This window comes from Shewanella eurypsychrophilus (assembly GCF_007004545.3).
GTDB lineage: Bacteria > Pseudomonadota > Gammaproteobacteria > Enterobacterales > Shewanellaceae > Shewanella > Shewanella eurypsychrophilus.
Window position 1 is genome coordinate 4,725,533 of sequence record NZ_CP045503.2, and the last position, 57,671, is coordinate 4,783,203.

General features: G+C 45.1%; 47 protein-coding genes and 1 pseudogene (2 of these 48 running past the window's edge). 15 read left to right on the forward strand and 33 right to left on the reverse strand.

What is annotated here, in order from left to right; translation table 11 throughout:
• From FM038_RS20220 to FM038_RS20230, 3 genes are all read left to right on the forward strand, one after another.
• On the forward strand, positions 1–176 hold the 3' end of the coding sequence (locus tag FM038_RS20220; protein ID WP_142871474.1) for a PH domain-containing protein. 550 nt of this gene lie to the left of the window's left edge; only the last 176 of its 726 coding nucleotides appear in the window; the start codon falls outside the window, past its left edge; the stop codon is at positions 174–176.
• 1 nt (position 177) lies between these two features.
• On the forward strand, positions 178–1,725 hold the full coding sequence (locus FM038_RS20225) for a PH domain-containing protein (protein ID WP_142871473.1): 1,548 nt from the start codon (positions 178–180) through the stop codon (positions 1,723–1,725).
• A gap of 92 nt (positions 1,726–1,817) precedes the next feature.
• The gene (locus FM038_RS20230; protein WP_142871679.1) at positions 1,818–2,357 is read left to right on the forward strand and encodes a DUF924 family protein; all 540 of its coding nucleotides are present in this window, start codon (positions 1,818–1,820) and stop codon (positions 2,355–2,357) included.
• A gap of 559 nt (positions 2,358–2,916) precedes the next feature.
• Here the strand turns inward: FM038_RS20230 and FM038_RS20235 are convergent.
• From FM038_RS20235 to FM038_RS20280, 10 genes are all read right to left on the reverse strand, one after another.
• A complete protein-coding gene (locus FM038_RS20235) occupies positions 2,917–3,543 on the reverse strand; it encodes a hypothetical protein (protein ID WP_142871472.1) in 627 nt (208 codons plus the stop codon).
• A gap of 599 nt (positions 3,544–4,142) precedes the next feature.
• Entirely contained in the window at positions 4,143–4,484 is a 342-nt protein-coding gene (locus tag FM038_RS20240) for a Fis family transcriptional regulator (protein WP_142871471.1), read from the reverse strand.
• A 214-nt stretch (positions 4,485–4,698) separates the two neighbouring features.
• Entirely contained in the window at positions 4,699–5,115 is a 417-nt protein-coding gene (locus FM038_RS20245; protein WP_142871470.1) for a hypothetical protein, read from the reverse strand.
• Between the two features lie 16 nt (positions 5,116–5,131).
• On the reverse strand, positions 5,132–6,124 hold the full coding sequence (locus tag FM038_RS20250) for a zinc metalloprotease (protein ID WP_223292923.1): 993 nt from the start codon (positions 6,122–6,124) through the stop codon (positions 5,132–5,134).
• 156 nt (positions 6,125–6,280) lie between these two features.
• Positions 6,281–6,718: a hypothetical protein gene (locus tag FM038_RS20255; protein WP_142871469.1), complete on the reverse strand. Its 438-nt coding sequence runs from the start codon at positions 6,716–6,718 to the stop codon at positions 6,281–6,283.
• 243 nt (positions 6,719–6,961) lie between these two features.
• Complete coding sequence (locus FM038_RS20260; protein ID WP_142871468.1) at positions 6,962–8,590, reverse strand: DUF1254 domain-containing protein; 1,629 nt, start codon at positions 8,588–8,590, stop codon at positions 6,962–6,964.
• 459 nt (positions 8,591–9,049) lie between these two features.
• The gene (locus FM038_RS20265) at positions 9,050–9,727 is read right to left on the reverse strand and encodes a hypothetical protein (RefSeq protein WP_185965716.1); all 678 of its coding nucleotides are present in this window, start codon (positions 9,725–9,727) and stop codon (positions 9,050–9,052) included.
• Positions 9,728–9,819: 92 nt separating this feature from the next.
• Positions 9,820–10,515, reverse strand: a complete 696-nt coding sequence (locus FM038_RS20270) for a HupE/UreJ family protein (protein WP_142871467.1) — start codon at positions 10,513–10,515, stop codon at positions 9,820–9,822.
• A gap of 200 nt (positions 10,516–10,715) precedes the next feature.
• Positions 10,716–11,108 (reverse strand): hypothetical protein, encoded by a 393-nt coding sequence (locus FM038_RS20275; protein ID WP_223292924.1) that lies wholly within the window; start codon positions 11,106–11,108, stop codon positions 10,716–10,718.
• A gap of 269 nt (positions 11,109–11,377) precedes the next feature.
• Positions 11,378–12,430: an alkene reductase gene (locus FM038_RS20280; protein ID WP_142871676.1), complete on the reverse strand. Its 1,053-nt coding sequence runs from the start codon at positions 12,428–12,430 to the stop codon at positions 11,378–11,380.
• 155 nt (positions 12,431–12,585) lie between these two features.
• On the opposite strand from FM038_RS20280, the gene FM038_RS20285 reads away from it, so the two are divergent.
• Complete coding sequence (locus tag FM038_RS20285; RefSeq protein ID WP_185965715.1) at positions 12,586–13,182, forward strand: TetR/AcrR family transcriptional regulator; 597 nt, start codon at positions 12,586–12,588, stop codon at positions 13,180–13,182.
• Between the two features lie 333 nt (positions 13,183–13,515).
• On the opposite strand, the gene FM038_RS20290 is transcribed toward FM038_RS20285, so the two are convergent.
• From FM038_RS20290 to FM038_RS20300, 3 genes are all read right to left on the reverse strand, one after another.
• Entirely contained in the window at positions 13,516–13,959 is a 444-nt protein-coding gene (locus FM038_RS20290) for a universal stress protein (RefSeq protein ID WP_142871465.1), read from the reverse strand.
• Positions 13,960–14,064: 105 nt separating this feature from the next.
• The gene (locus FM038_RS20295; RefSeq protein WP_142871464.1) at positions 14,065–14,496 is read right to left on the reverse strand and encodes a universal stress protein; all 432 of its coding nucleotides are present in this window, start codon (positions 14,494–14,496) and stop codon (positions 14,065–14,067) included.
• 235 nt (positions 14,497–14,731) lie between these two features.
• Positions 14,732–15,163 carry a universal stress protein gene (locus tag FM038_RS20300; RefSeq protein WP_142871463.1) on the reverse strand — a complete coding sequence of 144 codons (432 nt, stop codon included), beginning with the start codon at positions 15,161–15,163 and terminating at the stop codon, positions 14,732–14,734.
• Between the two features lie 385 nt (positions 15,164–15,548).
• On the opposite strand from FM038_RS20300, the gene FM038_RS20305 reads away from it, so the two are divergent.
• Together FM038_RS20305 and FM038_RS20310 are read left to right on the forward strand one after the other, a co-directional pair.
• Complete coding sequence (locus FM038_RS20305; protein ID WP_142871462.1) at positions 15,549–17,000, forward strand: coniferyl aldehyde dehydrogenase; 1,452 nt, start codon at positions 15,549–15,551, stop codon at positions 16,998–17,000.
• Positions 17,001–17,146: 146 nt separating this feature from the next.
• On the forward strand, positions 17,147–17,722 hold the full coding sequence (locus tag FM038_RS20310; protein WP_142871461.1) for a TetR/AcrR family transcriptional regulator: 576 nt from the start codon (positions 17,147–17,149) through the stop codon (positions 17,720–17,722).
• 64 nt (positions 17,723–17,786) lie between these two features.
• Here the strand turns inward: FM038_RS20310 and FM038_RS20315 are convergent, their stop codons facing one another.
• From FM038_RS20315 to FM038_RS20345, 7 genes are all read right to left on the reverse strand, one after another.
• Positions 17,787–19,199 carry a sensor histidine kinase gene (locus FM038_RS20315; protein ID WP_142871460.1) on the reverse strand — a complete coding sequence of 471 codons (1,413 nt, stop codon included), beginning with the start codon at positions 19,197–19,199 and terminating at the stop codon, positions 17,787–17,789.
• A gap of 154 nt (positions 19,200–19,353) precedes the next feature.
• Positions 19,354–20,865, reverse strand: a complete 1,512-nt coding sequence (locus FM038_RS20320) for a sigma-54-dependent transcriptional regulator (RefSeq protein ID WP_142871459.1) — start codon at positions 20,863–20,865, stop codon at positions 19,354–19,356.
• A 217-nt stretch (positions 20,866–21,082) separates the two neighbouring features.
• Positions 21,083–22,291, reverse strand: a complete 1,209-nt coding sequence (locus tag FM038_RS20325; protein WP_142871458.1) for an ABC transporter permease — start codon at positions 22,289–22,291, stop codon at positions 21,083–21,085.
• Between the two features lie 25 nt (positions 22,292–22,316).
• Positions 22,317–23,618 (reverse strand): ABC transporter permease, encoded by a 1,302-nt coding sequence (locus FM038_RS20330; RefSeq protein ID WP_142871457.1) that lies wholly within the window; start codon positions 23,616–23,618, stop codon positions 22,317–22,319.
• Positions 23,619–23,629: 11 nt separating this feature from the next.
• Positions 23,630–24,427, reverse strand: a complete 798-nt coding sequence (locus FM038_RS20335; protein ID WP_142871456.1) for an ABC transporter ATP-binding protein — start codon at positions 24,425–24,427, stop codon at positions 23,630–23,632.
• 113 nt (positions 24,428–24,540) lie between these two features.
• On the reverse strand, positions 24,541–24,864 hold the full coding sequence (locus tag FM038_RS20340) for a hypothetical protein (RefSeq protein WP_142871455.1): 324 nt from the start codon (positions 24,862–24,864) through the stop codon (positions 24,541–24,543).
• A gap of 10 nt (positions 24,865–24,874) precedes the next feature.
• A complete protein-coding gene (locus FM038_RS20345) occupies positions 24,875–26,137 on the reverse strand; it encodes an efflux RND transporter periplasmic adaptor subunit (RefSeq protein ID WP_142871454.1) in 1,263 nt (420 codons plus the stop codon).
• A gap of 357 nt (positions 26,138–26,494) precedes the next feature.
• On the opposite strand from FM038_RS20345, the gene FM038_RS20350 reads away from it, so the two are divergent.
• The 5 genes from FM038_RS20350 (at position 26,495) to FM038_RS20370 (ending at position 32,936) form a co-directional block, all read left to right on the forward strand.
• A complete protein-coding gene (locus FM038_RS20350; RefSeq protein WP_142871453.1) occupies positions 26,495–27,532 on the forward strand; it encodes an efflux RND transporter periplasmic adaptor subunit in 1,038 nt (345 codons plus the stop codon).
• A gap of 11 nt (positions 27,533–27,543) precedes the next feature.
• The gene (locus FM038_RS20355; RefSeq protein WP_142871452.1) at positions 27,544–30,786 is read left to right on the forward strand and encodes an efflux RND transporter permease subunit; all 3,243 of its coding nucleotides are present in this window, start codon (positions 27,544–27,546) and stop codon (positions 30,784–30,786) included.
• Positions 30,787–30,849: 63 nt separating this feature from the next.
• Positions 30,850–31,077 (forward strand): YgaP family membrane protein, encoded by a 228-nt coding sequence (locus FM038_RS20360; protein WP_142871451.1) that lies wholly within the window; start codon positions 30,850–30,852, stop codon positions 31,075–31,077.
• Positions 31,078–31,122: 45 nt separating this feature from the next.
• Positions 31,123–31,470: a rhodanese-like domain-containing protein gene (locus FM038_RS20365; RefSeq protein ID WP_142871450.1), complete on the forward strand. Its 348-nt coding sequence runs from the start codon at positions 31,123–31,125 to the stop codon at positions 31,468–31,470.
• Between the two features lie 431 nt (positions 31,471–31,901).
• Positions 31,902–32,936, forward strand: coding sequence for an IS110 family RNA-guided transposase (locus tag FM038_RS20370; RefSeq protein ID WP_142871449.1), 1,035 nt, complete (start codon positions 31,902–31,904; stop codon positions 32,934–32,936).
• Between the two features lie 788 nt (positions 32,937–33,724).
• Here the strand turns inward: FM038_RS20370 and FM038_RS20375 are convergent.
• The 11 genes from FM038_RS20375 to FM038_RS20425 all read right to left on the reverse strand — a co-directional run bounded on the left by FM038_RS20375 (position 33,725) and on the right by FM038_RS20425 (position 47,039).
• The gene (locus FM038_RS20375; RefSeq protein ID WP_142871448.1) at positions 33,725–34,108 is read right to left on the reverse strand and encodes an MAPEG family protein; all 384 of its coding nucleotides are present in this window, start codon (positions 34,106–34,108) and stop codon (positions 33,725–33,727) included.
• An 87-nt stretch (positions 34,109–34,195) separates the two neighbouring features.
• Positions 34,196–35,047 (reverse strand): cobalamin-binding protein, encoded by an 852-nt coding sequence (locus FM038_RS20380; protein WP_142871447.1) that lies wholly within the window; start codon positions 35,045–35,047, stop codon positions 34,196–34,198.
• 494 nt (positions 35,048–35,541) lie between these two features.
• On the reverse strand, positions 35,542–36,147 hold the full coding sequence (gene cobO, locus FM038_RS20385) for a cob(I)yrinic acid a,c-diamide adenosyltransferase (protein ID WP_223293106.1): 606 nt from the start codon (positions 36,145–36,147) through the stop codon (positions 35,542–35,544).
• Positions 36,148–36,231: 84 nt separating this feature from the next.
• Entirely contained in the window at positions 36,232–37,821 is a 1,590-nt protein-coding gene (locus tag FM038_RS20390) for a cobyric acid synthase (RefSeq protein WP_223292925.1), read from the reverse strand.
• A 138-nt stretch (positions 37,822–37,959) separates the two neighbouring features.
• Entirely contained in the window at positions 37,960–38,514 is a 555-nt protein-coding gene (gene cobU, locus FM038_RS20395) for a bifunctional adenosylcobinamide kinase/adenosylcobinamide-phosphate guanylyltransferase (RefSeq protein WP_142871445.1), read from the reverse strand.
• 116 nt (positions 38,515–38,630) lie between these two features.
• A complete protein-coding gene (locus tag FM038_RS20400) occupies positions 38,631–39,419 on the reverse strand; it encodes an adenosylcobinamide-GDP ribazoletransferase (protein WP_142871444.1) in 789 nt (262 codons plus the stop codon).
• Between the two features lie 57 nt (positions 39,420–39,476).
• On the reverse strand, positions 39,477–40,505 hold the full coding sequence (gene cobT, locus FM038_RS20405; protein ID WP_142871443.1) for a nicotinate-nucleotide--dimethylbenzimidazole phosphoribosyltransferase: 1,029 nt from the start codon (positions 40,503–40,505) through the stop codon (positions 39,477–39,479).
• Between the two features lie 219 nt (positions 40,506–40,724).
• Positions 40,725–41,837, reverse strand: coding sequence for a FecCD family ABC transporter permease (locus tag FM038_RS20410; RefSeq protein ID WP_223292926.1), 1,113 nt, complete (start codon positions 41,835–41,837; stop codon positions 40,725–40,727).
• On the reverse strand, positions 41,830–42,759 hold the full coding sequence (locus FM038_RS20415) for an ABC transporter ATP-binding protein (RefSeq protein WP_142871442.1): 930 nt from the start codon (positions 42,757–42,759) through the stop codon (positions 41,830–41,832). The genes FM038_RS20410 and FM038_RS20415 overlap by 8 nt, the downstream gene beginning before the upstream one ends.
• 626 nt (positions 42,760–43,385) lie before the next feature.
• Positions 43,386–44,027 (reverse strand): histidine phosphatase family protein, encoded by a 642-nt coding sequence (locus tag FM038_RS20420; protein WP_142871441.1) that lies wholly within the window; start codon positions 44,025–44,027, stop codon positions 43,386–43,388.
• Between the two features lie 120 nt (positions 44,028–44,147).
• Positions 44,148–47,039 (reverse strand): sensor histidine kinase, encoded by a 2,892-nt coding sequence (locus tag FM038_RS20425; RefSeq protein ID WP_142871440.1) that lies wholly within the window; start codon positions 47,037–47,039, stop codon positions 44,148–44,150.
• A 692-nt stretch (positions 47,040–47,731) separates the two neighbouring features.
• Here FM038_RS20425 and metH point away from each other — a divergent pair.
• From metH to FM038_RS25440, 3 genes and pseudogenes are all read left to right on the forward strand, one after another.
• Entirely contained in the window at positions 47,732–51,487 is a 3,756-nt protein-coding gene (gene metH / locus FM038_RS20430; protein ID WP_142871439.1) for a methionine synthase, read from the forward strand.
• Between the two features lie 1,019 nt (positions 51,488–52,506).
• Entirely contained in the window at positions 52,507–53,112 is a 606-nt protein-coding gene (locus FM038_RS20435) for a Fic/DOC family protein (RefSeq protein WP_142871438.1), read from the forward strand.
• Positions 53,113–53,122: 10 nt separating this feature from the next.
• Positions 53,123–53,301: pseudogene (locus FM038_RS25440) on the forward strand (vitamin B12 dependent-methionine synthase activation domain-containing protein); the annotation flags it as partial.
• A 395-nt stretch (positions 53,302–53,696) separates the two neighbouring features.
• Here the strand turns inward: FM038_RS25440 and FM038_RS20445 are convergent.
• Positions 53,697–54,887, reverse strand: coding sequence for an alkane 1-monooxygenase (locus FM038_RS20445; protein WP_142871436.1), 1,191 nt, complete (start codon positions 54,885–54,887; stop codon positions 53,697–53,699).
• 360 nt (positions 54,888–55,247) lie between these two features.
• On the opposite strand from FM038_RS20445, the gene FM038_RS20450 reads away from it, so the two are divergent.
• Positions 55,248–56,927 carry a sensor domain-containing diguanylate cyclase gene (locus FM038_RS20450; RefSeq protein ID WP_185965714.1) on the forward strand — a complete coding sequence of 560 codons (1,680 nt, stop codon included), beginning with the start codon at positions 55,248–55,250 and terminating at the stop codon, positions 56,925–56,927.
• A 626-nt stretch (positions 56,928–57,553) separates the two neighbouring features.
• Here the strand turns inward: FM038_RS20450 and FM038_RS20455 are convergent.
• A protein-coding gene (locus FM038_RS20455; protein ID WP_142871434.1) for a phosphocholine cytidylyltransferase family protein crosses the window boundary here: on the reverse strand, positions 57,554–57,671 show its 3' end. Its footprint extends 647 nt past the window's final position; 118 of the gene's 765 nt are visible here — the last part of the coding sequence; the start codon falls outside the window, past its right edge — the gene reads right to left on this strand; its stop codon occupies positions 57,554–57,556.

A 57,671-nucleotide genomic window follows, 5' to 3' on the forward strand; every position in this document is an offset into this window, starting at 1 on the left:
AACTGAGACAACACTTACTAGCCAAGGCAGGGATCGCGAGCGAGACAACAAACTCACAGTTAGTACAAGAGTCACTGCCGGAGGCTTTAACACCCTCTGAAGAGACCAGTTTTACCCAGGCTCAAGAAGCCAAGCCTGAAACGTCAGCGCCAATAACAAGTGAAAGTGAGCGCTGATATGCAGACAAGGTTTTCACAATGGGCAGGGCTCTCAGCCTGGTCAATCATCAGCTACACCCTAAATACCATACGTTTAGTGATCAGCAATGGTTATGCCATGATCCCCGTGGTCTATACGGGTTGGCAGCAAGGTTTTAGTTCCCCTTGGGTGATAGTGGCCGCCGTGGGCGTGGTGCTCGCCGTGCTTTGCTATGCCATCATTCAGTGGGCCATGTTCCGTTATCGATTATTTGATGACAAACTCGGGGTACGCCAGGGGCTGATATTTAAAAAAACGCATGAGATCCCACTGAGCAAGATTCAAAATGTACGCCTCGAACAACCCATCTATTTTAGGCCCCTTGGCTTGTATAGCTTAGTGGTTGAAACTGCGGGTTCAAAAGACGACGAAGCCGTGCTTGCCGCAGTCAATTACCGTAAAGCTATTCAACTTAAGCAGCATTTGGTCAATCCATTACTGCCAACACCTATCTCATCTGACGCAGATCCAGAATCCGAAGATGGCACGCTAGAGAAAGGCGTCACTTTCGAAAGAGAGAGAAAAGCTAAAAAACGCAGTGAAAGCTTAGTCCGTAAAGATTTCAAACAACTGCTACTCTTTGGCTTATATCAAAACAACCTGTTTTGGTTTGCCATTATTGCTGGCCCTATCATAGGGCAATTAGACTGGTCACAACTCGCCGATACGCCAATGGTACGTTCATCTTTACAATGGTATGAGCAGGTTATTAGTGTCAGTGTGCTTTACCAGATAGTCCTTGGTAGCTTATTACTGATAGGCTTCTACTTGTTGCTATCCTTGATCTCAATGACGGCCTCAGTACTGAAGTATTACCCCTATCACCTCAGCCGAGATAACAACACGCTTCACCGAAGTGGTGGCATTATCGCTAAACAAAATGACGCCTTAGCCCTGCAGCGAATTCAGGTGATTCGATTTTCTCAGCCAGTCATAGGCAGACTGTTAAACCTATGGACTGTCTATTTTAAGCAAGTGCAAGGCACTGAGGTGGAGCAAAAGGCCAAGCGGCACATGTTAGTGCCGAGTATGACTCGTAAGACGGTCGCTGAACTGCTCACTGATATGGATGGTATCGAAGCTAAAACGACAGCCTTGCCGACTCAATTTAACCCTATTCATTTTGGCTGGTATTGGCGTCGGGCACTTGCCCCACTTATCGTTCCTCTCGTTAACACCATAGGTATGGGGCTCAACCCCATCACCGAACTCATGTGGCTAATCGGCCTCTGTTTTACCTTGGGCCTCTATTTGAGGTATCGTCAATGGGGCTATTACTTAGAAGGTTCAGACTGCTGGATCCACACTGGAATGCTTGGCCATAGTTGGCACTTAGTCGCATTAAGAAAGGTGCAACATGTGGCAATTACCCAAACCAAAGGTCAACGTAGAAAGGGCTTAGCAACGCTTGAACTTGGGCTTGCCAGTGGCACTCAGACGATCCCTTACATGCCACTTAAAGATGCAAGAGAGATTGCCGAACGTGCTCTATCCATTACAGCACGATCACCAAAGAATTGGATTTAAACTAACAAGTAAATAGGTTCTAGAACCTAGGTGCTAGGACCTTAAGACTGAAAAGGATAATACTCTTGAACAGCACTGAACAAGCAAGGCTAATGACACCAGAAACTATTATCAACTTCTGGTTTGATGAGATTGAGCCAAAACTCTGGTGGGTAAAAGATAGCGAGTTTGATGCATTAATCAAAACACGTTTCGGTCTTCTGGTTGAACAAGCTAAAGCGGGTGAACTCTACCACTGGCGTACAACGCCTCAAGGGCGCTTGGCCGAAGTTATCGTACTGGATCAGTTTTGCCGTAATATCTACCGCGATACACCCGATGCCTTTTCAGCCGATCCACTCGCGTTAGCACTGGCCCAAGAAGCCGTGGCACATGGCGCAGACACTGAACTTAAGACCAAGCAAGTGCCCTTTTTGTTTATGCCTTACATGCACAGTGAGTCGAAGAAGATCCACGAAATCGCCATGGTGCTGTTTAGCCGTGAAGCCGCAGCCGGAAACTTAGAGTTTGAGCGCAGGCATAAAGCAATCATCGACCAATTCGGCCGTTACCCACATAGGAATGGGATTCTTGGGCGAGAATCGACGCCTGAGGAGTTGGTTTTTTTGTCGCAGCCCGGTTCAAGTTTTTAAATTTTAGGTTCATTTGGCGGTTTTTTGTATTTGGTGGGTTGTTGGATAGCATAACTTCATTGTTATCTAACGCCTGCCCGGCGAGGGCTATGTAAACACTTCTGTGACACACTATTTAATACTTACTCGCTAGCAAGTTTCAAATCGCTTTTAGGTTGTTTCATTTAACAACCTTGGTACTTGGAGGTTTACTCAGCACCATAGCATCATTAATGTTTATTGCTTGCAGCAGGCTTATATGCAGATACTTCAGTGAGACGACGCAAGTACAATCCCTGTAGTCTCTGCGATGACATCCATGTCATCGAAGCTCACTGCCGCATCTGCATCGGCTGTTCTTACTTCTTCGATTAGAGCTTGCTGCTTACAGCATGGCTTTAGACAGAAACAGTGTTTCAAAGTTGATAGGACACATACTTGAGCTCATAAAGATTTACATATGAACATTTGAAAGGTGTGCAATTAGTAACGCTTTGATAAACGCTATAAAATTATTATAAAAACTAACGAGGAACGAGATAAATCCAACTCTTTGTTCAGTTTGAAAAACTTGCTAGCATTATTTTTTAAAGGCGTTCGTAAACAACTGTTTGAAGTGTTTATTATTAGCTACAATAGCTTCCTTAAAAAGTTTAGTACCACTACCGTCACCAATTTCAGAGTTTACAAGGTCAATAATCTCATAACGAATTAAGTTTAACCTTGAACCAAAATCAGCTTCAACAAACCATTTAATTAATGATATTTTATCATTAGGGTACTCTTGAGATTTCTTTTGTATCTCCGACATTAAGCTAACTACTTCTGCATTTTTCAGTTCAATTTTGTTTGAAATTATATCATTAGATACTACATGTAATTGATCTAAAGCGGCGACCATATTTTTTGTTGCTTCTATTAACTGAGAGTGAAAGACTTCATTGCTTACAGATTGATCAATAACGTTTAGTATTGCAGAGCGATATTCACTTACATATTTTATATACTCTAGAGCCGCATCTTTCTTCCTAGCTAAATTCAAATCATCGAGGTGCTTTAACCGATTTAAAGCAACAGCTATAAACCCACCGACCATAGCCATGAATGGAACAGTTAACTCTGGCAAGTTCGAACCCACCACTTGGCTTGATATAAAACCTGTAATAAATATTAGTATAAGGATGGAAAAAATTTCTCGTGTAGACATTGTATTACTCTAAGTTTTGTTCGCAATATATGAGAGTTACGCCAGTAGTCCCAACATTTTCAAGCACGCCTTGCGGGTGTATTTGGCAAAATGAATATGACCTATTATCTAGGTCTTAGCTAGCTCTTAGCAAATGGCTGCAATGATTCAATAAGTACTCTACCAAAGTGAAAGTGGAAAATAAGTAACCTAAATCAATAAAGTACGCATTGATATTTGATCCTTCTTGAAAGCAACCTGTAAGTGTCATTTATGGATTAGCCAACAATAACAGCCATAGATATTTTTATAACCACGAAGCGCTACACGAAAATCACGAAGGTAAAGGCAAGATAGTCAGATTCATTTCTCAAATGAGCCGAAATCGAGAAACTACTCTGCTTTTAGATAAATCCGGTGTAGATGCGGCTGCGAGCTTCGATTTCAGGGATGAAATCGCAGAGCCCACAGGGAAGTGCTAGCGGCGTCTCGCAGAAGTATCTGCACATTCCTCGCCGGACAGGCGTTAGGTTAAATTGAAGCTATGAATTTCAAATAACTTCTCAATTAAAACTTTGCCGGAAGCTAAACCAAACAATGTAATCAAGCTTCATTCGAAGCTAGCCTAATCTAATATTCCACTTGCCATCATTTTGCAAACTACAGTTCTCTTCTGTATCGAAGCTAACTTTAGCGGATAGATCATTAACCTTAATTGAGGCTTGAGATAACGCTTTTTGAATGAGCTTAATGAGATGAACATCTTGTTTATTGACTGTTGCAGCAGACAAGTGTTCATTGGTATCGAACACACAGATGATTTTCAGTGATTGAGGGAAGTTATCATAATTCACCAGATGGGTGATCCACTCGAAACCCTCTACCTGTTCCAACGCCTGCTCACACACTTGAGTCAAAGACACCCTCAAACTGTTCTCTATCTTCTTATCTGACTTTCTCATAGCTACCTATAATCCGTTCCATACGCTTTAGCACTAAGGCTAACTCAGCGCTAAAGAGTAAGAAAAAAAACATTTTTTAGCTAGATCTAAACACACAATATTAACCACTAGCATGGCTTAACAGAAAGATGAGGTTGATTTTAAAACTAGAAAAATGAACCAAATAATAATGCTACTAGGCTTCATTAGCAGTTAGCCAACGGGGCATAAAAAATCAAATATACTGGCTGATCTGCCAGTCAATCAAGGTTGCATTGCCATCGTTATCACACAGCCAAACCCTAGCCCGTGTCATCGGTTTTAAAATCCCGACCTCAGATTCGACTTTAGACCAGTCGGCATAGAAAAACTCTTCACCATTGATACGGAAGTTATGCTGACTATAGGGAAGGATCAATGACTCTTGAGTGCCGTCATCGGTATCGATAGTGAAGCCAAGTTGTAGCCTGTCTCGCCAGTAAAACACAAGCTCGCCAGTCCAGGAGGTCATATGGTTGGGCTCGCAGGCAAAGTCAGCAGGAGGACGAAGGCGTCCTTCTGCGCTTAAGTTCATAGAAAGAGAAGCTATAGCAATCACAATGATAAGAATAACAACTCTTCTGTGCCAAGCTCTACTGTTACCAGTGAACATACCTATATCTCTTTAGTTAATCACGGTAGGCTTGGCTCATCTCGTCCATTCGCACCGATTGCCAAGGGGTGAACTCCCACATACAGTAATCATCAGAGTAATCCATAAAATTAGTGATCGGATCATCTCCAGCACCGCCTTTTCCTTTGCAGCTATTTCGTCCTACAGGACATCCATAAGCAGGTGAGCGCTCTGCGGGAGTATCCTCAACATAGTCACCAGAGCCTCCGCACCCACCTTGAAAAGTATGGTAAAGCCCAAGCCAGTGTCCTACCTCATGAGTTAAAGTATCCCCCTCGTTATATGGAACAGCATCACCACCTGGTAGAGTGGAAAATAGGATCACAACTCCATCATCATCTGGATAGTTTTCATAATAGTTAGGAAATGTAGCCCATCCTAAATAGCCACCTCCGGGGTTGTTAGTGTATACATTCAGATCATTCGCCAAACCAACTCGAAGTGCAGCTTTCATGTTCGCTTCAGCAACTGTACCAGGCCCAGCGGTGAACCAAGACTCAGGATAATCATCAGTTGATACATCTATAATTTGATACCCCACCCGCTGGAAGCTTATATCGGTTGTAACACCACCAGTCATACCAGAAAAAGAGTCGTTCAATATATCTATTTGACTATCAATTTCTGCTTCTGATAACACACCATCACTGCCATTAACAATCACATGGAAATGAACATTAAAGACCCTCGAGTTTACAGGTGGAGGGGTATCACCGCCCCCTCCACCATTACCTCCACCATTACCATTACCATTACCATTACCATTACCATTACCATTACCAGGTTTATCTGGCTTCTTAAAAGCATTGAGCCTTTTATTAACTTTTCCGATTTCAATTTCAGTTGGCGTTCGTGTAGCACAACGCCAAAATGCCGCATTAGGGTTGGCATGATCCCAGCCGTTTTCATCTGGATTTGGCCCATTGGCCATGGATTGAGGAATAGCTATAAGTAGCAAGCATACCGTTATTAAAAGTAACCGAAACATCTCAACAACCTCCAAGAAGGTGAGTCACCTTCTTCATCATTTATGATTATGTTCAAGCATCCATACTGATTAAATTATAACCTACACCCACAATATTTTCTCGATACTGGATACGACTTTTTACTACTTAGCATTACTTACTATCTAGCATTATTACTAAGCACTATTCATCTTTCGCTCAAGTAAGCTCATCATCTCGACCGTTAAGAGCATCATCTGCTCTTGAATTATTTTGCGCTCAAGTTTAGCGTTTTGTGAGTTATCACCACTGATGGCCCTCAGCTCTAGCTTGAGCCTCTCTAACTCCTCTTTTATTCGCTCTATCTGCTTTTCAATGACAGATAAACCTTCATCTTCATTGGCAACTGATAACTCATAGATATTTTTATTTTTGCTATGTAACAGCCCGCCTAGAACACTATCCAGTGCTTTTTTATCTAACTGATATCTAGTCGCTGCGTCGGAGATAGTCACAATATCGGCAGCTAACCTACCGCCAGCTTCCTCGATAGTAAAGTCTGCCTGAATATCGATACGCTCCCTCTCAGGAAATGATATGGCCCGATAGAGGTTCACCAGCATATCCATCTTCACAAAGCGCCTCCACGCCGATATCGATCCCGATAAACAGGGTATCGACACGATTTAGAAGGAGCTAAAGAGGGATAGATAGAGCAATTTCTTATGACAGATTTTTCCTATAGCAGCAAAAGTTATAGCCGTTTCATAATCACCTGATAGATATAAAAAAGCCTCGCTGTTATAGCGAGGCTTTTCTTTCTCTATTAGAACTGACTCAGAGCGATTCTGACAGAGAGTGGCTCTTACAGAAACCTATTACTTCACAAGCTCAAAGTCACTTGGCTGCCAAACCTTATCAAACCAAGGCTGTAGCGGGCCATAGAGGCGTAGCATGGCAAACCAGGCTTTACCCGGTGTGGTCTCAGTCCAGTTAGCCTCAAGCCCCTTTGGTGCATCTGGGCCGAAGTACAAAGTGACTGAGCCATCATCATTGTAAATTAGCTCATCACGCTTGTTGTTCTTGCTTGGGTATTTAGACCCGCCTGGAACTTGAAGCTCTGAACGCGTTTGCGGGTCGTAAGCCACCATAGACCAGAAGTCTTTCGCTGGTGCATCGGCTGGTAGCGTCACCTTGTAATTCTTCTCACCGTAGAGGATCTCTCCCTTGCTATCACCTGTTGTCATCGCATAGTTTGAGCCTACGCCCGGCACTTGTAGTGCCATCGCAGGGGTATTTACCGTCGCTAGATAGAAGAACAAGGTACGGGCGTCCATGTTACGTCCGCCGTTACCACCATCTTTTAACCAGCGATAATCTCGGCCGATAAAGCCAGTAAACCACTGCTTACCTTCAAACATATAAGCGCTCTTGTCGCGGGTCTTAAAGGCGATACTGCGCGCGGTGGCATTACCCACAGCAACGGCATCTTTTAAGATAGCCTTCATACGAGCATCGGGTTCGAAAGGCTTGCCCTTCTCTATGCCGATTGCGGCTGCTTGACCACGAAGTTCTGGATCAATAAATGACACCGGCTCTTTTTGGATCACATGCCAAAGCTCTTCATAAAACTTGTAGTCATTAGCGTGAACCGTGTTGAAGTACTTACCTGAGCCGTTAGTGAACTCCATCTTCTTGGGATTCTTAGCATCGGCTAGTGGGTAAATCTTAAGACCTGTACGCCACATGTTCGATGCGTGATCTGGCTTACCATCTTTAAGGAAGCCTCTCAAAATCAGCCAGTTGTTGTAACTCTTTGATTGAGCAATCCACACCTTCTGCTCTTTATCGCCCACCATGATAGTGGCGCGGGTATCGCTGCCGCGATCAGCCATACCATTCTTGGTAGGTTTAAGATCCCCCTGGTAATCCGGTGGAAGAATCACGTACATGCCGCCCTTTTTAGCATCGGGACCCGGTGCCCCCATATCGACAACGAAGCGGAAGAAGGCATCGTTTAATGTACCAGGGCCTGCACCTGCGGGGATCTCAACCACAGTGACGCCATCTTTCTCAAGATCTAGCATGGCGCCTGCGTAGACGGTATCTGTATTTCCAGTTAAGAACAGCGGGTTTGAGTCCATAAGGTTATCAAAGACAAGCACCTCATTAGAATCTTCAACACCGAGCGATTTAAAACCTAATCGAATACCCTCAACCGAAGTTGCGGGAATAAAGTTAAGGAACACATCGATACCACGGACAAAGTCCAAGTTATCGTAAACCTTAGTTAAGGTCTCATCGGTTGGGATGCCATCATAAAAATTAAGCTCACCGATACGAGTCTCAACCCTGTTTGGTGTCATGATCTCTTCAGGGATCTTCTGGTTAAACCCTGGAGTGACATCTTTATCCGATGAGCTGGCAATGGCCACGCCTGACAAGGCCGAAATGATACAGCTACTCAGGAGTGCGGCTTTAACAAGCAGTTTGGGGCTATTTATCATATTACTTCTCCGTTTACATACGGTCATTGGCTTGGAACATTTTCTGTAGTTTACGAATAAACCATGTTCTCGAAAACATCGACCAATGAAACTTACTGTTCCTAAAAGTGAAACCCAATTGAATGTCCGTATAATCTAAAACGGCTAAATATGGGCTATCTATGAAGGTGCTTTGGGAGAAAATGAGTAGATACGGCGTCATATCTTTTACTTCATCCCTAAAGAAAGTTCAGTTAATGGAACGTTACGAAAACTTTGCAAACATACTACACAAGCTCTAAGGGAGATGCTAGATAATTCAAATAATCCAATAAGATGCAGTTAATAAGCTGTAAGTATCAACTGCATATTATTGGATAGAGTGATACCGATAATTATTATTCTCTAGGAATAAGGTGCATAAAAAAGAGCATCCTAAATGGATGCTCTGTTACTCATTCAATATTCCTCTCTATCGACTCACCCTTTGATGGTGTAATCACCTTTTGTCGATAGCGTCACAGTAATAGGCACATCAGTTCTGTTCTTCCAATACCAGCCATGAGAGCCAGCGAAAGGCGTTGTCAGTGAACCTTTCATTTTATTGGAAGTAGTAATAGAAAAGCTTTCAAAATACCCAGTACTATCCCCTTTCGGTTCACCGTGGAAATCAAAATACAGCTCCTCTCCACTGGTGCTCCACTCATATTCAAGATGAACAAATTCATCCATTATCAGCTTGTATTCCAATCCTTTTCCAGCTGGAATATCTATCTTAACCGTATCACTTCTTACTCCAGCCGTTTTACGAGCCTGCTCAATCTCAGCAACACTCGGCGCATTAGCAATCTCTTTAGTCGCAGCTGGTTCAAGCTGCTCAAAAGCCAACACAGTTTCGCTACCACTAACCGGAGCGGTTGGAGTGCCATTGGCAGCTTCAGCGATCTGAGTCAGCCCCAGAGCCTTACCTATTCCCGTTGGGTCAATATTATACTCAGCAGGCAATATGGCCGTGGTTAATACGATAGCTGCTATCACAGTCGCTGCTAAGCTTGCTTTAGTTAATGTCGCAGTAGAGTGCACCGGAATATCGATAGTATTCACTTCTTTATCGACTGAGTTTTTGCTTATCTCATTGGTATTTTTAACATTTGTCATTGGGTCTTTCCTTAATCTTAAATCTGTTTTGGCAGCATCACTCACTTTGTAGAAAGATGCTGAAATCATTGAACTTAGCTGACTAAAAACGCTTAGCTAACAAAGAAGCCTGTTAACTGGAAGCCGACTAACATCAGGCCACCACTCATCAACAGAGTGTTCGCTGCGGTTGAAAACTGCAGATAGCTCCTATGTCGTCGCCAAAAACTCATTAAAATAAGCACGACTCCCAATGCTAAAAACTGACCAATTTCAACCCCCACATTGAAGGCTAAAATATTTGGCACCAAGCCATCTTCAGGAAGGTTGAACTCCTGGATCTTGGTGGCCAAGCCAAAGCCATGGAACAAGCCAAAAATGATGACTGCCAACTTAGTGTTGGGCTGAAAGCCAAACACTCGTTTAAAGCCACCTAAATTATCAAAACCCTTATAGACAATGGAAAAACCAATAATCGCATCAATCAGGTAGGCATTAACCTGTATGTCACTGAGCACACCAAACAACAAGGTGATACTGTGACCTAAGGTAAATAGACTCACATAAAGCAACACATCTTTGCTTCTAAACAGGAAGAAAATTACCCCCACTAGAAATAACAGATGGTCATAACCGGTAACCATATGTTTGGCACCGATGTAGATAAAGGGCAGAATTGATACCCCTTCATTGAGTGTTAAAAACTGCCTGGTATCTTCATCTACGCCATGGGCGAAGAGAGAGAAAGACGCGAACATACCTAAAAATACCACCAGAAATTTGATAGCACTCGCCAAAGATTGGCTCATACAGATACTCCAAAAAAATTTAAATCAGATAAGTACACTTAGTTCTAGGCTCAGTTATTAGCAGGTTCTAGTTCTAGGCCTGGTTACTAGCAGGTTCTAGGTTCTAGGTTCTAGGTTCTAGGTTCTAGGTTCTAGAAAAAGTGTCTTATTAAATTGAAATAGCACGTTAATTTAGTAAATTAATGCACTAAAGAATCAAATTAACTTTGGGTATGAGGTGGGGGAATGGGTGGCGCGTAACGACAATTTAAATAGCTGATGTCATCATCACTGAGGATCTCAGTCTGGAAAAATCGTGAAACAAACAGAGGTTCTTCTGGCGGATGAGAAGGCATATGCGAGTGGTTAGCATGCTCATGCTCAGCTTCTGTAGCACCTGCTGCATCAGCAAGCATCAGCTCTATAAGCAAGGAGCTATCTGCAGATGGTACCGGCTCTGTAGCATTAAACGACATAGGGCCATGATGATGCTCATCTTGGCTATTTAAATTGTCAGAGTGGCTATGATGATGGCTAACATCAGCGCCCATTGGGTGAGAGCCACTCGGGTATTGCACTGAAAAAGCTGAACCAACAGCAAGAAACTGACACACTAAAACCACCAGCACAATGGCTAGTGTGATCTTCGAACTAGGCAGGCCGTATGAGGCAAGTCTAGGAAGAACATGTGTTTTCAGTTTGCTACTCCAATCAATTTCAGTGACCCTATTAAATCAGAACCTCGGCTTGGTTATCAAGATAAGAAATTCATTAATAAGCAAACATGGATAAAATTTAACTTAATAAAAACTAAAAAGAGCAGGGTCAACACATTGCCAACCCATCTCTTGTCGCTATCATCTTCAATACTAGTGGCTTAAAACTACACTAAGCTCGTCAGCATCTCATCTGAATATTCTACTAGTTCCTTGCTATCACGCACACGTTCAACGTAATCAGGGTTTGCTATAAATGGTCGGCCAATCGCCAGCAAATCAAATTTATCTTCAGCAATAGCGGTACTGCCAGTCTCTGCACTAAAGCTACCCACACCGACCAAGGTCTTGTTATAAATACTGCGCAGATAACTTGAAGCTCGGCCATCTAAGTAATCAAATTCCATGGCATCATCGAAGATCCCAACGTGTAGGAAGGCTAGATCTCGCTTCTCGAGCTCAGGGACAAGATAGTCAAATACCTCACGATCTCGGCTGTCTCCGGCCATATTGAAATATGCACCAGGGGATACTCGTAGAGCAGTTCTATCATTGCCGATACGTTCAACAATGGCATCAACCACTTCAAGCGCAAAACGTGACATATTTTCAGGCGTCTGACCGTACTCATCACTGCGACGGTTACTGTCATGATGCAAAAATTGGTCAATCAAGTAACCGTTCGCACCGTGAATTTCTACACCATCAAAACCCGCATCGATGGCGTTTGCCGCAGCTTGAGAATAATCTTTAACGAGCTCAGCAATCTCTTCAACCAATGCAGCCTTTGGTGTCTGATAGGTCAGTTCACGCATTCTAGGCACGCTACCTTCAACGCCAACTGCAGAAGGAGCCATCACATCTTGACTGCCTGTTGCTTGATAAAAGTGTGGGTGGGCAACGCGGCCGGTGTGCCAAAGCTGGGCAAATATTTTTCCACCATTTTGATGAACCGCATCGGTGACTACGCGCCAGCCGTCAATCTGTGCCGGGGAAAATAGTCCAGGAGTATTGGGATAACCTTGGCCGTCAGGGCGAATGATCACTGCTTCTGAGATGATAAGCCCCGCCTCTGCGCGTCTGCCATAGTAATCAGCCATAGCCTGAGTTGGCACTAATTCATCATCTGCCATACAACGAGTCAGTGGCGCCATAAGAATACGGTTCTTCAGTGTGAGGGTGTCATTTAGCGCGTAGCTTTGAAATAGGTTATCAGTCATAGCGACCTCTGATTCTTGAATGAGCATTCAAGATAGCCTTTCTTGAACAGGCATTCAAGATCTTTTTTGAATAAGCGTTCAATAAAGAGTACAATTGCTTTCAGTCAGTTCGACCTGACTTCCCCTAAATGCGACTTAGAGAGTTCTTAAGCACCATGCGGATTGCCGAATTTGATAGAGAGAAAGTACTGAGATCTGCCATGACTTCCTTTATGGATAAAGGTTACGGCAAGACAAGTATGCAAGACTTGAAGAAAGCCACAGGATTACATCCTGGCTCTATCTATTGTGCCTTCGACAATAAACGTGGACTGCTGCTAGCGGCATTAGAGCAATACCGTCTGGATCGAAATATTGAGTTTACTGGGATCTTTTCCGGTCAACGGCCAATACTAGACGAACTAAAATCTTATCTGGATCATATCGTTCTAGAATGCCAGAGCTGCGATGCATCCCAAGCCTGCTTGCTGACTAAGGCGTTGAACGAAGTCGCTGAACAAGATGAAGAAGTACATGCCATTATCACTGCTCACCTCGCTAACTGGCAGCAGGCAATCACACATGTCTTTCAAAAGGCGTTAGATCAAAAGGCGATTAATTCAACAGGCGCTGTCAACGAGCGTAGCGCCGATGCCCGCGCTCACTATCTGTTGATGGGAATTTATGGCTTGAGAACATTTGCTCATACTCACCCTGAGGGCGATATACTAAAACAGCTCGCCGAGCAACTTTATCAAGATGTGTGTCGATAAGCTAAGGAGCAAGTAAGCATTCAAACTGGATTCCGGCCACAAGCACGCCGGAATGACCTGTATTCTTATAGCCCTATGGCATTCTTTCCTGAATCTTAAGCTCGCTGCTTTCTTTGCTCTATTTTAAGACTTAACGCTTACAACTCGTGACTTTCTTAGCCTTATCTTGAACTCGAAAATCACAACTTTCTTCGCTCTATCTTAAGACTTAACGCTTACAACTCGAGACTTTATTAGCCATATCTTGAACTCGCAAATCGTGACTCTCTCAGCTCTTTCTTAAACTCGCAACTTTCTTAGCCTTATCTTGAACTCGCGACTTTTTTAGCTTGTCTATTTCACCACCAGCACTGGACACTTAGCCTGATTAGCAACAGCCTCGGCAACATTAGGACTTAGCATATGAGATAAACCAGTATGACCATGACTTGCGATCACTATCATACCCACCTCCCGCTCTTCAGCTTCATCTAAAATCTGAGCCAAAACGCCGCCACTACGGATGTTAGTGTGCACCATCAAACCTTTGGGCATCTGTTCACGAATTTCAGACACTATCTGTTTCATTTTCTCATCGGCAAAGGCTTGCTGATCTTGTAACAGCTCAGCGGGACTATCGACTACGATGCCATAATCTGGAGCACCATAAGGCAGACTAACCACATTCAGTAGCCTGATATCGACCCCATATAGATTTGCCATTTCAACGGCATACCCCAAGGCATGAGATGCCGTTTCTGAAAAGTCTGTCGGACATAATATATGGCGAGTACGCATAACTTTCTCCTGTTAAATCAACTCCAAATAAATCGACAACTCACGTGTCTTCCTAGAACCTAGAACCTAGAACCTAGAACCTAGAACCTAGAACCTAGACCAGACTTACTTAACCACTAAGACAGGACACTTGGCTTTATTAGCAACCTCTTCGGCAATATTGACATGCAAAAAATGCTCAAAACCTGTTCTACCATGGCTTGCCATCACAATCATTCCAGCATTTATTTTTTCAGCCGTTACTAATATTTGCTCAGCGGCATGCCCATGACGGATCACACCTTCAACCGTTAAGCCTTTATCGAGCGTACCTATCAACTGACGCATCTGATCAGCAGCCTCAGCTTCCATTCGACTAGCCAACTCCTCTGGGGTAAGGGCTAACACCCGAGTGTGCTTGTCTCCAAAGGGTTTATCAACGACATGCAATAAACGAATACCAACGCTATAAAAGTTGGCCATCTCAAATGCATACCCCATGGCATGAAAAGCGGTCTCAGAAAAATCTGTCGGACAAAGAATTTGGCGAGTTCTCATAGCCCCTCCTAGTCATCGTACCTGCCGTTCAAATAGAGTTTTCAGCCTCATTTTTTAGCCTTAAGATTGAGGCATTAAACCCTGTCTAAAAATAAGTGGCGTAATCCAAAAAAGCTTGCCTACAGGCCGCTCAAAACAAAATGATGAGCAACGCCATACTTGGCCTAATAGGGTTACGCCAAACCTTGCTATCAAGCAGACATTGAGCACAAATACTGCTTGGTTTTATAAAGAATCACTTAACAACTAACACCGGACACTTCGCCTCATTCACAACGGCTTCTGCAACATTGGTATGAAGAAAATGAGCCAAACCAGTTCGCCCATGGCTGGCCATCACTATCATGCCGACATTATTTTTCTCTGCATCTTCTAAAATCTGCTCTATCGCTGAGCCACGTCTAATAACGGTTTCAACTGTAAGCTCACAATTTAGCTCATTAAGTAAGCGTTGCATTTTTTCGGCTGCCGCCAACTCCATCCCTTGAGCTAACTCCTCAGGAGTTATCGCTAGAATCTGATAGTTATCATTACCAATAGGTTGATCGACAACATGCACGAGCCGAATACCTACATGATAAAAATTAGCCATCTCAATGGCATAACTCAACGCATGAGACGCTGTTTCAGAAAAGTCCGTAGGACAGAGTATGTGTCGATTTCTCATGTGAGCCTCCCTATTAAGCATAGTTCTAAACTTGTGTTAAAGCCTTTCCCACTCTGATAAAAACCAATAAAAAACTGAATTATTCGGTCTATATTTACTTTCTTAAAACCAGTCTAATTAACATCCTGTGTCACATTTTGATCTCGGTCACATATCATGTCGATCTCATAAAAATTTGCTAAAACTGACAAGAAAAGGTGTATTAATTTTAATCAGCTATAGATCTTAACTTGATACTGAATTACTATACAAATAACAGACCGACCAATCAGTCGGTTTGTTATTTTAGTAAACTTAACCACTACCTAGCTCGGCTTAATAATTCTTAATTATTATAGTGGCCTAGCTCGGTAACCTTACCTCTAGTTATCTAGGAGAGCGATGAATGAACATGCCAATTGAAGCCGTATCTAATGACACCAAAAATACTGCGGTAGCAGATTCACAACTCGATGAATTGCTCTCTCTACAAAAAGCTAGCTATCGTTCATCACCAGCACCGACTTATTCTCAGCGCATCGAACAACTGACTTCACTGAAGCAAGCATTATTGAAATATCAGCAACCTCTCGCCGATGCATTGAACCGAGATTATGGTAGTCGCTCTGTGGATGACACCCTCATTTCAGACATCATGCCCTGTATCAATAACATCAACTACAGCCTTAAAAATCTGAAAAAATGGATGAAGCCAAGCGCCAGACATGCTGGCCTTTTGTTATCTCCTGCAAAAGTTAAGGTCCATTACCAGCCAGTAGGTGTCGTCGGTATTATCGTGCCGTGGAACTTCCCAGTGATGCTATCTGTTGGCCCTCTTATTACCGCACTAAGTGCTGGTAACCGTGCCATGCTAAAGCTGTCTGAGTTCACCCCTGAAACCAACAAGGTACTAAAAGAGATGCTTGCCAGTATCTTCGATAACAGTATCGTCGCTATTATCGAAGGCGAAGCCGATGTAGCTGCAGCCTTCTCATCCTTACCCTTCGATCACCTGTTGTTTACTGGCTCTACCGCTGTTGGAAAGCACGTGATGCGCGCCGCAGCCGCAAACTTGACCCCTGTAACGCTAGAGTTAGGTGGTAAGTCGCCAGTCGTTATCGCGCCAGATATACCGATAGAAACTGCCGTTGAGCGAATGATTTACGGAAAATGTTTAAACTCAGGCCAGATCTGTGTCGCTCCCGATTACGTGCTGGTCCCTAAAGAGAAGCAAGCCGAGTTTATTGCCGCCTATAAGAAAAAATTCAATGCCATGTATGGTCAGGTAAGTGATAATAAAGATTACAGTGCCATCATCAATCAGCGCCAATTTGATCGCTTAAGCGCTGTACTCGAGGATGCCAAAAACAAGGGTGCTAGCATTGTTTCCGCTAATGACGAAGCTATAGATACTCAAAAGCGTAAAATACCCACCCAGTTGATCACTGATGTCAGTGATGACATGACCTTAATGCAAGATGAGATCTTCGGCCCTTTACTGCCAATCATAGGCTACGAAACGCTGACCGATGCCATTGAATATATCAATGACAGACCGCGTCCTTTGGCCCTGTATATCATGAGCTTTGATGCCTCAGTTCAACAGTCGATACTTAACAACACCCATTCTGGCGGTGTCTGTATTAACGAAACCGTCTTTCATGTCGCGGCAGATGATGCCCCATTTGGCGGTATTGGTCCTTCAGGTATGGGGCATTATCATGGTAAAGAAGGCTTCTTAACCTTGAGCCATGCTAAAACAGTGCTTAGCCGTGGCAAACTCAATACGGGTAAGTTTGTCCACCCTCCTTATGGCACAGGTATTCAGGCGATGCTATATAAGCTATTTTTACGCTAACAGCTTCGAGCTTTTATATAGGAGCTCGAAGCTGCGAGTTTCGAGTTCAGCATGACAAATTAAACCACTGTTGTCGTCATCCTGAGTTTATCTCAGGATCCAGCTTTTTAATGACAAGAAAGTTAACCAAATAAGACAAGTAGTCGATGAGCAAACCAGATAAGAAACAAGCCATATTAGATACTGCGTTGACGCTGTTCGTCAGCCAAGGTTTCTATGCCACCTCGACCGCCTCCATAGCTAAACAAGCGGGGGTAGCAACTGGCACCCTATTTCATCATTTCCCCTCGAAAGGAGACTTGATGAATCACCTCTTTCTGGCTATAAAGCAAGAGTTTGCAGATGCTATATGGGCTTCCATTCAAGACAGTGGCGATCTTAAAAGTGACGCTAAACACTTGTGGCACTCAGCGATTAAATGGGCGATGGATAACCCATTGAAGCAAGAGTTCTTTCAGCAATATTCGATGTCACCATCCATAGCGATCGAAATAAGAGAACAGGCCATGAACTCCATCTTGGGGTTTATGGGTGCATTAATGCAAAAAGGCCAAGCCCTAGGTTTATTAGCTGACTATCCACTCAACCTGATGCAAGACAACTGCCACGGCCAGTACCTTGCCGCTACCCGTTACTTTTTGGATAACCCTGAGAAATGGCAAGATGAACAACACACACAAGCCAGTTTTAACCTGTTTTGGAATGCAATGGTGAAGGGCTGAGAAGCCCTAAGATTCAACCGGTAAGTTACGTTCTAAACCAAAAGATGTTAGTCAGAAACTGTCATTAACCTTCATTCGAAGGTAGCCAAACTCTGACACATAAGCCCACATCATCACGATTATGTAAGCTAATTCGCCCTTCGTGTGCTTCTATAATTTCCCGACACAAGGGCAAGCCTAGGCCTGTTCCAGACTGCTTAGTGGAATAGAAAGGTAATAGAGCCTGCTTAAGCACCTCGGGTGACATGCCTGCGCCTTCATCGTTAACTTCAATAACAGTGCCCTCTATCACTCTGCCATCACTGTCCCTTTCATTCGCTTTACCATTCAGCACTGTAAAAGACTCAATGGTTATGCTCACTCCAGAGGCATCACTTCCAGATTCGTGGGCATTTTTTAATAGATTTAACAGCACTTGCTCCATCTGAATAAGGTCAAACTCCCCTTCTTCCTCGGGTAATTCGCCAAGCAGTGAAAACTGATAATGTTGACCGAGTTGATCGATGAGCCTAGGCCAGTTAACCTTAACCTTTTTTGGCTGAGGCAACTTGGCAAAGCGAGCATAATTAGAGATAAACTGGCTCAGATGATTGGTTCTATCTTCGATGGTATCGAATATCATCTTTAATTTAGCATCATCGAGATCTTTAGTGATTATTCGCCCCGAATTAACCATAGAGGCAATAGGCGCCACTGAGTTATTCAACTCGTGACTAATGATACGAATGACCTTTTTCCAAACAGCAACCTCTTGGCGATTGAGCTCATGGGTCATCTGCTTTAGCAGTAATAAGTGATGATACTGACCATTAAGTAGAAACTGTCCACGTGAAAGATGCCAGGTTTCATCCTCCTCCTGACTATCACTCGATAAGGTAAACAAGCCCCCTTTAGGCTTTTGTAATGCTGAAGATAACTCCTCACTGACATGCACAAGTATGTCCGGTAAGGCAAAGCCATCAATGCGGTTACCTTGATAAAACAGGTGTCTGGCCGCATCATTGGAATAAATAACTCTCTGTTCATCATCGAGAAGCAACATAACATTCGGCGAGCTTTGGATCACCTTGTCGAGCAAAAGTTCACGTTGGTAGATGTACTGGCGCTCTTTTCTTAAGGTTTCAGCAGACTCATTAAACAGGGTCGTTAGCGCTTGTAACTGGCGATCGCCACAGACGGGGATGGTGACACTAAAGTCATTATCTTTAAAATTGAGCAGACCCACTTCGAGTGCTGTTAGGCTTGTGGCGAGCGTCCTAGTGGCAAAGTGGCTGATGAACCAAGCACAGGCCCCCGCTGAGATAAATATCAATACAAACACGAACGCAGAAGTTGCTATAAATGTTTGTGGCTGAATGAGCTGCTGCATTAACAGCAGTGATAAACCCGTACCTACTTGAGAGGCCAATATGGCCCCTACGTTCAGCTTAGTTCGTAAAGAAAATGCGCTTAAAGATAAATACGATAATAATGCCATAACCACTCAGCCTACATAGAATCAGAGAACAACAATCACTTACCCATTACTTACTAACGACCAAGTTTTTTCATACATCGATTTTTTCATTCGTCGGTGATATTGGAACTGATGCTAATGGAACGGATAATACTATTCACCCATCCCTCAGCGACTACTTACTAATACCGAACTTTTCCATGCGTCGATATAGTGCTTGGCGGCTTAACCCTAACGACTTAGCCACCCTGGCAATCACGCCGCGATGTTCGGCCAACGCGACCTCTATCGCTTGCTTCTCATCGACCGACATTTGCGGTGTAACTTGCTGCTGATGTTGACTTTTGATTTCGGAAACTTTTTCAGGAGCTACTTCAGGCTCAATATTTGATCTAAGGTCCGCTTCTATATCGGTGGCTGCCTGTGCGTGAGCCACATTTTCGGCTTCGCTTGGTTCAAGAGGCGGCGTGACAGTCTTTACTGCAGCTTGCTCAACTAGATCCAAATCTGTTTTTTGGAACAGCAAACCAAAATCGAGGGCTGTCAGCTCGGTGCTTTTAGCGAGAATCACCGCTCGCTTACAGACGTTCTCCAGCTCTCGAACATTACCCGGCCAACTGTGAGCGATTAAGGCCTGTTGAGCCTGCTTATTGAGTGAAAATTCATGACCAATAAAGAGTTCAATCAGAGGAAGGATATCATCCTGACGCTGATTCAATGGCGCCAACTCAAGCTCAATCACATTGAGTCGGTAGAAGAGATCTTCTCGAAAACGTCCTTCACGAATATCTTCTGCCAGATCGGCATTGGTCGCACTCAATACCCGCACATTCACTTTTCGAGTCTGGTGACTACCAAGTCGTTCAAACTCACCGGTTTGCAGTACGCGCAGCAACTTTATCTGCCCAGATAAAGGTAAGTTACCAATTTCATCTAAAAATAGCGTGCCACCATCGGCGGCTTCAAAGCGGCCTATACGGGTCTTGTTAGCACCAGTAAATGCCCCCGCTTCGGCACCAAACAGCTCGGCTTCTAATAGATCAATTGGCAAAGCGCCGACATTCACCTTGATAAACGGCTTGGTTTTTAAGCAAGAGTTAGCATGAATAATATCAGCCAGTTTATCTTTGCCCGAGCCATTTGGACCTGTGATCAACACAGAGACATCAGAGCGGGCAATCTGCAGGGCTAAATCGACACTGCGCTGCATGGCACCACTGCCAAAAACAATACCACACAGGTCCGCACCTTTAATGGCAGACATGCGATCATTTTCTACTCTGGTCAGCTGAGTGTTGGCTTTCGATAGCGCATGCAAAGAGATCAGGTTGTTGATACTGGTGACCAACTTGGCATCATCCCAAGGCTTACCCATGTAATCAGCCGCACCTTCTTTAACGAGCTCAACGGCAAGCTCAAGCTGAGTCCATGCAGTAAGCAGCACTATCGGTAATTGGGGCTGTAGTGCTCGAAGTTGATAAAACAGGGCCTTACCCTCTTCACCAGAGGTGGTGTCTTGGGTGAAGTTCATATCCTGAACCACTAAAGCAATGTCATGCAGCTTAATAAGCTCCATAGCTACCTCAGGAGAAAGACAAGTGAGGGTATTGAAGCCATGAAGCTCAAGCATAAGTGACAATGCATTACACACTGCTTGATTGTCGTCGACGATCAGAATTGTATCCATACTTCTATTTATCGTTCTTCTGCTGTTATGCGTGGAAATATATGGCCTTCAAACTAACTGAAAGCGAAACAGAATTAAAGAATAATTCTGTTTCAGTTAAACACTTCTTGTTGCGATAGCCGCTGAGATACTTGACTGAGCCTTTCTTATCGAAAGCGCTAACCATTCTTATTGGAAGCGCCAACAGTCTCAGTCAGAATATCTCTTTACAGTCCAGTTAAACGCTTCTTGTTGCGATAGCCGGAGATATGTTCGCTGCTTTTCTGGCTGGCAGAATCACTGCAAAAGTAGTGAGCACAATCAAACCTGCAATCGTCGCCAGCGGATAAACCGGATCAAGCTTTGGCAAGCTGTAGATACTCATCAACTGCTGACCTAACTGCATCGCCACTAAGCCACCAATCACACCACCGATAATGCAAATAATATAGTTTTCGACTAAGAAGAAACTCAAGATATCACGCTTCTTCGCGCCCAAAGCTCTACGTGTTCCGATCTGCTTAGTGCGGCGTTCGATATTAAACATCACCATACCAGCCAGACCTAACGACGTGATAAGCAGCAGTAAAACAACCATCATAGACAATACCGTCGCCATCAACTCATGATTACGATAGACCCTTTTTCTGTGCTCACTGATCAAACTAAAATCATTGATAACCCGGTTGATATTATCTTTATGCAGCGCGGCAGGAATCGCCTCTTTCAGTTGAGCGAGGGTACCTTCTTCGGCTCTGACCAGAAATTTAGTGAAAGGAAACGCCAGCTCAACATTGAGAATGACACTATTTTCAAGCTCATCACTGTTCACCCATGCACCTTGCAAGGTTTCAATCACTCCGACCACTTCAACGGGTTCTTCACCAAAATCTGCTGCATACATAATCTGACCTACAGCAGGTGCATCCCCCCAAACCTCTGTGGCAAATGCTTGAGTCACTATCGCTCGGTTCGCTCTATCAGGGATCTCCTGTTGGATCTCCTCTTCATAGAAGTTGCGCCCGGCAATAAGCTTAACGCCCAATGTCTTCACCATCTGCTCATCACCATAATAGATTGCTGCATGGCTGGTCTTGGCCGTTTCTTCAGTTTCTCCAGCCATAAAACCAGACATCCAACCGCCACCACTGAGTGGCGTCATGCTCGTCGTCGTGGCGGCTATGACACCAGGCAAATCACGAATAGTTTGCATATCACGACTGTTTTGAGCACTAAAATAAATATCCGAATCGAAATTATAGACACTGAAATCAAACACTTCTGACTCTGCGATGCCGGAGTCTCGCGCCATCAAATTCAGGCGCTCACTGATAATAAAGCTCGCGTTTGCGACAATGGCAACCGATAAAACAATCTGAATAAGCAGCAGTATCGGGCCACTCTTATTACGCATCAAGGTACTGATAATGGGTTTAATCTGTAACATGTGAAATTCCTTTCTCTTATTCTGCTTATTGACTCTTCAGATGAACGCTAGGATTGGTAGAACAAATCCGCCATGCTGGATAAATCCCAGCGACCAAAGCGGCTAAAACAGCGATACTTGGCGCCAATACCCACATGCTCATATCCAGCTGAGTTAATGCATCTTCGAGTTCAAAATGTACCGACAACATAGATAGCGACCCCCAAGCCCATAACAGACCGAGTAAACCACCACAGAAACCAATTAAACCCACTTCAACCATATGCTGAGAAAAAATCTGACTACGACTTGCACCTATGGCTCGGCGTACGCCAACTTCAGGGGCACGCTTAAGAAACTTAGCCAGTAGCAGTCCTAACATGTTAACCAGACAAACTAACAAGAAGAGCGCACTCAAGCCGACCAACACCTTGTTATCTTCTGGGACGACATTGTTAATTTTCAGCCACTGCTCCACATCGGCTAGTTCACCGCTGGCATTAGGCATTTCAAATCGACCGATCAGTTTCTGCTGCTCTACATAGCTGGCCAACCACTCTTTATAAACGCGAACTTGCTCAGGGTTTTCTAGTTCAACCCAATATTGATTCCAATGAGCCTCCGAGGCTAAACGATCCGCGTAGGTATTAAGCGATTCATTCTTCCAACTCTGGTTGTTACCCCAGCTCTGGTATTCTTCGATGGGGGCTAACGAATAAGGCACAAAGATTCTTTCTGCGTCATTAAATGCACCATTATTCACATCGTAATATTTAGGACTCGGATTCCAAGTCTTAGTGACTCCGACAACTTGATAAGGTTTTTGATTAAAATAAAGGGTTCTTCCGACACTGTTTTCACCTTTAAATATCTCCTTATTCAAGTCTTCACTGATCACCACCTGATAAGCGGCCTCTTGGTCTACTTGCGCTTCCCAAGCACCGCCATAAAGGAAAGGGACTGAGAAAAGGCCGAAAAAGTCACTATCTGTCACACGCGCACTTTCTAAGATAGGCGTAAAATCAGGGTCCTCAGTTTGCACAGCAAAACCTGTTCTAAACATAGGCGTCTGTCGTACAGGCACCGGACTGTTACGCAAGTTGAAACTATCCTGGTAAGTGATCTGCTCATTGAGCTCATCCCAGCTATCAACACCTTGGCTCCATAATCGCACTTCAAATAATTTAGAAGAACGCTCTCCAGCCGGGTTAATCGATGCCATCTGATAGATATTTAAGGTAGTGATGGTAATGCCAATACCAATGGAGATGGCAAGAACCATCAAGAGTGACATGAATGGCGTCTTTTTAATGCTGCGCCAAGCTAAATCGAGATAATAGAAAAACATGGTCACTCTCCTTAGCTAGCCACTTGTTCAGTTTGAGCTTGCTGCTCATCTGTACGCTTGTTTACATCGGCATCGACCACTAAATGTGGCTTGCCTGCTTTAGCAACATCACCGCTTTGATAGCCTTCTCCACCTTGATACATAGTAAAATCACATACCTGGCCATCGACAATCTGAATATTACGCTGAGCACGACGTGCCAACTCAGCATCGTGGGTCACCATGATAATCGTGGTGCCCGCTTTATTAATATCCTCAAGCAACTCCATCACTTGACGCGCCATCATGCTGTCTAAGTTACCTGTCGGCTCATCGGCCAGCAGGAACCTAGGTTCACCGGCTAAAGCACGTGCAATTGCCACACGTTGTTGTTGCCCACCCGATAATTGTGACGGTAGATGCTTCATCCGCGCTGCCAGTCCCACCTGCTCCAATGCATGTTGGACACGACGCTTACGCTCTTTGGCGCTGAAGCCACGATAGCGTAGAGGCACTTCTACATTTTCGGCTAAATTAAGGTCTGGAATTAAGTTAAAGCCCTGGAAGATAAAGCCTATCTTTTCATTTCGAATCGCCGCGCTCTTGTTATCGCTTAAGTTTGAGATGTTGACGCCATCGAGAAAATAATCACCATGGGTAAAACCTTCAAGCAAGCCCGCAATATTTAGAAAGGTGGTTTTACCTGAGCCTGATGGCCCCGTTACCGCTACAAATTCACCTTCGCTCACTTCAAGATTAAAATCACGTAATGCATGGGTTTCTACAAGATCCGTTTTAAACACTTTGCTAATACTTTTCATCGATAACATTTTAATATTCCCTGTCTTTATCGTTTAATTCTAGGTTCTAGGTTCTAGGTTCTAATTCACTGTAGGCGCTGTTTCGCTTGCCTTGCTTCCCGGCTAAAGCCGGTCCAACATATTTAATTCCATGCTGACTCAATAACGCCAATGACTAATGCCTGTGTATAGAGGTTTAAATCGGTCACCACTTGGCTAATATCAGTGCTTAGCCCTGAGCTAAAATCAGTAGTGACATTGGAAATTTCATTAATCGACATATTCACTGGAGCCGCGGCTTCCAATACATTCAAGCCAAGCACAAACCAATCGCCTGCATTCTGGGTGGATACCTGTACCGCAACGAGTAGCAGGAGTAATGCACCTATAGTCGTGACTCTTTGTATGCTGAAGGCTCTTTTTCCGCTCAAGGCGTTGTGGTTAATCTTGTGGTTAAGTTGACTCATCATGCTCTCCTTAGCGTACTAATACTTGTTCGGCTTTCTTAAATGGCTGAACGCTTGAGATAACCCAAACATCGCCGACTTTACCGCCTTGCAGGATCTCGATATGGCTCATGCTACGCGCCCCAAGCTGGATCTCTGTTTGCTCTGCAATGTCTCCATTCATGGCATACACTTCCCTGCTGCCACCAGTTGCCACGAAGGCGCCACGCTTTACCATCAACACATTAGGTCTATTTTCCAGTAATACTCGAGCCGATAAACGCTGGTTCTGGCGAAGGTGTAAGCGATCATCTTGCTCAAACCGAACTCGAGCAGTAACTTCACGATTTCTTACTTCTGGCGATATTGAAGACAGCTCACCCACTAAGGTTAATGCGCCAAAACTCAACTCTACATTCATGCCAAGCCCTAACTCATCGGCATATGACTCAGGCACGGCAAGTTCGGCTTCGAAGGCACTCAAATCAACAACAGTCAAAATTGGCTGACTCTGGCCGATACGCGCTTTTTGCTCGGTGAGCCAGTTACCTATGATGCCGCCTACTGGCGCTTTAATATTTAATGCTGCAACCTGACGCTCAAGCTCGCTCACCACCAATTTCTGGCGATTAACTTCTGCGGCTTTATTCTTAATTTCGAAGGTCTGGGTGTCTCGCATTAAATCCGCTTCCTGCCTAGCGTGAGCCGATAACAGCTTGGCTTTGTACAGGTCATCTTTACCCTTCTCGAAATCAATTTTAGAAATCAACTTGCTCAGGATAAGTTCATCTCCGCGGCGACTCTCTCTGTCTGCAGCAGCTAAATCGACCTTGGCCATATCTAAGGTTTGCTGCGCTTTTAACTGTTCGCGGCGTGCATCGAGGCGTGCTCTTTCTAGTGAGCTTTGCAACCCTTCGAGCAATGCTTCCTGCTGTTTAAGGCTATTGGTTAACTTGTGACTTTCAATGGTCGCTACCACATCACCCAGCTCGACTCTATCACCTGGCTTTGCCAGTAAGGTCACTGTGCCTTGGTCAGTGCTGTATAGAATAGGCGCGTTAGCCGCTACAATTTTACCTGTGGTCGCTATGTCTCTGGTAAGCGTACCTTGCTCTAATGTGGCAAACCTTAGTTCACTACGATTAATGGAATCACTAATCTGATCACCACCAACACTTGACCAAACTAGACCCGATACCAACAACACAGCAGCTCCAGCCATTAACGGCCACTTTAGCTTCTTGCCTATGCTTGCCTGTATCACAGTGTCCTGTCCGCTCGTGTCCTTAATCATCTTCTTATCCCTAACTGTCCGCTCGGTAAGTGCAGCCTCACCAATACTTAACAAATCACTAATATTGATTACATTAATACAAGTTGCGTGCCAATAAACACCAATCAAACAAAATCAATAGCTTACATAAACAAACATCGCTATAGACAGATAAAGTGTCCGCGGACACTTGATGAATGTGTCCGCTTATTTACCGATATGAGCAATAAAGTGTCCGATATCTGCCCATATGAGAAAAAAGTGTCCGCTGTCCGATGGGGTTTACAACCCGTTTCATCGTGTTTTTCTAATAAACACTTTACAAATACCCCTTACATCCATTAGAATTTTCTTATGAACTTTTGATTAGGCTACCCCATGACGACTTCGTATCGTTTTAATTACCGCCATTTGCTATTGCTGCTATCGACGATGGCTTTACTGCAGGCAAGTTTCTCTGTGCACGCCACTGAAACGATGACGGTTTCTCTGGGTGAACACACTCGGTGGGTCGAACTCGATGCCAAGCTTGAAGCAGTTAAGGCGGCGACGGTATCAGCACAAACCTCGGGGCGAGTGTTAGTACTACATTATGATGTTAATGACATCGTCCCTCAGGGGGCGCCACTGTTAGAGATCACCAGTAAGGAGCAAGCTGCAGAGCTTGCTGCTGCTAACGCTGAGCTGGCCAGAGCGATAGCGCTAAATACTGAGGCTCAGCTGACGAGTACACGCTATAAAGAGTTATTTCCACAGGGCGCTATCTCCCAAGGCAATATGGATGAAGCTACAGCTCAAGCAAAATCGGCCGAACAAGCTGTGTCCGCCGCTAAAGCTAACATTGTCCGCGCCAATGAATCGCTAACTTACACGTCTGTTTTGGCGCCATTTTCTGGCATTGTGACCCAGAGACATGTTGAAGAGGGAGAAACAGTCACCCCTGGCCAAGCACTGCTTTCTGGGTTCTCACTCACTCAGATGCGCGCGGTCACTCAAGTGCCCCAACGCTATATTGATGCATTAAAACAACAACCTGAGTTTGAAATAATTCTCAACGATGGACGCAGCTATCAATCAAGTGAATTAACTATCTTCTCTTTTGCCGATCCCCATAGTCACAGCTATAAAGTACGGATTTTACTGCCTGAAGGTGAAGCTAATTTGATGCCGGGGATGTGGGCAAAAGCCAAGTTTAGTGCCGGAGTGATCCGCAGTATCACGCTGCCAACATCCAGCATAATAAAACGAGGCGAACTGAGCGCTGTGTATCGTCAGCTAGGAGACAAGTTTGTGCTTAATCAGGTGCGAATAGGCAAAAGTTACCAGGACACGATTGAAATACTATCCGGCCTGGATGACGGTGACATTGTTGCCCTTGATGCGTATCAAGTCGTTCTTAATAAACAAGTAAAGTAGAGGCAAGTACAATGAGCAACTCATCGACACCTAAGTCTTGCGACGCAACAGGTAACGGCGGTCCACTCGGGATCTCTGGCAAGATAGCTGCTGCATTTCAGCTCAGTGCGATCACGCCACTACTGGCCATTTTAGGCCTGTTACTCGGCCTGTTTGCCGTACTCGTCACCCCAAAGGAGGAGGAGCCACAGATTGATGTGACCTTCGCCGATGTCTATATTCCCTTTCCTGGCGCAAGCCCTGCAGAAGTTGAAGCTCTGGTGACCTTACCAGCAGAACAGATCATCTCAGAGATCAAAGGCATAGACACTCTATACTCCTTCTCACAGCCTGATGGCGTGCTGATCATTGCCATCTTCGAAGTGGGGATCCCTCGCAGTGAAGCTATCGTAAAACTCTACAACCAGATCTATTCCAATATGGACAAGCTGCCGACACATGCTGGCGTGGGCGAGCCCTTAATTAAACCAAGAGGGATCAATGACGTCCCTATTGTTAGCCTGACCTTATGGTCAAAAGACAGTCAAGTTTCCGCCGAAGATCTGACCCATGTTGCTCATGGTTTAGAAACTGAGATAAAGCGCATTCGCGGCACGCGTGAGATTTATACTGTAGGGGCTCATGAGTTAGTGCTTAATGTCCGCGTCGACCCAGTTAAAATGAACTATTACGGTTTAAGCTTCGATGCCATTAGCCAGACCCTATCGGCTAATAACCAGATCTCAATGCCAGCCTCCTTAATACAGGGGAATCAGGAGATTAAAGTTCAGGCGGGTCAGTTTTTACAGAGCTTAGATGATGTAAAACATCTGGTCGTCTCAGTATATCAAGACAGTGATGGCCAAAGCGCGCCAGTCTATCTCGCCGATATCGCCGAGCTGTCACTCAAAGCCGATATTCCACTAAAGAGTGTCTGGCATGGCGACAAGCAAGGCATGTATCCCGCAGTGACCTTAGCCATAGGCAAGCAAGCGGGTGAGAATGCGGTAGAAGTTGCAGAGCGGATCTTAACCCGGGTTGATAAGGTAAAAAACATTCTCATACCCGACAATATCGAGGTCACGCTGTCGAGAAACTATGGTAAGACTGCTGGTGACAAAGCCAATACCCTCATTTTTAAGTTAATGTTTGCCACTGCAGCCGTTGTTATCTTGGTCTTACTCACCATGGGAGCAAAAGAAGCGATTGTCGTTGGTATGGCGATTATTATCACCTTGGCAATCACCCTATTCGCCTCCTGGGCATGGGGCTTTACCCTTAACCGAATCTCACTATTTGCGCTGATCTTCTCTATCGGTATTCTGGTCGACGATGCCATTGTGGTGGTCGAAAATATTCACCGACACATGGCCATGAGTAAAAAAAGCCTGACAGAGCTGATCCCTGCCGCCGTCGATGAAGTGGGTAGCCCAACCATTTTGGCCACCTTTACCGTTATCGCCGCCCTACTGCCGATGGCTTTTGTTTCAGGTCTTATGGGTCCATATATGGCCCCTATTCCAATCAATGCCAGCATGGGCATGCTCATATCACTGGCGATCGCTTTCACCATCACTCCTTGGCTGAGTCAGAAGCTACTTAAGCACAAACATGGTTCAGGCGAAGAGAAAAACATCACTGAAAACAAGGGCTTTATGTTTACCTTATTCACCCGTCTCATCGGGCCATTTGTCTTAGGTAAACAAGCCAGAAAAGCCCGCGTTGGACTCGCTGCAGGCATATTTGTGTTAATCGGGTTCGCAGTCTCATTGCCTATCGGTCAGTTGGTTATCCTAAAAATGCTACCACTGGATAATAAATCTGAGTTTCAAGTGATGGTCGATATGCCTGAAGGCACCCCGGTAGAGCAAACGCAGAGGGTATTGCAAGATCTTGGTCGATACCTAGCGACAGTCGATGAAGTTGAAAGCTATCAAGTGTATGCCGGCACCAATGCACCGATGAACTTCAACGGTTTAGTCAGGCACTACTTTCTTAGAGAGAGCCAGGAACTCGGCGATATTCAAGTTAACCTGCTAGAGAAAAGCCAACGTGAACGAGATAGCCATACTATCGCTCAATCGGTTCGCGGTCCGTTGCAACAGATAGGCAAGCGCTACAACGCCAATATTAAAATTGTTGAAGTGCCACCGGGACCACCGGTTTGGTCGCCAATAGTGGCTGAGGTGTATGGCCCCAGCGAAGCCATTCGAGAGCGTGCAGCCAACGAGCTACAAGCATTATTTAAGCAGACCCATGGCGTTGTCGATGTCGATATATTCCTGCCTGCGGCTCAGCAAAAGTGGCAGGTGATAATTGATAGAAGTCGAGCTAGTCTGCTCGGCGTGCCCTATCAAAGTATTGTCGACCTGATAGCCACATCCGTCGGTGGCAAAGACTTGAGTTATCTGTATGACAAGCAGCAGAAACAGCCGGTTCCAATCCGCTTACAACTGAAGGAGTCAGCCAAGTTCGATCTCGATCAAGTACTCAACCTTAAGCTAACGGCTAAGGATGGCACTCCAGTTACCGTCTCTGAGCTAGTCACCATCAAAAAGGGTCATATTGATGCGCCTATCATCCACAAAAACATGATCCCTATGATCATGGTGGTTGCCGATATGGCAGGTGAAATCGACAGCCCTCTATATGGCATGTTTGATATGGCTGCCAATATAGATAAAAAGGGAGGACTGGGGTTCGATCAACACTATATCAATCAACCATCAGGGCTTGATTCTGTGGCGGTGCTTTGGGATGGTGAGTGGAAGATCACCTATGAAACCTTTAGAGATATGGGCATTGCCTACGCTGTCGGTATGATAGCCATCTACCTCTTGGTCGTTGGACAATTTAGATCTTATACCGTGCCACTGATTATCATGGCACCGATCCCACTGACCATTATCGGTGTGATGCCGGGCCATGCCCTACTTGGCGCCAATTTCACCGCGCCCTCTATGATAGGCATGATAGCCCTCGCTGGGATCATCGTTAGAAACTCGATATTGCTGGTGGATTTCATCAACAAAGAAACCGCAGCTGGCGTTCCATTCGAACAAGCGGTTATTCACTCAGGAGCCGTACGCGCCAAGCCCATCATGTTAACGGCACTTGCGGCCATGATCGGAGCACTGTTTATTATCGATGACCCCATCTTTAACGGCCTTGCTATCAGCTTAATCTTCGGCATCTTAATCTCAACATTGCTGACTCTGGTGGTGATCCCAGTGCTTTACTACGCCGTAATGAAAAACAGATTCGTTAAACCATGAAACTCAAAATAGGAGTGACTACTCCCCTGACACAGAGGCTAGCACTTCGCTACTGGAGATATTATGACAATTGAACGCACAATTATGGCCTTTGCAGGCATGATGGTTTTGCTCTCATTAGCACTAACCACTTGGGTCAGCCCACACTTTATCTGGTTCACCGCTTTTGTGGGAGCAAACCTTTTCCAGAGTGCCTTTACTGGCTTCTGTCCCGTTGCTATCTTAATGAAGAAAATAGGCATGAAAACTGAAGCGCAATGCGCCATAGCTCAAACGCGTCCGACCACTTAACGTTTTCACTTTAAAATAAAAACTAAAAAAAGGAACGCCACACAGATGCTAAAAAAAGTAGCCGAACTCATTACGGAAGCAAAGCAGACAATACATTGTGTCACCGCACAAGAAGCCGCAGAAAAATGTCGCTTGATGCAAGGCGTACTGATCGATGTACGCGAATCCTCAGAGGTAGCTCAGCAAGCGACCAAGGGCGCAATTGCGATTCCACGTGGCGTATTAGAGATGAAGATGTTGGCCCTGTATCCTGATGCAGAGCAAGCAATTTTCGTTCACTGCGCGTCTGGAGTGCGAGCCTGTCTGGCAGCAGAGCAGCTCGTTAGGATTGGATATAAGAATGTGTGGGCCATCAGTTGTAAAATTGATGCTATTTGCACAGCAATGGATTAACGCCTTCGAATGAAGGCTGATGACATTTTTTGTTTTAGCTTCTAGCTGAGTTGGTATTGGGTGGTGTATTTGAAGGTCGTACCTTCATGGTTATCTAACGCTTGCTCAGCGGGATATGTGCAGCTACTTCTGCGAAACGCTGCAAGTCCGTCCATGGAAGCTCTGCCAAATCATCCCTGATTTGGAAGCTCTCAGCCGCATCTACACTTGTTCTTCACAAGAAAGCCAAAACTTATATTTACATTTAAATTCAAAGGGTTAATCAAGACCCCTCTCTTTATATTGAACTCAGCATGAAAGATATGCCCTATGCGTAATAATCCCTTATTCAAAATAGAAGTATCACCACGGAGATAATTGGACTCCCCTCCTTCAAAAGGAGGGTTAAGATACTTAGCTCTCACACAAAGTTCTTAATTGGAGTCCGTAATATGAAGAATACTATTGTTGGTGTTGATTTGGCAAAAGATGTTATTCAGGTATGTATAACCAAGCGAAACAAGGTGCTCTCCAATAAAGAGATGATACCGTCTGAATTTAGCGCTTGGCTTGCAACCTCTAATTCAGCCACCATAGTATTTGAAGCATGCAGTACTGCCAATCATTGGCAGCAGCTTGCTCACTCTTATGGGCATGATGCAAGGCAAATAAGTGCAAAACTGGTTGCTAATATTCGACAAAACCAGAAAACAGATAAGAACGATGCACTTGCAGTAGCTCAAGCCTGTAGCTTGCCAGAGGTGAAGTTCGTCTCAGGTAAAACCTTTAAGCAGCAAGAGCTGCAGTCTATAGTTCGAATCAAAGAATTGAGCGTCAAACACAAAGTTGCGGTAGAGAACCAAATCCGAGCGCTTCTACTTGAGTTTGGTATTCGTACACCAACTAAAGGTTCGATAGTAAACGTTGTTGAGCTCACTCTTGAAGATGCTGACAACGGTTTTTGCGATGAACTGCGTGATTCTCTGGCAATAGCTTTTAATGGCTATCTCGACCTAGTTGGTGCAATTAAAAAGTATGAATCCGCATTAGAGCGAGTTGCTAATAGCAATGCAGACTGTCGTAAGCTCATGGCGCTAGAAGGCGTGGGGCCGATGAATGCCGTTAACTTATATATGCTGCTGTCATGTGGTGAAATGGGTACTTTTCGCACAGGAAAGGATGCATCAGCTTGTGTAGGCTTAACACCAATACAGCATTCAACGGGTGGAAAAGCCAAGCTTGGCAGTATAGGTAAACATATCCGTAATCATAGTATGCGAAGTGTGTTAGTGAGTGGCGCGATGGCTGTATGTAGCCAGGTCAAACGCAGAGTGCCACGCACGACAAAAGAAACTTGGCTAAAAGGGTTAATCGAACGTAGAGGGATGCGTTGCGCTGCCGTTGCTTTAGCCAATAAAACCGTTAGAACCGCTTTCTCCCTGTTAGCCAATGATACTGAATATAAAGCAATACCAGTGGCTAGCTAGGAAGTAAGAACCATCAATATAAATGCTTAATTTAGATAAAAATCAGCAACTTTAGTCAGTGAAGCGCTAAGAGCATAATAGCTCGCCATGGAGATATGACAAAGTCGTTCGCGTAAAAATCATTGAGCCTGGGATAGCTTCCCAAACAGAGCTCGTACATAAGCACGCATTAAATCTAAAGCAAGGCATATATGTTGTTGACACGGGGGAGTCCACATAAGCGCTTCGCTTCCACGAAGAACACGGAGGTAAAGATTGAGCTAAAAGTTGAGAGTGGCAAAGGCTTTCGATGTTGCCTTTCTCCGTGCCCTCAGTGTTCTCCGTGGTGAATCGCTTTTGTACAGTTTTAAAATATCTGTTGAGTTAGGCCGAATGCTCTAGCACGCTGTATCCAGAAGTTAGTTACGAATCATGAACCCCAATCGAAGAGATGAATAACCTGATGTAGATGCGGCTGTGGGCTTCGGTTTCAAGGCCGAAAATGTTCCTGACATTTTTCGGCATTTCCTATATCCATATAGGTCAGTGAAACCGCAGAGCGTATAGGGACACTTCTTATGAAATCAAAAGCCAGTGTTCCACAGAAGTAACTACATATGAGGTCACTCCTTCACATCCTTGTGAACGTTACATTCGTAAGTCCATTTACAGCACCTGCTGCAAGCAATAGATAACAATGAAGTTGTGTTTACCTGAAATTAACCAAGTACAAAGTAAGCCTAATGAAACTAATTCAATGGATATTTAAGTAACTTGTGATCCGACAAGTCCCTTCCTTTGGTCGCTTTTTAAAATGCCTGGCAGAAGATAGCGAAGGAGCAGATCACGGCCACAAACCAAGACAGGGAGCGCAGCGTTCCTTTATCGATAAGATAGAGCACTTGATATGCGATACGTGCTACTACATGAATAACGGCTAACATTACCGCTGTATCATTGACACTATCGGTAGCAATCACAGTCAATACAGCCAAGCCAAAGATAAGCAGGGACTCAAAAGCATTTTGATGCCCCGCTACAGCGCGGGCACCAAACCCTGCTAGCTTGGCCTGTTGCGCTCTAGGGTGCGCATTGTCATAGCCCCCCGCTTTTGCCATCGCCACAGCCACTGGGCCTTTGGTCAGGTAAGGCAGTAACATGGCGATAAACAAACAGATGAGTAAAATGGTCATTGAAGACAAAGTCCTTTTAAGAAGTTTAACGTCAAAGAAAGATCCTAGGTATCAGTTCCTAGGATCTAACATCTGGGAACTAGCCCCTTATTTTCTAGCTTTATCTAATGCTTCACAAAGCATCTCGATACCTAATATTGCACGCGGTGCAGCACGGTGCAATAGATCGGCATGAAGCTGATAAATATGCTCATTTTTAACTGCTGGGATCTCTTGCCATTGACTCCAATCGACGCCTAAAATATTGCCTTTATCCTGACTTTGCAATATCACCTCAGGCATTTTCAATAATACACTTTCTAAACTCACTTGAGGGTAATCACTCGCCGCATCAAAATAGACATTGTCACCGTGACAGACACTAATGATCTGCTGGATCCAGCTGTTCTTAGCCACAGTCATCAAGGGAGTAGACCAAAGCTGATAGAACACCTTCACTTCTGGTTTAGCCCAATTGCTTTTACGCAGCTGAGCAAGCTTAGCCAAGTAGTCATCGGCGACCTGATTAGCTGCATCCTGATGGCCTGTTAGCTCACCGAGCTCTTTTAGCTCACTCGCCACGGCTTCTAGCGTCTTAGGGTCGCTATTGTAGACATTAAAACCTAACTCTTTTAATCGCTCCACGTCTTCAGCTTTATTGCCACTGCCCCATACCACCACCAAATCAGGATCAATCTCAATCACCCGCTCAATCTGAATGCCGTGATAACCACCAATGCGTGGAATATCCAGCGCTGAAGCAGGAAAATCAGCATGTTCTGTGGTCGCCAGAATAGACTCACCCGCCCCAATGGCATACAGCATTTCAACCGAATGGGGTGAAAGCGCAATCACACGCTTAGCTGGCACTTTGACTTCAGCAGCTACTCCATCCGAAGCTGCCGAAGGCAACACGCCAACAGCCAGTAGCAACACACATATTGTTGATAAAAATTTCATTTAAATCCTATAAATACAGGTTCTAGGTTCTAGGTTCTAGGTTCTAGGTTCTAGGTTCTAGGTTCTAGGTTCTAGGTTCTAGGTTCTAGGTTCTAGGTTCTAGGTTCTAGGTTCTAGGTTCTAGGTTCTAGGTTCTAGGTTCTAGGTTCTAGGTTCTAGGTTCTAGGTTCTAGGTTCTGCAGACAATACCGTTAATCATCAATTAAATTGATATTTCACAGCGCTCGAAGTTGTGTCAAAGCCGTCAAACCCCAACCCTCAAGAAAGAGTCCAGCCCCTGAGCATATGCGCTCTTTACCAAAAATTCGCTGAAGACTCTATATGATTGGGTGAGAAAGCGCTGACAATAACGCCACAAAAGCTAACAGGAAGTAAATGGCGTGATGAAGAAGCGAAGTGCAAGGGCCCCACAGCGAACAACGAAGACATACCTTTAGGTAGGCAAGTTGTGAGCGAGGACGTAACGCAGCAATTCACTTCTGCAATAGCCATTTTTAGTAGTCGAAGCCGGGCTGGGCTTTGATTCCGTTATCAAACGCATGCTTGAGCGATTGCACCTCACTCACTGTATCTGCCAGCTCGATAATCGCTCTGTGACACGCTCTACCCGTTACTATCACGTGCTGCATCTTAGGTCTGTTCTTCAGCGCTGTAATGACTCGCTCAACATCTAAGTAGTGGTAGCTCACCATGTAAGTCAGCTCATCTAGCATAAGACAATCAATGCTCTCATCTTTCAATAAGACTTCGGCGGCTTCCCAGGCACTTTCTGCGGCTTGAGTGTCTTTTTCCCTGTCTTGAGTCTCCCAAGTAAATCCGGTACCCATCACATGGAAATCGACGCCAGCCCCCTCAAGCAGAGTACGTTCACCGCATTCCCAATTACCTTTAATAAACTGCACCACCGCGGCTTTTTTACCATGACCGACTGAACGTGCAATCGTGCCGAATCCAGACGTCGACTTGCCCTTGCCGTTGCCTGTTAGCACTAATAAAATGCCTTTTTCCTCTTGAGCTGCCGCGATTTTGGCATCGACGGTCTCTTTTACTCTCTGCTGCCTGGCCTTATGACGCTCAGCTTTTCTCTCTTCTGGGCTCATCTTCTTCTCATCTTCTATAGAGTTCGAACTCTCATTGTTATTAGTCATTCTGTTTCCATATTTTTATGTAGGTGCTCCTAGAACCTAAGTTCTAGTTCCTAGGATCTGCTCTATATTTTCCATATCTAAATCTTGTTTCAGCTGTTCGGCAAATCGATTCAACTGCTGCTCACGAATAGCATCTATATCGATGGGTTCTGCATCCGACATACGGGCCCATTTAAGTAGCAGGGCACAAGCATCCGGTGAGTCGAACAGGCCATGCAGATAAGTGCCTAACACTTGGCCGTCTTCTGATAGCATACCGTCACTGAATGGGCTCTCTCTTGAGTCCATTGCTGATATGCTCAAGGGCTGAACTTGCCCCTCACTAAGTGTCTTGAGTAGTAGAGATTGGCCGCAATGGATCTCATAACCTTTAACCTCGGCTTGTTCACCGAGTAACGAGATCTCGCCAGTCACCTGACGTAAGACTTTGTTGGGTTTTAGCTCAGTAACCAGAGGCAATAAGCCTAAACCGTCACTTTCACCAGCGGTGCCTTCGACCCCATTAGGATCATCAATAGCCACACCTAACATCTGATAGCCCCCGCAGATCCCCAAGACTTTCCCGCCATACCTAAGATGCTTCTCGATCGCAATATCCCAGCCTTGCGCCTTGATAAAAGCCAAGTCATCTCTGACATTTTTACTACCAGGAATAATAATGAGATCGGCTGGTGGTAACACACCACTTTTTGATTGGCCTTGTGACTGACTCTGCGCCTGAGTTTGCATAGAGACATAGTTAAATTCAATTTGAGGATTTAGGCGCAGGGGATCAAAGTCCGTATGATTACTGATCCTAGGCGTCACTAAAACCAATACACTTAACTTGCTCTTAGCCGTTTTTAGTGGCGATGCAAGCAGTGCATCTTCTGCATCTAAGTGCAGGTCATGAAGATAAGGTAACACACCTAAAACGGGCTTCTGAGTATAGGCTTCAAGCCAGTCTAGCCCTGATTGAAGCAAGTTAATATCACCGCGAAAACGGTTAATCACAAAACCTTTTACCCTTGCCTGCTCAGACTCAGAAAGCAGTGCTAAGGTCCCTACCAGATGGGCAAACACTCCGCCTTTATCAATATCGGCTATGATGATCACTGGGCAATCCACCGCTTCGGCAAAGCCCATATTGGCAATATCACCTTCGCGCAAGTTAATCTCAGCTGGGCTACCCGCTCCTTCAATGAGCACGACATCATAGGCATGGGTCAGGCGTGAGAACGAATCCAACACAGCTGCCATAGCATTAACTCGCTCTCCATTTTTACCTCGAGGCCCAAAAAAATCTTTCGCCTCCATCTGATCCAGCGCTTTACCTTGCACGATCACTTGCGCTCCAGTATCTGAGCTAGGTTTAAGCAAGATAGGGTTAAAATCTGTGTCTAGAGGTAGGCCACAAGCGATCGCTTGCAGCGCTTGTGCTCGGCCGATTTCACCACCATCGGCAGTAACTGCACTGTTAAGTGCCATATTTTGTGGTTTAAAGGGGGCAACTTTGACTCCTTGTCTAGCAAATAGCCGGCACAATCCCGCGACTAGCGTGCTCTTGCCAGCATCCGAGGTTGTACCTTGTACCATAAGTGTTTTGGCTGTGCCCATTTTCGGGGCGTCTCTATTATCTGAGTTCATTTTGGTTTTAATTCTAGTTTTAGTTTTAGATTTAGCGCTAGTTTTAATTAGACAGCATTGAATTGATAGAAACGAGTACCTAACTCCTAGCTCCTAGACCCTAGCTCCTAGGAACTAGCCCCTACAAAGAAAAAGCTGTTATCCCTTCAATCTCATGGGTATTCCAGCAGTCACCAGAGTCACAGTATCCGCGATTGTCGCAATATCTTGATGCAGCCAACCCGCTTCATCAACAAAGCGGCGACTTATCTCACCCAATGGCACAATACCGCAGCCGACTTCATTGCTGACCAAATAAATCTCACCGGGTAACTGAGGTAAAATATCGAGTAATTGCTGCTTCTCTTTACTCCATCGATGTTCGGGATCGGCAAATACCGTTGTCGAATCATCTAGCAATAGATGATTGGTTAACCAAAGAGTCAGGCAATCGACCATAATAACCCTATCTTCTCTGGCAAATTCTCTCAGCGCAGTAACTAGCTCCAACGGCGTTTCTGTAGTCAGCCAATTCACGTTATCAGCGTCTCTCTCTTGCTGGTGACGCTTTATTCTGTCACTCATTTCATCATCGAGAGCCTGCGCGGTAGCGATATACACACACTGAAAGCCTTTATCACTGCACATTTTAGCCGCTTGCATTCCAAAGCGAGTTTTACCGCTACGAGCTCCACCTAATACCAGATGTATCATGCTAATACTCCAAATATGTTTATAGACTGCTTTCATCACAGCACGAATAACGGCTCAAATAACAGAACTGTTCGACATTAACTCTAGCCCTATCCTGAGCACCAAAGATCAGGTTTTTACGCTATTGCGGCTAATAAAACCAGGTAGCAAACCAGCTCAGAGACTTGCTGTGCAGCCCCTAAGGTATCACCAGTGTAACCACCGATTTGTCTTCGAAAAAGTGATACTAATAACCAGCGAAGCAAGAAAAGACTCGCCGCTATAAGTATGGTTGAAGTGAGTCCACTCAGCCACAATGCTAACCCCCCAGTAACCAGTAGGATCAGCAACTCATTGATGGTTTGGTTTTGCGCTAATGGCTTGCTCTTACTGCCCTTCTCTTCACTGACATAAGCATCACTCACGTAAGTGTCGGTAAAAATAATGCTTGCCGCCAATACTCGGCTTAAACAGTGACCTATGATCAGTGCAGGCACTAGCATCTCAGGATCATAAAGGGCTAGCTCCATCAATAGCTGAAACTTTAAGAATAAGGCCAATAACAAGGTCACTGCGCCATAAGTCCCTATGCGAGAATCCTTCATGATCTTCAGCTTATCGGCAATCTTCCAGCCACCACCGAATCCATCGGCCGTGTCAGCCAAACCATCTTCATGAAAAGCACCGGTAAGCGCAACGCTAATCATCATTGCCAGTAAGATGCTGACAGAGACTGGCAATACCTGAATACTTAATGCATATATCAAGGCCGAAAGCGCTCCCACCAGCACACCGACCAAACCAAAATACCGATTGGCTTTATTCAGGCTATCACCATCAACTTTGACCCAAGTTGGCATAGGAATACGAGTGAAAAAGCCCATGGCAATAAAAAATAGCGTCAGTTCTTTGCGTAACACGTCCATAAATATTCCTTTAAAGAAGTTCCTAGGCCCTAGAACCTAGGCACTGAAACCTTCTTTTTAAATCTCAATCCCTGCATCGCTGAAACTAGCCATCTCATTGTAGAACCCTGCTGCGGCTTGGATTATTGGCAATGCCAGCGCAGCTCCGGTTCCCTCCCCCAACCTCATGCCCAATCTAAGTAAGGGCCTGGCCTGAAGGTGAGACATCATCAAGCAATGACCGCGTTCATCTGACTGATGGCCAAAGATCATATAATCACGCACATGCTTATTTATCTGCACTGCAACCATAGCCGCAGCCGTCGCAATAAAGCCATCGACGACAATCAACATTTTTCTTTCTGCTGCAGCCAGCATGGCACCCGTCATCTGTACAATTTCAAAGCCACCAAGGCAGGCTAGGATGTTTAGCGGATCGGTGAGCTCAGCTTCATGAATGAGCAAAGCCTTCTCAACAAGCAACTGCTTACGCTTTAGCGTTGCCGCATCTATGCCTGTTCCACGACCCACACAATCGGCACCTTTTATTTTCATGATGCTAGCCATAATTGCTGCAGCAGATGAAGTATTGCCGATCCCCATTTCACCAAGCGCTAACAGGTTCGTCCCTTGCTGATGATGATATTCGACTCGTTTACGCGCCATTTCGAAACCTTGCTTTACCGCACCGAGTGTCATGGCCGCTTGCAAATGAATAGGAGCGGTACCAGCACCGAGTCGTTGATCTATGATCCCTTCGACTCCCTCTAATGGCTGTAAAATGCCACAATCAATCACTTCTAGTTCGAAGCCTACCTGGCGGCAGAACACATTGATCGCGGCGCCACCATTGATGAAATTCATCACCATTTGAGTCGTCACTTCGCTGGGGGCGATAGAGACACCAGATGCAGCAATACCGTGGTCGGCGGCAAAAACTAACAGCTTGGGCTTAATGATTTGAGGCTTATCTTTACCCAACACTTGAGCAAGCTGCTTCGCTAAGTGCTCTAGTTCTCCTAAGGCACCTACAGGCTTAGTTTTATCATCTATCTTGTGCTGGATCTCATCATCAAACTCACAATTCAGTGGACTAATATCAAACATACATCTACACCCTGATTAATTATTTTTTTATATAAAGCTAAGAAAGCTGCGAGCTCAAGACAGAACTAAGAAAGCTGTAAGTCCCAAGACAGAGCTAAGAAAATCTCGAGTTAAAGCTCGTAGCTTAAAACTCACAACTTATAGCTTATAGCTTATAGCTTATGGCTTATAGCTAGCTCTAAAATCTTCGTGGCTAAAGCCACTCCTACTTGGGAAGGCTTACCTTCTACGGCTAAGGATCCCTAAGAAGAAAACACTACCGATCACGGCGGTAATAATGCCTACTGGTAACTCCTGATGACTCAATAAGGTCCGTGCTAAGACATCAATCCATACCATAAATAATCCACCCACCAATGCCGTCGTCACCAGAGGAAACTGGCCTGGAAGCAACATGCGCACTGTATGAGGAACCATCAAACCGATAAAGCCAATGCCACCACAGTTGGCGACGAGAATGGCTGTTATCGCAGAACAAAGCAGTAGCATCTGTATCCGTAAACGACTGACATTAATCCCTAAGGTATGTGCTGTTTCATCACCCGCGCGCATAGCCATTATTTGTCGCTTAAACAATAAAATGACACCTGTACATAGGGTTACAACGACAAAAGGCGAGAGTAACCCCGCCCAGCTAGCCTTAGAAAAACTGCCAAGACTCCAGAACAGCACAGAGGCTGCGGCTTGCGGGCTTGAGAAATAGAGTAATAGACTCGTCAGTGCGCCAAACATAAATGAGATAGCGACGCCCGAAAGCAACATTCGCTCAATCTGGCTACTCATGTGTCGACCACATAAGCCAAGCACCATGGCCACAGATAAACCAGCCCCCATAAAAGCACCAAGAGGCAAGGTCATCCAGCTAAACTGCTCAAAGAGCCCTGAGCTTGAGAACAGCCCGGAGCCGCTGAAAAGTGTCAGCACAACAACCGCACCAAATGATGCACCGGAAGAGATACCGAACAGATAAGGATCGGCAAGAGGATTTCGCGTCACGGTCTGCAACACACTCCCCGCAATAGACAAACCCGCACCGGCAATGAACGCAAGCAATACCCTAGGTAGCCTGAGTTCCATCACTATACGTTGGGTAATCGTTGAAACTTCACCAATCCCAAAAGTCTGCTTCATCAGTACATTGAATGTGTCCAGTGCGGAGATATTAGCCGCGCCAAAACTCGCTGCGAACATTAAGCTACAGACCACAATGACACTCAGCCCAAGTAACAACCAGGGATGAGCTGTGAGCTCATTGTTGGCAATACTTATCGGCTTAGTGTTATTGATTAAATGTTTATTGGGAACAGCCATCGTCGCTGGAGATTTAGTCATGATTCTCTCCAAGATGACCGTGATGCTTGTTATCACTGTTATCGTCGCCCTTCAGAAAACCATTCTTATGACCTTTCATATGACCTTTCTCGTAGCCATTCTCGTAGCCATTCTCGTAACCATAGTAGTAACAGATCTGTGGGTTACCATGCTGCGGATGTTGACTAATCTGGGCGCAGACTCCAAAAACCTGACCAATCGTCTCCTCTGTCAATACTTGCTGAGGGGTTCCGTAAGCTATGCCCTTACCTGCTTCGAGTAACAGTAAGCTGTCACACATAGCACTAGCAAGATTTAGGTCATGAATGGAGGTGATCACAGTGATACCTATGGAATGTAATAACTCCATAATTTGAATTTGATAACGAATATCCAAATGATTAGTCGGTTCATCTAAGATAAGTAATTTTGGTTGCTGCACTATCGCTCGTGCTATTAAGGCTCTTTGCTTTTCACCGCCTGACAAATGTTCATAACATTGACTGGCTTTATCAGTTAAACCGACCTTTTCCAATGCATCGGCAATTAACACGCGGTCGGCAGCATTAGTGAAGCCAAAAGGACCTTTATGGGGCGTCAAGCCGATTGCCACCAGCTGTGCAGTGGTGAGTTCAAAATGTTGCGGCGTATCTTGTAATACTACCGCCACTTCTCTGGCAAAAGCCTTAGACGTAAAGTCTGCAATATCTCGTTCAAATAACTGGATCTTGCCGCAATCTGGCTGAATATATCGATACAAACAACGAAGCAAGGTGGACTTCCCGGCACCATTGGGGCCGATGATACCCAGCATTTCACCAGCTGATACCGAAAAATTGATATGAGAAAGGATCGAGCGTCCATCGACCTGCCAGCTTAGATCGGATACGTCTAATGCTAGCTCAGATGTGCTATTTGAAGTTAAGCCTGAAACTAATGACATCTATGGCTCCCCCGAGTTACCCGCTCGAGTATTAACGCGACAAAATGTGGCAGGTATCCTGACTTATGTTTTAAAGAAGTAACTAACAGCTAAGATGACGACCCCAGGTCTATCGCTTCGCGGACAGCTTCGCCTATTCGACGGGCTTTGCCCTGATAGGTAAGCGTCACCTTTTCTGTAGGAGGGGACTTTAGCCCCGATGAGCATGAGTCCATTCTCTCCCGGCTAAAGCCGGTCCTACAGCGCAGCGTCATCTCGGCTCAACCAGCGCAGCGTCATCTCAGCTCAACCAGCGTAGCGCCATCTTAGCTCTAATACTTCTTTAAAAACACTTACAGTTGCGGGCACAGCTTGGGCTTCAGATAGGCTAATAAGCTAGACACTAGGACTATCTTCCCAATTCCCTTTTAAGTTTGAGTTAGCAAGCTAACCATCAGAAAAACAAATGGCTCGTTCTGCTCTCAACACCTCATTTTGTGAGCTTTAAACAGCCTTTTGTAAAAAAGGAATGCGTAACAAGCTCTAATGGTCGCTATTATGCCGATTTTACCGGCCTTAGCAAATTGTACCTGTAATGTGACTATTGATTTAGGCTATGGTTTAGATAAAGGATTTAATTGATAGGGCTAATCATGGCCCCAATGTAATTTAGTAAATTGTCCTTGAGCTGAGCTAAAAACAGAAATCTTCACTACCGAGGCGTAGGCGAGAGACAGTTGAGTATAGAAACCTGCCGCACCACTGACACCCAGCGCTCTGGACATTAAGTGACGAATCACTCCTGCATGAGTAATAAACAGTAAGGTTTGTCCGGCATAATCCGTCAATACTGACTGCCATAATGTGTCAATTCTTGACTCAAAATCCAGCATAGACTCACCATCTGGTGGCGTCATTGCCCAAGGGTTTTTCCAGTACATCTCTATCATTTGTGCGTTAGTCTGATACAGGCTCTCTAACGTTTCTCCGTCCCACTCACCGAAATTAATCTCCTTTAACGCACTATCTAATTTCAGCGGTACGCCACTCTTCAAATAAAGGCTCAAGCCAAACTCACTACAACGACGCAGAGGAGAGGAAAAAATATGATTAAACTCAACGTTATGATTTTCAGTTAACTGCTCGAACGCAGTCTTCATCTGAAAAAGGCCCGTTGGGCTAATCGCTACATCGGTATGCCCTCGAAGTATTTTGCCACCTTCACATTCACCATGTCGCAGCAGATAAAATACCGTGGTATTTTCACCTTTAGATTGTTCGATAGACATAAAACACCAATTCCATTAAAAAGATATCGACAATAATAGGGATTGAGATAGAGAACGCTCATATCAAGTGTATAAGCATGATTAGGATAAATTTAATTGGCTAAAAAATCTATGGGGAGTCTAGTCTCGGTCGACTTTTCTTCTATCCTCTACGTCCCCCTCAGTGGCCTCTAAAACATTGACCGCATTTTTATTATCAAAATTCTGTGGGAATCGAATATGGTAACAAAGCCCATTACCTATCGATGTTTCAATTTCAACCTTTCCTTTAAGTTTCTGCGTCACCAAGTTATACACTAAGTGCGCCCCCAATCCGCTGCCACCTTCATTGCGCTTGGTGGTATAGAAGGGATCGAAAAGATTTTTGATCCCTTTCTCATCTAAACCTATGCCGTCATCGCTAAAATCCATGACCACCCAACCGTTTTCAGCCGATAACTCGATAATAATATTACCCGCCTGTTCGGGTCTAAAGGCATGTAGAATACTATTCATAATCAAGTTGGTCATGATTTGAGATAACACGCCAGGATAGGTATTACAGGTGATGACTTTCGAGCTCTTTATTTGAATCTGATGTATTGTTTTCTTCAATTCTGGACGTAATGACATCAATATTTCATCTAAATATTCTTCAATTTTAAATTCACGGATCGCCTCACTGGATTGGTCTACTGCCACCCGTTTAAAGCTTTGGATAAGCTTAGAGGCTCGGGCATTATTCTTCAAAATAATATCCATCGCCTCGGTACAGGTTTGCATAAAGCCTTCAAACTCCTCTTCACTAAGTTCACCTGCAGCAAACATTTTCTTCAGCCCTACCACTTCATCATGTAGGTGTGATGCTGCGGTGACGCACACTCCAATAGGTGTATTAATCTCATGAGCAATACCCGCCACCATCTTACCCAATGACGCCTGTTTTTCAGTTTCAACCAGTTGAGACTGCGCTTTTTGTAATTGCTCTAAGGTGGTTTGCAGCTCTTGAGTTCGTTCGGTAACGATCCCCTCCATCTGCTCAGAGTAACGCTGAGCCAGCAGCTCCTTCTCTTTTGAGTAATTCAACTGCTGCCTGAGCTGCGCTGGACTGATCTTAAGCTGAGCGAGTAACTGGCCATAATAACGCTCTAAGGTTTTACTCTCTTGTTCAGAATAGATATTAGATTGCAACACCACCATATGTGCCACAGCGGCTCCGGTTATACCGCTTAACACACGCTCAGTGGTACGTTCTAAATTGGCCAACTCCTGAACATTAATCAGTTCAGCCTCACTCAGCTCTGCCTCTGCGAGGCAGGCCGCTAATTTAATATCTGCGAATTCTGGGGTGAGATACTGGCTAAAAATGCCTTTTAATAGTCCAAGCTTAGGCGCTAGATCGATATTTCTAGGTAAGGCATCCATGATGGCTTCATCTTCGGCGACCCGTTCAGCCATCACATCCATAAACTCGGCATTGTAACGCTTCTCCTCGCCAGACACTTTGGAATACAAGCTGCCAAGTACCAGCGCCGAAATATTGGCTACCATCGACCAAAATGCACCGTGGCTAATCTTGTGCATGTCTGTACCTAACAAATGCTCAGGATGCAGCCAAGCGATATCGAAGGGCCCCGAAATTAAAATATCGGCATTAAGCCAGCCACTCTTCATGATTGCGGGTAGTAACAAACAATACGCCCAGATCCCAAAGCCGGCACACAAGCCAGCAAAGGCACCTTTTGCTGTCACCTGTGGCCAATAAAGACCCGCAATAACTAAAGGAAGAAACTGCAATACAGCCGCGAATGAGAGCATCCCCATGTTCACCAACATGTATGACTCGCCTAAATAGAGATAGAACACCTGCCCAGCACCGAGGACAATAAACACCGCCAGCCAACGAGACTGCAGCAAGTACTTCTTCAATCGACTATCAGGCCTGAACCATTGTAAAATGGGCAGCACCAAGTGATTGCTGAACATGGTTGATAATGTCATACCTGACACCATCAACATGGCCATAGACGCAGAGAAACCACCGATAAAGACAAACACAGTCAACGCCTTCTGCTCGGCCAACATAGGGATGGCCAACATATAGCTGTCTGCAGTTTCAGGCCCTAATAACAACATGCCGGCAGCGGCGATTGGCGTAACAAATAGGGTCATTAACATCAGATAGATGGGTAGCCACCACTGGATCTTTTTAACATGATTGGGTTCAGGATTTTCAACCACCATGACATGAAACTGACGAGGCAACAGCATAAAGGCTGAACCTGCCAAGATAAGATAACTAAACCAGGTCATAAACTCAGGTTTCGACACCATCTGCTGCGCGGCATCAGGCATCTCGGTCTCTAGCAGACGGAAGATTTCCAGCGGGGAATCGAACATAAAAAAGCAGATAAACACGCCGACCGATAACATGGCTAGCAGCTTTACTATGCCTTCAACGGCTAGCGCCAGCATCATGCCAGGATGTCGCTCTGTGGGGTCTAAATGACGGATACCAAAAACAATGGTAAAAAGCGCAACGCCTAACCAGACCAACCAGGCTGTCATGCCTGCACCTTCAGTCTCCGCACCGAGCACAAGGTCAATAGAAGTATTAATAGCTTTAAGCTGCAGCGCCAAATATGGCACGATCCCTATCATGGCGACTAACGCCGCGAGTCCGGCGAGAAACACGCTGCGATTGTATCTGGCAGAAAGAAAATCGGCGATACTGGTGACTCGATAGATCTGTTTAATCAATAAAACCCGCTGCATCAAAGGCCAGATCACCAGCATGAGTAGCGTTGGCCCTAAGTAGATAGATAGCATCAAGATACTGGAACGTGTGGCAATCCCCACACTGCCGAAGAAGGTCCAACTGGTACAATAGATAGCTAAAGAGAGGGTATAAACGATGGCGCTCGTGGTCAGCTTCTTTGCTCTTTCACTGCCTGACTCAGCCCAAGTCGCAATCACATAAAGTATTCCCACATAGCCTAATATGACCAGTAGTAAACCCGTAGGACTCATCATACCTTTACCTCCACAGGGAGGCTGAATAAGTTGAAGAGATTGAAGTGAACTAGGTCATATCGAATACCTACATAACCTACTGTTATGTGAAGTAGCAAACCCGTCGGACTCATCATACTTTTACCTCCACAGGGAGGCTGAATACAGCAAAGGCCACTGATGCCGTTCCACTGCTAGCTGGCACATTTAAGCTGAGGATATGATGAAACCGAATTTCATGTCTTAACGTCATCGATAAACTTATTTAGACAAGGCATATAAAAATAGGATTAAAGAGAACCAAATCAGGCTGATGCTTATTAATATTGCTGACAAACTAGAAACAAGGTTATTGGCCACAGGCCAAGAGACAATAAGTAGCCAACTCACTAGGATCAGCAACCTAAAGGCTACCTGATTATTATTTTTACTCCACACAAGTTGTTCTCCAGCAAAGAGCCTGCTTAAAGCATAGTTCAGCACCCGAAAAGAGTGGCAGAATCATTCACAAAAGGGATACGTTGCAGCTTAATATTTATACTAACAAGTCGGCTCGACACATAGCCGAGTCTGGTTTAGTATAGACGTCTATACGTATAAACATCCAAAACTCACAAGTAATAAATTGTCCAATAAGCGCACAATTATTAGTGATACATTGTTAGTTTAGCGCTTCAAATTAAGCAGTTTTGTAGTTAAGGCAGGTAGATTTTATGACCACTGGCACCCTAAGCACCACACAAATAAAACAAAAAGGTCAACAACTCGAACTACAGATCACTAAGCAGCTCATCGAGGGAATACTGATCCTAGATGGCGCCATGGGCACCATGATCCAGGACCGTAGATTTAGCGAGGAAGATTTTCGCGGCGAGCAGTTCAAAGAATGGCATTGCGATGTAAAGGGTAACAACGACATGTTGGTGCTCACCCAAAGCGATGCTATCAAACAGATCCATAAAGATTACCTGCTTGCCGGCGCCGATATTATCGAGACCAATACCTTCAATGCGACCCGTATCGCCATGGCCGATTACGACATGCAGGAGTTCTCGGCCTCTATCAATCTTGAAGGTGCACGCTTAGCGCGCTCAGCTGCCGATGAAGTCGAGGCTGAAACGGGTCGCCATTGTTATGTTGCCGGGGTCTTAGGCCCAACTAACAGAACCTGCTCTATTAGCCCGGATGTGAATGACCCAGGCTATCGTAACGTCAGCTTCGATGAGCTGGTCGAGGCATATGTCGAATCCATTAACGCCTTAGTTTCTGGTGGCGCCGATATCATCATGGTGGAAACCATCTTCGATACTCTCAACGCCAAAGCCGCACTGTTTGCTATCGAAACGGTATTTGATGAACAAGACTTCCGCTTACCTATCATGATCTCAGGTACCATTACCGATGCCTCGGGTCGAACGCTCACCGGACAAACTACCGAAGCCTTCTACAACTCACTGCGCCACGTTAAGCCACTGTCTATCGGCCTTAACTGTGCCCTTGGGCCAAAAGAGCTGCGCCCCTATGTCGAAGAGCTATCCAAAATTTCTGAGTGTTTTGTCTCTGCCCACCCAAATGCAGGCCTGCCCAACGAGTTTGGCGGCTATGATGAGAGCCCAGAGCAGATGGCTGAGATTATCGAGGAGTGGGCTCAAGAGGGCTTTCTCAACATTATCGGTGGCTGTTGTGGTACCACACCGGATCATATCCGAGTTATTCGCGAAGCCGTTATCCAGCACCCTGCCCGCCCGCTACCGGATATTCCGGTGGCTTGTCGACTATCGGGTCTTGAGCCGCTCACCATCGATGAGAATTCGCTATTTCTCAACGTCGGTGAGCGAACTAACGTCACTGGCTCGGCAAAATTCCTGCGCCTGATTAAAACAGGCGAGTTCGAAGAGGCGCTATCGGTTGCCCGCGATCAGGTCGAAAACGGCGCGCAGATCATCGATATCAATATGGATGAGGGCATGCTCGATGGCGTCGAGATCATGCATAAATTCCTTAATTTAATCGCCTCTGAGCCTGATATCTCCCGGGTGCCGATCATGATTGACTCCTCTAAATGGGAAGTGATCGAGGCCGGACTTAAATGTATTCAGGGTAAAGGCATCGTTAACTCTATTTCGCTCAAAGAGGGCGAAGAGAAGTTTATCCAGCAGGCCAAGCTCGTGAAACGCTACGGCGCCGCAGCCATTATCATGGCGTTCGATGAAAAGGGCCAGGCCGATACTAAGGCGCGTAAGATAGAGATATGTACCCGTGCCTATCGGGTATTGGTAGATAAGGTGGGCTTCCCGCCAGAAGATATTATTTTTGACCCCAACATCTTCGCCATTGCAACAGGTATCGAAGAGCACGACAACTACGCCGTCGACTTTATCGAGGCCACGGCCGAGATAAAACGCACCTTGCCCCACGCAATGATCTCCGGCGGTGTATCGAATGTCTCCTTCTCGTTCCGCGGTAATAACCCAGTACGCGAAGCCATCCACGCCGTGTTCCTCTATCACGCCATTCAAGCTGGCATGGATATGGGTATCGTTAACGCCGGACAGCTGGCGATTTATGACGATATCGACCCTGAGCTCAAGAAAAAGGTCGAGGCCATAGTCGGCAATTTTCCTTGCACCGCCGTCGATAAGAATGGCGATGCCACCAATAACACCGAACTGTTATTAGAAGTGGCGGAGAAATTCCGCGGCGACGGCAGCCAAAACGTCAAGAAAGAAGATCTCGAATGGCGCAGCTGGGAGGTCAATAAACGCCTGGCTCACGCCCTAGTGAAAGGCATCACAGATTATATCGACCAAGACACGGAAGAGGCGCGAGCAGCCTCTAGCCGTCCGCTGGATGTGATCGAAGGCGCTTTGATGGACGGCATGAATGTGGTCGGTGACCTATTCGGCTCGGGTAAGATGTTCCTGCCACAAGTCGTAAAATCTGCCCGAGTGATGAAAAAAGCCGTGGCTTACCTAAACCCTTACATCGAACTAGAAAAGACCCCTGGTCAGTCAAACGGCAAGATCTTAATGGTCACAGTTAAGGGCGACGTGCACGATATCGGTAAGAATATCGTCGGCGTGGTACTGGCCTGTAACGGCTATGATGTTATCGACCTTGGCGTTATGGTGCCCGTAGAAAAGATCATCGAAGTCGCCATCGCCGAGAACGTCGACATCATCGGCATGTCAGGGCTTATCACCCCTAGTCTCGATGAGATGGTGCATAACGTTAAGAGCTTCCATAAGGCAGGCTTAACCATTCCATCGATTATCGGCGGCGCGACCTGCTCTAAAATTCACACCGCAGTGAAAATTGCGCCGCACTCGCCAACTGGCGCCATATATATCGCCGACGCATCCCGCGCCGTACCTATGGTGTCGAAGCTGATCAATAACGAGACTCGCCAAGCCACCATAGACGCCGCCTATCAAGAATACGATGTGATGCGCGAAAAGCGTCTGTCACAGGCCAAACGTAAGATTATCACCACTATCACAGCTGCCCGTGAAAACCGTTGCCAACATGATTGGGAAAATTACACCCCATTTATCCCTAACCAGCTTGGCCGTCAGGTATTCGATGACTACCCATTGGAAGATCTGGTCGAGCGTATCGACTGGACACCGTTTTTCCGCAGCTGGGAGTTACATGGACATTTCCCTAAAATCTTAACCGACAAAGTCGTCGGCGAAGAGGCGACTAAATTGTTCGCCGATGGCAAGGCCATGCTGAAGAAGATCATCGATGAGAAGTGGCTCACCGCCAAAGCGGTTATCGGTTTATTTCCAGCCAATACCGTTAACCATGATGATATAGAACTGTACACCGATGAATCACGTACAGAGCTTGAGATGACCACCCATCACCTGCGGATGCAGATAGAGCGTGTCGGCAACGACAACTTCTGTCTGGCGGACTTTGTCGCACCAAAAGACTCAGGTGTTGCCGATTACATGGGCGGCTTCGCAGTCACTGCGGGCCATGGCATTGACGAGCATATTGCGCGTTTCGAAGCCGACCACGATGACTACAGCGCCATCATGCTCAAATGTTTAGCCGATCGTCTAGCCGAAGCCTTCGCCGAGCGTATGCACGAACGTGTACGTAAAGAGTTTTGGGGTTATGCCAGTGACGAAGTGTTAGATAACGAATCGCTTATTCGTGAAAAGTACAAAGGCATACGTCCAGCGCCAGGTTATCCTGCTTGCCCCGATCACACAGAGAAAGGCCTGCTTTGGGACTTGCTCAAACCTGATGAGACTATCGGTCTGAACATCACCGAAAGCTACGCCATGTATCCTACTGCAGCAGTGTCTGGCTGGTACTTTGCCCATCCTAAATCGCGCTATTTTGGCGTGACTAATATAGGCCGAGATCAAGTCGAGGACTATGCGGCACGTAAAGGGATGAGTATGGCTGAGACTGAGCGATGGTTAGCACCAGTGTTGGATTATGATCCTGAGTGATCATGTTTACTCTTTAAAGTTGTCACCCCGGTAACGCTTCTGAGCCGGGGCCCAGCTTTTACCTTTCCAAACTTCGTTTGAAATAAAATCGTGGAATGCCATTCCACACCAGGCCAAAAGGGGAAAAGCGCTTGCTCCCCTTTTGGAAATCCCCCAGCGCCCCGGCGAAGTTGTCTTCCTCTGTTCTTATGGATAAATGACTACCGCTTCCGATGGTACATCCACTCTAGTAGAAGAAGTCCGAAAGCTAGTCAGACATCCGTGTCTGACTCACATCATTTATTCCAACGCCCTTCGGCAACTTCCAACGGGGACAGGTTGTAACTTTAGGCGGCGCTTGGGTTAAGTAGTGAAAGCTTACTCTGACCCCGCAAACCCTTTGCTCGGTGGCCAACGGCCTAAAGTAAAGAGCCCGTCATTCCGGCTATGCTTGTGGACCGGAATCTAGCTTTCGCTTTCCAAACTTCGTTTGGATGTAGATCGCAGGGTTCCACCCTGCACTGGGCAAGAAGGACTGCTCGTCCTATCCTCCTTGCATCCACCATGACGCCCGGCGAAGTTACATGCAGTTGAGTATGGGCCTCATGCTCACTTGAAAATAGCTAACGTTTCCGATGGCGCGTCCAAGCCCCCCGAAAACTAGTCCCACATCCGTGTGGGGCTTACGCAATTTTCTACGACGCCCTTCGGCAACTTCCAACGGGGAATAGTTGTAGCTTTAACCTTCATTTGCTATAGCACTGTGAATTCTTACTCTGACCCTGATTACCCCCCTGATATTCAAAACCAGCCATATATACCCTATTCATTCTTGTATTTCAAAGTAACTAAAATAGTGTAAACTTAATTTGCTGGTTAAATTGATTAGAGAATGATGATGAAAAAAAGCAATGTTACATCCAATGCTGAACGTACATTTAAACCAAGCCTACAAAATATGAAAACGAGTTTAAGTTATGAAGGGCTTAGCGTTAAAGCAAACAGTACAAGTAAAACTATCTCCCAATTGAAAGCACAATATGCGCGATAAGTACGGTACAGAGTCAGATCCATATTGTTACCCAGACAGCGATACTCTAATCAACCTTTTCGATATACACGATCCCAATACTCTAAGTGAAGCAGAAACCGACTTCTACGCCCAACGACTGCTCGCCTATCAAGCAACTGACCCATCCCTATCTCACTTTACTCTTAATCATTTGCAAACGATTCACCACCACCTTTTTCAAGATGTGTACAATTGGGCTGGTGAAATAAGAAGCATTGATGTATCGAAAGGCAGAACTCGATTTTGCGCTGCTAGCCGCATAGTCCAGCAATCCTCAAAGGAGTTTTCCTTAATCCCACAACTTAGTGAGATATCAGACTTAACAATATTGATTGCTGCTTTTGCCGACATTTATTGTGAACTTAATATTATTCACCCTTTTAGGGAAGGTAACGGCAGAACCCTGCGTTTATTTTTTGAAGAGTTAGCATTTGTATTAGGACAGGAATTAGTATGGCCAAATATCGATAAAGAGCAATGGGTACAGGCAAACATTGCAGGCTATAACGGAGATTTACAGCTGCTAATTGAGATTTTTACGATTGCTTTTAATGCAGAGAATCACGAAATATAGTGCGATATAAAGCTACACCATGCTCCCAACAGCGAGGTATCAGGTTGGTACTTTGCCCACCCATACCCACCATAAGTAACGCTACTTTGGCGTGACTAATATAGGTAGAGATCAGCTGAGCGTAAGGGGATGAGTTTGGCTGAGACTGATAGGTGGTTAGCACCAGTGTTGGATGATGATCCAGAGTAATCATGTTTACTCTTATTAGTGGGGATTCCTGAATCATCAGCTATCCCCTGTCATCCCGGCGATACTTTTAGGCCGGGATCTAGCTTTCCAAACTTCGTTTTGATGTAGATCGCAAGGTTCCACCCTTCTCGCATTGAAAAGTAGGGCAAGGAGGACTGCTCGTCCTATCAATAACATCCATGTTTACCAGCCAGTTAGGTATCCATACCTCTCGCTCAGAGAGGTTACTGTCGCAACCTTCGCCCTTGATTCTTCGTAAACCAAAGTACCTATGACGCCCGGCAAAGTTACATGCTGTTGAGTACGGGCCTCATGCTCACTTGAAAATAGCTAACGTTTCCGATGGGGCGTCCAAGCCCCCCGAAAACTAGCCCCACATATGCATTAGGTTAGTTTTACTTGGCCGTCCCAGCTTGAAAATAAGAGTGATATTTTTTTATTAACGTCTCACGTTTTTGCGTCAGCATATTTATTTTAGTGAGATCACCACCAGTCACTTGAAGTAGACGTTTATCCATGACTTTAAACCATAAGTAGGGAATGTAGGCGATGACATACATACCAAAATAGCCACTTGGAAGAGTAGGCAAACGGCTAAAGTGGCGAAGAGACTGATAGCTGCGAGTCGCATTGGCATGATGATCTGAGTGGCGCTGCAAGTGGAACAAAGCCCAATTAGAAAAAATATGATTACTGTTCCAGCTATGATGGGGTTGTGGGCGTTCGTAACGTCCGCTCGGCAGTTTCTGGCGCAAAAGCCCGTAATGCTCGATATAGTTGGCTGATGTGAGCTGCCACATAGACCAGAAGGCACAGATTAATAGATAAGGGATAACAGCTGAGCCTAACCACAATACTAGGCTAACGAAAAGTCCAATAGTCATCAACATGGCTTGTAGGAATTCGTTCTTGATCGACCAGGGTGATCTTCCCGATTTTTTCATGCGCAGAATCTCTATCTCGTATGCGCGTAATATGGCTCCTGGTAACTCTCTTATGGCAAAACGATAGATGCTTTCGCCCATTTTAGCCGAGGCCGGATCTTCTGGGGTGGCCACATGTTTATGGTGGCCGCGGTTGTGCTCAATAAAAAAGTGACCGTATGCCGCCGGTGCAAGCACAATTTTTGCCAACCAGATATCCAGTTTGTTTCTCTTATGCCCTAGTTCATGTCCAATATTCAAACCATGTCCGCCTATACTGCCAGCCAATAGGGCTACAGCTATATAGCCAGAAACACTGAGTTGATGACTGGCGACAAACCAGGCGCAAAATAGAAACGTGGCAATAACGACAGGCACGTTTAGCCGGATGATCTTTGAGTAAAAGGGGTCTGCTTCAAGCAAGCCTATGACTGATTCAGGTGGGTTACTGCTATCTTCTCCCATCAGATAATCAATAATAGGGAATATGCTGTAGACCAAAATAAAAAACAACCAGAGCAAAATTTCATGGTTAAACAATTGATATAACATAGGTCCTGCAACTGCCGCACTGGGCAATATCAGCGAAAACCACCAAAAGTAACGCTTCTTATCCACATAAATAGTGCCATCACTGGCAGTAAAAGTGCCTGCTCTGTTCATTATGGTCTCCACGGCGTTGATTAATTTTATGCCTTAATTACCGCTTTGTTTGCATTTATTTCTCTAGTTTTTATCCTAACTCAAAAAAGACAAAAAAAAGACAGGACATATCTTTTGCCTTTCTCTGCAGTGAATAGCTTTTGTTTGATGCTTAACGAAAACAAAGTGAGACCAATGCTTCTGGTTTGCTTTTCTACATCGCTTAGAGTGCATTGTTCTCCCAATAAAGGCAGTCACTTCATCAGTTATTTTCCATTTAAGGAAGGTTCATTGGTGTAGCTCTTTTTATCTTAAAAACTACTTGCTCACTAAGCATTTATGTTAGGGTTACCACTTACAGTTAAGCAACAAATGGACAACATGAAAACCAACTCTTTCTCGGTATTAATCTTGTTCTGGCTGGCTTTTCTTACCTCTTTTTCAAGCTTCGCTGAGTTTGAAGCACGGCTGATAAACACCACAGATATAGTCATTCAAGACACTGATATTTGGCGTAAAATCAACAACGAACCAGACTCACCTCCAGCATCACTTGAAGCACTTAAACATTTATATCGCTCATCTGCCCCCATAAAAAACTCATTAGTTAACCAATCTGGTGCCTATGTTGCCCGACTTAAACTCAATAACCAGACTAATGTGCATGCTAGCTGGTTTGTCAGAATCAATGCTAATTTTGTCGATCAGGGTCTTGGCTTCTGGGAGTCAGTGCAATTCCTAAATACTGGTGTCATTAACTTTTCACAACATGGGGATATCAACACCCCTAAGCTCATGCATACTCAGGCTTTTGGATTACCTTTAAGTCAGCAAGAAAGTGGTTACCTTTGGCTTTATATTGACGCTGAGCATTACGCGCTGCCACTATCGATTGATATCATTAACAGCACCAGTTTTTACCACAAGCAATTTATCACCAACGCGGTGACACTCTTTTCTATTGCCACCATGCTCACTCTGGCCGCCATTGCTTTAATCCTGTATCTCAAAACACGTTTAACAGTCACACTTGCCTGTTCGGCTTATATTGGGTTGCATGGCTTAGGTTGGGCTGCGGCCTCTGGATTAATCGATGATATGTTTAACATCCAGAGTATCAATACCAGTTACCTTGGCATCATGATATTTCCTTTTGCCATCGCTTCGGCTAGTCAATTTACTAAGTTATTATTTAACTTTGACTCTCTGCATAAGCGTCTAGCAAAACTCTTTAATGGGCTGTCTATCATTTGTCTGATTGCAGGGTTAATCTTACCACTGCTAAGCTTTTCTATCTCATTTGCTATTTCCCATATCATCGCACTAATCTGGGTGCCACTTGCTATTGTCATCGGCGTTAAAATGCTGATCTATAGTGACTTTAGAGCCAAATACTATCTACTCGGCAACCTTCTTTATGGTCTATCCATGTTTTACTATATCTTGTCTCATAGCGACCTATTGACGGGACAACAACATGCTGAGCTTATCGTTATGCTAGCCTTAACTGGCGATTGTTTTTGTATACTGCTCTCCCTAGCGGCTTGGTTACAACAAAAAAAGCAAGATTACTCCCACACCTATTATCAAGCCCGAATCGATCCCTTAACGCATATAGGTAACCGTTACGCCCTGAGCGAAGCCTTAACCCAAGTCGATGACAAGTACATTATTACCTTTATCGATTACGACGGAATTAAGCAGGTTAACGATAAACTAGGTCATAATCAGGGTGATGCCTTATTACGCTATGGGGCTAAAACCATGGCTAATGCCCTTGATAGTAAAGGGGAAGTATTTCGTACCGGCGGTGATGAATTTGTTTGGTTACTCAATAGCCAATCATTTAGCAATTTGCCGTCGGCAGTAGAGGAAATTGAGCAGATGATGGCTCAATGTCAAAACGCATTACAGTCAAAATGGCCACAATCTGGGATTAGTTATGGGATCGCACACGCTCAGGAAAGCAGCAATCAATCTGAATGCCTCGCCCTCGCCGATGAACGTATGTACCAACACAAGCGCAGTAAATATCAGCATCCTGTAGCTGAAGATGTCTAAACACAATAGAATAACTGCACTGTTTGTTAAACCAATCCACTACTCATCCAAAAGAATTTAATCAAGCCAGCCATGATAAAAAGAAGGCTTTGTGAACATATTCACAGTCGAAGCCAGTAACGCAAAATAAAACACAACCAATTGATTAAACCAAAATTAAAGTTAGTCACTGGTTGGTTTTATACGAGTGAGATAAGTGGACACCCATAAAAAATATGACTGTTCTATCTCTTTTTGATCCCCCCTTCTCCGTGTACTCTGTGTACTCTGTGTACTCTGTGGTGAATCGCTTTTGCTTTAACGAAGACAAAGAACATTCTCACCACGGAGCGCTTCACTACACACAGAACACGGAGATAAAGATGAAAACCTCTAAAAGCTCTAGTAGTTGCCTTACTCCGTGGCCCTATCTGCTCTCCGTGGTAAATCGCTTTTATTCAGTTTAGAAAGACAGGTCTGATGTGGTCAACTATAACGGTACACAAACAAGAGTTGCGTCTTTCGGCCGCTGTTGGTGTCATGTAATGGTTATAGTAATGACCACATTTTGCGAGGTTATATTGAGTCAGACTTTGACTCTGACTCAGACCCTAACGAATTCCACATACTGACCCCAAATATTAGGTTTATCCTAACGTTTTAGTCACGCTGTGAAGAAATATGCGTTCTGCGGTGGCAAAATCTTCTACTGTATCGATTTCGGTCCATTTCAACCCTGTGATATCCAGTACGTTGAAAATAACA

Coding starts and splice junctions, on each gene's coding strand:
- FM038_RS20225 (WP_142871473.1), top strand. CDS start 178: ATGCAGACAAGGTTTTCACAATGGGCAGGGCTCTCAGCCTGGTCAATC.
- FM038_RS20230 (WP_142871679.1), top strand. CDS start 1,818: ATGACACCAGAAACTATTATCAACTTCTGGTTTGATGAGATTGAGCCA.
- FM038_RS20235 (WP_142871472.1), bottom strand. CDS start 3,543: ATGTCTACACGAGAAATTTTTTCCATCCTTATACTAATATTTATTACA.
- FM038_RS20240 (WP_142871471.1), bottom strand. CDS start 4,484: ATGAGAAAGTCAGATAAGAAGATAGAGAACAGTTTGAGGGTGTCTTTG.
- FM038_RS20245 (WP_142871470.1), bottom strand. CDS start 5,115: ATGTTCACTGGTAACAGTAGAGCTTGGCACAGAAGAGTTGTTATTCTT.
- FM038_RS20250 (WP_223292923.1), bottom strand. CDS start 6,124: ATGTTTCGGTTACTTTTAATAACGGTATGCTTGCTACTTATAGCTATT.
- FM038_RS20260 (WP_142871468.1), bottom strand. CDS start 8,590: ATGATAAATAGCCCCAAACTGCTTGTTAAAGCCGCACTCCTGAGTAGC.
- FM038_RS20265 (WP_185965716.1), bottom strand. CDS start 9,727: ATGACAAATGTTAAAAATACCAATGAGATAAGCAAAAACTCAGTCGAT.
- FM038_RS20270 (WP_142871467.1), bottom strand. CDS start 10,515: ATGAGCCAATCTTTGGCGAGTGCTATCAAATTTCTGGTGGTATTTTTA.
- FM038_RS20280 (WP_142871676.1), bottom strand. CDS start 12,430: ATGACTGATAACCTATTTCAAAGCTACGCGCTAAATGACACCCTCACA.
- FM038_RS20285 (WP_185965715.1), top strand. CDS start 12,586: ATGCGGATTGCCGAATTTGATAGAGAGAAAGTACTGAGATCTGCCATG.
- FM038_RS20290 (WP_142871465.1), bottom strand. CDS start 13,959: ATGCGTACTCGCCATATATTATGTCCGACAGACTTTTCAGAAACGGCA.
- FM038_RS20295 (WP_142871464.1), bottom strand. CDS start 14,496: ATGAGAACTCGCCAAATTCTTTGTCCGACAGATTTTTCTGAGACCGCT.
- FM038_RS20300 (WP_142871463.1), bottom strand. CDS start 15,163: ATGAGAAATCGACACATACTCTGTCCTACGGACTTTTCTGAAACAGCG.
- FM038_RS20305 (WP_142871462.1), top strand. CDS start 15,549: ATGAACATGCCAATTGAAGCCGTATCTAATGACACCAAAAATACTGCG.
- FM038_RS20310 (WP_142871461.1), top strand. CDS start 17,147: ATGAGCAAACCAGATAAGAAACAAGCCATATTAGATACTGCGTTGACG.
- FM038_RS20315 (WP_142871460.1), bottom strand. CDS start 19,199: ATGGCATTATTATCGTATTTATCTTTAAGCGCATTTTCTTTACGAACT.
- FM038_RS20320 (WP_142871459.1), bottom strand. CDS start 20,865: ATGGATACAATTCTGATCGTCGACGACAATCAAGCAGTGTGTAATGCA.
- FM038_RS20325 (WP_142871458.1), bottom strand. CDS start 22,291: ATGTTACAGATTAAACCCATTATCAGTACCTTGATGCGTAATAAGAGT.
- FM038_RS20330 (WP_142871457.1), bottom strand. CDS start 23,618: ATGTTTTTCTATTATCTCGATTTAGCTTGGCGCAGCATTAAAAAGACG.
- FM038_RS20335 (WP_142871456.1), bottom strand. CDS start 24,427: ATGTTATCGATGAAAAGTATTAGCAAAGTGTTTAAAACGGATCTTGTA.
- FM038_RS20340 (WP_142871455.1), bottom strand. CDS start 24,864: ATGAGTCAACTTAACCACAAGATTAACCACAACGCCTTGAGCGGAAAA.
- FM038_RS20345 (WP_142871454.1), bottom strand. CDS start 26,137: ATGATTAAGGACACGAGCGGACAGGACACTGTGATACAGGCAAGCATA.
- FM038_RS20350 (WP_142871453.1), top strand. CDS start 26,495: ATGACGACTTCGTATCGTTTTAATTACCGCCATTTGCTATTGCTGCTA.
- FM038_RS20355 (WP_142871452.1), top strand. CDS start 27,544: ATGAGCAACTCATCGACACCTAAGTCTTGCGACGCAACAGGTAACGGC.
- FM038_RS20360 (WP_142871451.1), top strand. CDS start 30,850: ATGACAATTGAACGCACAATTATGGCCTTTGCAGGCATGATGGTTTTG.
- FM038_RS20365 (WP_142871450.1), top strand. CDS start 31,123: ATGCTAAAAAAAGTAGCCGAACTCATTACGGAAGCAAAGCAGACAATA.
- FM038_RS20370 (WP_142871449.1), top strand. CDS start 31,902: ATGAAGAATACTATTGTTGGTGTTGATTTGGCAAAAGATGTTATTCAG.
- FM038_RS20375 (WP_142871448.1), bottom strand. CDS start 34,108: ATGACCATTTTACTCATCTGTTTGTTTATCGCCATGTTACTGCCTTAC.
- FM038_RS20380 (WP_142871447.1), bottom strand. CDS start 35,047: ATGAAATTTTTATCAACAATATGTGTGTTGCTACTGGCTGTTGGCGTG.
- cobO (WP_223293106.1), bottom strand. CDS start 36,147: ATGAGCCCAGAAGAGAGAAAAGCTGAGCGTCATAAGGCCAGGCAGCAG.
- FM038_RS20390 (WP_223292925.1), bottom strand. CDS start 37,821: ATGAACTCAGATAATAGAGACGCCCCGAAAATGGGCACAGCCAAAACA.
- cobU (WP_142871445.1), bottom strand. CDS start 38,514: ATGATACATCTGGTATTAGGTGGAGCTCGTAGCGGTAAAACTCGCTTT.
- FM038_RS20400 (WP_142871444.1), bottom strand. CDS start 39,419: ATGGACGTGTTACGCAAAGAACTGACGCTATTTTTTATTGCCATGGGC.
- cobT (WP_142871443.1), bottom strand. CDS start 40,505: ATGTTTGATATTAGTCCACTGAATTGTGAGTTTGATGATGAGATCCAG.
- FM038_RS20410 (WP_223292926.1), bottom strand. CDS start 41,837: ATGACTAAATCTCCAGCGACGATGGCTGTTCCCAATAAACATTTAATC.
- FM038_RS20415 (WP_142871442.1), bottom strand. CDS start 42,759: ATGTCATTAGTTTCAGGCTTAACTTCAAATAGCACATCTGAGCTAGCA.
- FM038_RS20420 (WP_142871441.1), bottom strand. CDS start 44,027: ATGTCTATCGAACAATCTAAAGGTGAAAATACCACGGTATTTTATCTG.
- FM038_RS20425 (WP_142871440.1), bottom strand. CDS start 47,039: ATGATGAGTCCTACGGGTTTACTACTGGTCATATTAGGCTATGTGGGA.
- metH (WP_142871439.1), top strand. CDS start 47,732: ATGACCACTGGCACCCTAAGCACCACACAAATAAAACAAAAAGGTCAA.
- FM038_RS20435 (WP_142871438.1), top strand. CDS start 52,507: ATGCGCGATAAGTACGGTACAGAGTCAGATCCATATTGTTACCCAGAC.
- FM038_RS20445 (WP_142871436.1), bottom strand. CDS start 54,887: ATGAACAGAGCAGGCACTTTTACTGCCAGTGATGGCACTATTTATGTG.
- FM038_RS20450 (WP_185965714.1), top strand. CDS start 55,248: ATGAAAACCAACTCTTTCTCGGTATTAATCTTGTTCTGGCTGGCTTTT.